The sequence below is a fragment of the Rossellomorea sp. QJM3NY_18 genome, assembly GCF_056173145.1.
In genome coordinates this window covers 3527501-3584785 of the sequence record NZ_CM149659.1, presented here as the reverse complement: position 1 = coordinate 3584785, position 57285 = coordinate 3527501, and the positions used below count along the sequence as shown (strand labels likewise).

At 44.8% G+C, this 57285-nt stretch carries 58 protein-coding genes and 1 tRNA gene (2 of these 59 only partly in view); 33 read left to right on the top strand and 26 right to left on the bottom strand.

The window, feature by feature from the left end:
- A protein-coding gene (locus AC0VXY_RS18585) for an IS1182 family transposase (RefSeq protein WP_475525486.1) crosses the window boundary here: on the top strand, positions 1-439 show its 3' end. The gene continues 1013 nt to the left of window position 1, outside the view; only the last 439 of its 1452 coding nucleotides appear in the window; its start codon lies beyond the left edge, outside the window; it ends in the stop codon at positions 437-439.
- Between the two features lie 174 nt (positions 440-613).
- Here AC0VXY_RS18585 and AC0VXY_RS18580 read toward each other — a convergent pair whose 3' ends face one another.
- Entirely contained in the window at positions 614-1000 is a 387-nt protein-coding gene (locus AC0VXY_RS18580) for a YuzC family spore coat inner layer protein (RefSeq protein WP_435989460.1), read from the bottom strand.
- A gap of 165 nt (positions 1001-1165) precedes the next feature.
- Here AC0VXY_RS18580 and AC0VXY_RS18575 point away from each other — a divergent pair, with 165 nt between their 5' ends.
- Positions 1166-1549, top strand: coding sequence for a PaaI family thioesterase (locus AC0VXY_RS18575; protein WP_435989461.1), 384 nt, complete (start codon positions 1166-1168; stop codon positions 1547-1549).
- Positions 1550-1625: 76 nt separating this feature from the next.
- A complete protein-coding gene (locus tag AC0VXY_RS18570) occupies positions 1626-1994 on the top strand; it encodes a DUF2188 domain-containing protein (RefSeq protein WP_435989462.1) in 369 nt (122 codons plus the stop codon).
- A 57-nt stretch (positions 1995-2051) separates the two neighbouring features.
- Here AC0VXY_RS18570 and mnhG read toward each other — a convergent pair whose 3' ends face one another.
- Genes mnhG through AC0VXY_RS18535 form a run of 7 tightly spaced genes read right to left on the bottom strand, consistent with a single transcriptional unit; the run spans position 2052 to position 7816 of the window.
- Positions 2052-2414 (bottom strand): monovalent cation/H(+) antiporter subunit G, encoded by a 363-nt coding sequence (mnhG, locus tag AC0VXY_RS18565; RefSeq protein ID WP_098439204.1) that lies wholly within the window; start codon positions 2412-2414, stop codon positions 2052-2054.
- The gene (locus AC0VXY_RS18560; protein ID WP_034763802.1) at positions 2398-2682 is read right to left on the bottom strand and encodes a Na(+)/H(+) antiporter subunit F1; all 285 of its coding nucleotides are present in this window, start codon (positions 2680-2682) and stop codon (positions 2398-2400) included. The genes mnhG and AC0VXY_RS18560 overlap by 17 nt, the downstream gene beginning before the upstream one ends.
- Positions 2682-3158 carry a Na+/H+ antiporter subunit E gene (locus tag AC0VXY_RS18555; protein WP_034763805.1) on the bottom strand — a complete coding sequence of 159 codons (477 nt, stop codon included), beginning with the start codon at positions 3156-3158 and terminating at the stop codon, positions 2682-2684. The genes AC0VXY_RS18560 and AC0VXY_RS18555 overlap by 1 nt, the downstream gene beginning before the upstream one ends.
- 6 nt (positions 3159-3164) lie before the next feature.
- Positions 3165-4646: a Na+/H+ antiporter subunit D gene (locus tag AC0VXY_RS18550; RefSeq protein WP_435989464.1), complete on the bottom strand. Its 1482-nt coding sequence runs from the start codon at positions 4644-4646 to the stop codon at positions 3165-3167.
- Complete coding sequence (locus AC0VXY_RS18545; RefSeq protein WP_034763810.1) at positions 4639-4980, bottom strand: Na(+)/H(+) antiporter subunit C; 342 nt, start codon at positions 4978-4980, stop codon at positions 4639-4641. Before AC0VXY_RS18545 ends, AC0VXY_RS18550 begins: the two co-directional genes overlap by 8 nt.
- The gene (locus tag AC0VXY_RS18540; RefSeq protein ID WP_435989466.1) at positions 4980-5414 is read right to left on the bottom strand and encodes a Na(+)/H(+) antiporter subunit B; all 435 of its coding nucleotides are present in this window, start codon (positions 5412-5414) and stop codon (positions 4980-4982) included. Before AC0VXY_RS18540 ends, AC0VXY_RS18545 begins: the two co-directional genes overlap by 1 nt.
- On the bottom strand, positions 5411-7816 hold the full coding sequence (locus AC0VXY_RS18535) for a Na+/H+ antiporter subunit A (RefSeq protein WP_435989467.1): 2406 nt from the start codon (positions 7814-7816) through the stop codon (positions 5411-5413). Before AC0VXY_RS18535 ends, AC0VXY_RS18540 begins: the two co-directional genes overlap by 4 nt.
- A 303-nt stretch (positions 7817-8119) precedes the next feature.
- On the opposite strand from AC0VXY_RS18535, the gene AC0VXY_RS18530 reads away from it, so the two are divergent.
- Both AC0VXY_RS18530 and AC0VXY_RS18525 read left to right on the top strand, forming a co-directional pair.
- Positions 8120-8377, top strand: a complete 258-nt coding sequence (locus tag AC0VXY_RS18530; protein WP_435989468.1) for a hypothetical protein — start codon at positions 8120-8122, stop codon at positions 8375-8377.
- A gap of 162 nt (positions 8378-8539) precedes the next feature.
- The gene (locus AC0VXY_RS18525; protein ID WP_435989469.1) at positions 8540-9115 is read left to right on the top strand and encodes a DUF5366 family protein; all 576 of its coding nucleotides are present in this window, start codon (positions 8540-8542) and stop codon (positions 9113-9115) included.
- Positions 9116-9164: 49 nt separating this feature from the next.
- Here the strand turns inward: AC0VXY_RS18525 and AC0VXY_RS18520 are convergent, their stop codons facing one another.
- Both AC0VXY_RS18520 and AC0VXY_RS18515 read right to left on the bottom strand, forming a co-directional pair.
- Complete coding sequence (locus tag AC0VXY_RS18520) at positions 9165-11012, bottom strand: transglycosylase domain-containing protein (RefSeq protein WP_475526136.1); 1848 nt, start codon at positions 11010-11012, stop codon at positions 9165-9167.
- A gap of 16 nt (positions 11013-11028) precedes the next feature.
- Positions 11029-12240, bottom strand: a complete 1212-nt coding sequence (locus AC0VXY_RS18515) for an MFS transporter (protein ID WP_475527900.1) — start codon at positions 12238-12240, stop codon at positions 11029-11031.
- Between the two features lie 281 nt (positions 12241-12521).
- Between AC0VXY_RS18515 and kapD the strand changes: the two genes are divergently transcribed.
- Positions 12522-13142 carry a 3'-5' exonuclease KapD gene (kapD, locus tag AC0VXY_RS18510; protein ID WP_435989471.1) on the top strand — a complete coding sequence of 207 codons (621 nt, stop codon included), beginning with the start codon at positions 12522-12524 and terminating at the stop codon, positions 13140-13142.
- A gap of 46 nt (positions 13143-13188) precedes the next feature.
- Here the strand turns inward: kapD and kapB are convergent, their stop codons facing one another.
- Positions 13189-13587: a kinase-associated lipoprotein KapB gene (kapB, locus tag AC0VXY_RS18505; protein WP_435989472.1), complete on the bottom strand. Its 399-nt coding sequence runs from the start codon at positions 13585-13587 to the stop codon at positions 13189-13191.
- A gap of 242 nt (positions 13588-13829) precedes the next feature.
- On the opposite strand from kapB, the gene AC0VXY_RS18500 reads away from it, so the two are divergent.
- The 3 genes from AC0VXY_RS18500 (at position 13830) to AC0VXY_RS18490 (ending at position 15482) form a co-directional block, all read left to right on the top strand.
- The gene (locus tag AC0VXY_RS18500) at positions 13830-14420 is read left to right on the top strand and encodes a peptidylprolyl isomerase (RefSeq protein WP_475527899.1); all 591 of its coding nucleotides are present in this window, start codon (positions 13830-13832) and stop codon (positions 14418-14420) included.
- A gap of 190 nt (positions 14421-14610) precedes the next feature.
- Positions 14611-14811 (top strand): hypothetical protein, encoded by a 201-nt coding sequence (locus AC0VXY_RS18495; RefSeq protein ID WP_475526134.1) that lies wholly within the window; start codon positions 14611-14613, stop codon positions 14809-14811.
- Positions 14812-14954: 143 nt separating this feature from the next.
- A complete protein-coding gene (locus AC0VXY_RS18490; protein WP_475526133.1) occupies positions 14955-15482 on the top strand; it encodes a superoxide dismutase family protein in 528 nt (175 codons plus the stop codon).
- 55 nt (positions 15483-15537) lie between these two features.
- Here AC0VXY_RS18490 and AC0VXY_RS18485 read toward each other — a convergent pair whose 3' ends face one another.
- Together AC0VXY_RS18485 and AC0VXY_RS18480 are read right to left on the bottom strand one after the other, a co-directional pair.
- Positions 15538-16701, bottom strand: a complete 1164-nt coding sequence (locus tag AC0VXY_RS18485; protein ID WP_435989476.1) for a MalY/PatB family protein — start codon at positions 16699-16701, stop codon at positions 15538-15540.
- Between the two features lie 129 nt (positions 16702-16830).
- On the bottom strand, positions 16831-17739 hold the full coding sequence (locus tag AC0VXY_RS18480) for an alpha/beta fold hydrolase (RefSeq protein ID WP_475526132.1): 909 nt from the start codon (positions 17737-17739) through the stop codon (positions 16831-16833).
- 179 nt (positions 17740-17918) lie between these two features.
- Between AC0VXY_RS18480 and AC0VXY_RS18475 the strand changes: the two genes are divergently transcribed.
- Entirely contained in the window at positions 17919-18419 is a 501-nt protein-coding gene (locus AC0VXY_RS18475; RefSeq protein WP_034763838.1) for an Lrp/AsnC family transcriptional regulator, read from the top strand.
- Entirely contained in the window at positions 18416-19585 is a 1170-nt protein-coding gene (locus AC0VXY_RS18470; RefSeq protein WP_475526131.1) for an aminotransferase, read from the top strand. The genes AC0VXY_RS18475 and AC0VXY_RS18470 overlap by 4 nt, the downstream gene beginning before the upstream one ends.
- Before the next feature lie 187 nt (positions 19586-19772).
- On the opposite strand, the gene AC0VXY_RS18465 is transcribed toward AC0VXY_RS18470, so the two are convergent.
- Both AC0VXY_RS18465 and AC0VXY_RS18460 read right to left on the bottom strand, forming a co-directional pair.
- A complete protein-coding gene (locus tag AC0VXY_RS18465; protein WP_435989479.1) occupies positions 19773-20144 on the bottom strand; it encodes a helix-turn-helix domain-containing protein in 372 nt (123 codons plus the stop codon).
- 804 nt (positions 20145-20948) lie between these two features.
- Positions 20949-22277, bottom strand: a complete 1329-nt coding sequence (locus tag AC0VXY_RS18460) for a sodium-dependent transporter (RefSeq protein ID WP_475526130.1) — start codon at positions 22275-22277, stop codon at positions 20949-20951.
- 342 nt (positions 22278-22619) lie between these two features.
- Here AC0VXY_RS18460 and AC0VXY_RS18455 point away from each other — a divergent pair, with 342 nt between their 5' ends.
- The 4 genes from AC0VXY_RS18455 (at position 22620) to AC0VXY_RS18440 (ending at position 25701) form a co-directional block, all read left to right on the top strand.
- Positions 22620-22907 (top strand): spore morphogenesis/germination protein YwcE, encoded by a 288-nt coding sequence (locus AC0VXY_RS18455; protein ID WP_435989481.1) that lies wholly within the window; start codon positions 22620-22622, stop codon positions 22905-22907.
- 327 nt (positions 22908-23234) lie between these two features.
- Positions 23235-23648, top strand: a complete 414-nt coding sequence (gene yugI, locus AC0VXY_RS18450; protein ID WP_034763847.1) for a S1 domain-containing post-transcriptional regulator GSP13 — start codon at positions 23235-23237, stop codon at positions 23646-23648.
- 198 nt (positions 23649-23846) lie between these two features.
- Positions 23847-25367 (top strand): aldehyde dehydrogenase, encoded by a 1521-nt coding sequence (adh, locus tag AC0VXY_RS18445; RefSeq protein WP_435989482.1) that lies wholly within the window; start codon positions 23847-23849, stop codon positions 25365-25367.
- 1 nt (position 25368) lies between these two features.
- Positions 25369-25701 carry a DUF779 domain-containing protein gene (locus tag AC0VXY_RS18440; RefSeq protein ID WP_098439222.1) on the top strand — a complete coding sequence of 111 codons (333 nt, stop codon included), beginning with the start codon at positions 25369-25371 and terminating at the stop codon, positions 25699-25701.
- 149 nt (positions 25702-25850) lie between these two features.
- On the opposite strand, the gene AC0VXY_RS18435 is transcribed toward AC0VXY_RS18440, so the two are convergent.
- The gene (locus AC0VXY_RS18435) at positions 25851-27233 is read right to left on the bottom strand and encodes a sigma-54 interaction domain-containing protein (protein ID WP_475526129.1); all 1383 of its coding nucleotides are present in this window, start codon (positions 27231-27233) and stop codon (positions 25851-25853) included.
- 419 nt (positions 27234-27652) lie between these two features.
- Between AC0VXY_RS18435 and AC0VXY_RS18430 the strand changes: the two genes are divergently transcribed.
- The 3 genes from AC0VXY_RS18430 to AC0VXY_RS18420 all read left to right on the top strand — a co-directional run bounded on the left by AC0VXY_RS18430 (position 27653) and on the right by AC0VXY_RS18420 (position 31861).
- A complete protein-coding gene (locus tag AC0VXY_RS18430) occupies positions 27653-28846 on the top strand; it encodes an ornithine--oxo-acid transaminase (protein WP_435989484.1) in 1194 nt (397 codons plus the stop codon).
- 153 nt (positions 28847-28999) lie between these two features.
- Positions 29000-30244, top strand: coding sequence for a Glu/Leu/Phe/Val family dehydrogenase (locus AC0VXY_RS18425; protein ID WP_258262477.1), 1245 nt, complete (start codon positions 29000-29002; stop codon positions 30242-30244).
- A gap of 213 nt (positions 30245-30457) precedes the next feature.
- Complete coding sequence (locus tag AC0VXY_RS18420; protein ID WP_475526127.1) at positions 30458-31861, top strand: aldehyde dehydrogenase; 1404 nt, start codon at positions 30458-30460, stop codon at positions 31859-31861.
- 42 nt (positions 31862-31903) lie between these two features.
- Here AC0VXY_RS18420 and AC0VXY_RS18415 read toward each other — a convergent pair whose 3' ends face one another.
- Complete coding sequence (locus AC0VXY_RS18415) at positions 31904-32140, bottom strand: DUF378 domain-containing protein (protein ID WP_435989486.1); 237 nt, start codon at positions 32138-32140, stop codon at positions 31904-31906.
- Positions 32141-32342: 202 nt separating this feature from the next.
- Here AC0VXY_RS18415 and AC0VXY_RS18410 point away from each other — a divergent pair, with 202 nt between their 5' ends.
- The 4 genes from AC0VXY_RS18410 (at position 32343) to AC0VXY_RS18395 (ending at position 35802) form a co-directional block, all read left to right on the top strand.
- The gene (locus AC0VXY_RS18410) at positions 32343-33506 is read left to right on the top strand and encodes an iron-containing alcohol dehydrogenase (RefSeq protein ID WP_475526126.1); all 1164 of its coding nucleotides are present in this window, start codon (positions 32343-32345) and stop codon (positions 33504-33506) included.
- Between the two features lie 70 nt (positions 33507-33576).
- Positions 33577-33714 (top strand): hypothetical protein, encoded by a 138-nt coding sequence (locus AC0VXY_RS18405; RefSeq protein WP_475526125.1) that lies wholly within the window; start codon positions 33577-33579, stop codon positions 33712-33714.
- 237 nt (positions 33715-33951) lie between these two features.
- Entirely contained in the window at positions 33952-35301 is a 1350-nt protein-coding gene (locus AC0VXY_RS18400; protein ID WP_475526124.1) for a glucose-6-phosphate isomerase, read from the top strand.
- Positions 35302-35394: 93 nt separating this feature from the next.
- Positions 35395-35802 carry a YugN-like family protein gene (locus AC0VXY_RS18395; protein WP_098439228.1) on the top strand — a complete coding sequence of 136 codons (408 nt, stop codon included), beginning with the start codon at positions 35395-35397 and terminating at the stop codon, positions 35800-35802.
- Here the strand turns inward: AC0VXY_RS18395 and AC0VXY_RS18390 are convergent.
- The 7 genes from AC0VXY_RS18390 to nagA form a co-directional block, all read right to left on the bottom strand.
- Positions 35795-36787, bottom strand: a complete 993-nt coding sequence (locus AC0VXY_RS18390) for a potassium channel family protein (protein ID WP_475526123.1) — start codon at positions 36785-36787, stop codon at positions 35795-35797. The two genes, AC0VXY_RS18395 and AC0VXY_RS18390, sit on opposite strands and share 8 nt — an antisense overlap.
- A gap of 59 nt (positions 36788-36846) precedes the next feature.
- Positions 36847-37392 (bottom strand): GNAT family N-acetyltransferase, encoded by a 546-nt coding sequence (locus AC0VXY_RS18385; RefSeq protein ID WP_475526122.1) that lies wholly within the window; start codon positions 37390-37392, stop codon positions 36847-36849.
- Positions 37393-37501: 109 nt separating this feature from the next.
- Positions 37502-38719: a lactate 2-monooxygenase gene (locus tag AC0VXY_RS18380; protein WP_475526121.1), complete on the bottom strand. Its 1218-nt coding sequence runs from the start codon at positions 38717-38719 to the stop codon at positions 37502-37504.
- Positions 38720-39195: 476 nt separating this feature from the next.
- A complete protein-coding gene (locus AC0VXY_RS18375; RefSeq protein ID WP_475526120.1) occupies positions 39196-40602 on the bottom strand; it encodes a vWA domain-containing protein in 1407 nt (468 codons plus the stop codon).
- A gap of 163 nt (positions 40603-40765) precedes the next feature.
- Positions 40766-40838: transfer RNA gene (locus tag AC0VXY_RS18370), tRNA-Ala, on the bottom strand.
- A gap of 128 nt (positions 40839-40966) precedes the next feature.
- A complete protein-coding gene (nagB, locus tag AC0VXY_RS18365) occupies positions 40967-41725 on the bottom strand; it encodes a glucosamine-6-phosphate deaminase (RefSeq protein ID WP_475526119.1) in 759 nt (252 codons plus the stop codon).
- A complete protein-coding gene (gene nagA / locus AC0VXY_RS18360; protein ID WP_475526118.1) occupies positions 41712-42920 on the bottom strand; it encodes an N-acetylglucosamine-6-phosphate deacetylase in 1209 nt (402 codons plus the stop codon). The genes nagB and nagA overlap by 14 nt, the downstream gene beginning before the upstream one ends.
- Positions 42921-43149: 229 nt before the next feature.
- Here nagA and nagE point away from each other — a divergent pair, with 229 nt between their 5' ends.
- The gene (gene nagE, locus AC0VXY_RS18355; protein ID WP_475526117.1) at positions 43150-44532 is read left to right on the top strand and encodes an N-acetylglucosamine-specific PTS transporter subunit IIBC; all 1383 of its coding nucleotides are present in this window, start codon (positions 43150-43152) and stop codon (positions 44530-44532) included.
- Positions 44533-44644: 112 nt separating this feature from the next.
- The gene (locus AC0VXY_RS18350) at positions 44645-45370 is read left to right on the top strand and encodes a GntR family transcriptional regulator (RefSeq protein ID WP_475526116.1); all 726 of its coding nucleotides are present in this window, start codon (positions 44645-44647) and stop codon (positions 45368-45370) included.
- A 48-nt stretch (positions 45371-45418) separates the two neighbouring features.
- Here the strand turns inward: AC0VXY_RS18350 and AC0VXY_RS18345 are convergent, their stop codons facing one another.
- Positions 45419-46162 carry an SIS domain-containing protein gene (locus tag AC0VXY_RS18345; RefSeq protein WP_435989504.1) on the bottom strand — a complete coding sequence of 248 codons (744 nt, stop codon included), beginning with the start codon at positions 46160-46162 and terminating at the stop codon, positions 45419-45421.
- Between the two features lie 208 nt (positions 46163-46370).
- Here AC0VXY_RS18345 and AC0VXY_RS18340 point away from each other — a divergent pair, with 208 nt between their 5' ends.
- The 7 genes from AC0VXY_RS18340 to AC0VXY_RS18310 all read left to right on the top strand — a co-directional run bounded on the left by AC0VXY_RS18340 (position 46371) and on the right by AC0VXY_RS18310 (position 55425).
- Positions 46371-47192, top strand: a complete 822-nt coding sequence (locus AC0VXY_RS18340) for a Cof-type HAD-IIB family hydrolase (RefSeq protein WP_435989505.1) — start codon at positions 46371-46373, stop codon at positions 47190-47192.
- A 134-nt stretch (positions 47193-47326) separates the two neighbouring features.
- Positions 47327-48202 carry an ABC transporter permease subunit gene (locus AC0VXY_RS18335; protein ID WP_435989506.1) on the top strand — a complete coding sequence of 292 codons (876 nt, stop codon included), beginning with the start codon at positions 47327-47329 and terminating at the stop codon, positions 48200-48202.
- A 1-nt stretch (position 48203) separates the two neighbouring features.
- A complete protein-coding gene (locus tag AC0VXY_RS18330) occupies positions 48204-49214 on the top strand; it encodes an ABC transporter permease subunit (RefSeq protein WP_475526115.1) in 1011 nt (336 codons plus the stop codon).
- A gap of 416 nt (positions 49215-49630) precedes the next feature.
- Complete coding sequence (gene ltaS, locus AC0VXY_RS18325) at positions 49631-51610, top strand: lipoteichoic acid synthase (protein WP_475526114.1); 1980 nt, start codon at positions 49631-49633, stop codon at positions 51608-51610.
- A gap of 268 nt (positions 51611-51878) precedes the next feature.
- Positions 51879-52631 carry a DeoR/GlpR family DNA-binding transcription regulator gene (locus tag AC0VXY_RS18320; RefSeq protein WP_435989509.1) on the top strand — a complete coding sequence of 251 codons (753 nt, stop codon included), beginning with the start codon at positions 51879-51881 and terminating at the stop codon, positions 52629-52631.
- A complete protein-coding gene (pfkB, locus tag AC0VXY_RS18315) occupies positions 52628-53539 on the top strand; it encodes a 1-phosphofructokinase (RefSeq protein WP_435989510.1) in 912 nt (303 codons plus the stop codon). The genes AC0VXY_RS18320 and pfkB overlap by 4 nt, the downstream gene beginning before the upstream one ends.
- A gap of 14 nt (positions 53540-53553) precedes the next feature.
- A complete protein-coding gene (locus AC0VXY_RS18310) occupies positions 53554-55425 on the top strand; it encodes a PTS fructose transporter subunit IIABC (protein WP_435989511.1) in 1872 nt (623 codons plus the stop codon).
- 52 nt (positions 55426-55477) lie between these two features.
- Here AC0VXY_RS18310 and AC0VXY_RS18305 read toward each other — a convergent pair whose 3' ends face one another.
- Complete coding sequence (locus AC0VXY_RS18305; RefSeq protein ID WP_435989512.1) at positions 55478-56170, bottom strand: MgtC/SapB family protein; 693 nt, start codon at positions 56168-56170, stop codon at positions 55478-55480.
- Positions 56171-56274: 104 nt separating this feature from the next.
- On the opposite strand from AC0VXY_RS18305, the gene AC0VXY_RS18300 reads away from it, so the two are divergent.
- Together AC0VXY_RS18300 and AC0VXY_RS18295 are read left to right on the top strand one after the other, a co-directional pair.
- Entirely contained in the window at positions 56275-57192 is a 918-nt protein-coding gene (locus tag AC0VXY_RS18300) for a DMT family transporter (protein WP_475526113.1), read from the top strand.
- Positions 57182-57285, top strand: the 5' end (the start) of a protein-coding gene (locus AC0VXY_RS18295; protein ID WP_475526112.1) for an N-acetyltransferase family protein. It continues 397 nt past the right edge of the window; 104 of the gene's 501 nt are visible here — the first part of the coding sequence; its start codon is at positions 57182-57184; the stop codon falls past the right edge of the window. The genes AC0VXY_RS18300 and AC0VXY_RS18295 overlap by 11 nt, the downstream gene beginning before the upstream one ends.

Here is a 57285-nt window from a genome sequence, read left to right as displayed (position 1 = left end):
TCGAAAAAAAGGAGAGGAGTTTGAATATAATAAAGATGCCGGCATGTACGTTTGTCCTGCGGGGCATATGGCGATAAGGAAAGCACGACAAGGGAAGAAAAACCAATCCACCAATCAAACGGATACATACTATTTTGATGTGGAAAAATGTAAAAGTTGTCCTTTTCAAGAAGGGTGTTATAAGCTCGGAGCAAAAACTAAATCCTATTCGGTTAGTATTAAATCAGAAGAACATACTAAACAAATCGAATTTCAAAATAGTGAACATTTTAAGGAGAGAGCAAAAGAACGATACAAAATCGAAGCAAAGAATAGTGAACTAAAACACAGACACGGTTATGAGATCGCCTCATCGTCGGGTCTAAAAGGCATGCGTATCCAAGGAGCCATGGCCATATTCACCGCCAATATAAAACGAATCATAAAATTAATGGACTAATAGAAGGGAGAAAGCTTCCTTTTTAGTCAAAAAAAACGGCCCGTTTGGAGAAATTCACTCCAAACGGCCCGTTTGGAGAAATTCACTCCAAACGGGCCGTTTTTTATTTTACTATCTCTGAGAGGCCATAGTTCTTCAGTGGCCTCGGGCTCCCTCGCTTCTTTTTTTGTGCCTTCACATCCAGCGAACAATCACGATTAAATGGCAGCAATCCACCTGCCCGAGCTTTTCGTCAAATACGAGGCGGACTCCATCCGGATTGAACGATACAATCGGCTGTACCCTTGTACCGATGGTTTGAAGTAGTTTATGTACTTCAGGTACGTTCGATTGCTGTGCGGCGTTCATGAATTTCGAGGAGAAGTCTTTGGATGTGTTGATTTTCTGAAGCACCTTTTGGGCATCTCCCAGTAAGCTCAACGTTTTACCTGCCGAAGACATGAATGTTTTGGTTTCAATAGCAGGGTAGTTCCGATGATAGGAGGGAATAGGCTGTGCCCTCGAATGAATCGGTGAGTAGGGGCGTTGAACAGGCGGATAAAAAGGGTGGTACCGATACATAACAGAAAAACCCCTTTCGATAAAAATGCTCTAAGGAAATGTATGAAACTGTTCAGCCGATTATTCATCAATCGAAGGCAGGACGGATAGGGCGGGAAAAATAGAGGATTTTCACACACTTTCTCGAAAAGGTAGTAGAGAAGACTATGATATGGGGGAATTCACGTGAACACGGAGAATACATTGATCAGTGCGTTAGGAATTGAATTTGTAGAACTGGGAAAGGGTAAGGTCATTGCGACGATGCCGGTGAATGAACAGACGAGACAGCCGTTCGGCTTCCTTCACGGCGGGGCTTCGGTGGCACTTGCAGAAACGGTTGCGAGTGTAGGGGCGGTACAGTTGATCGATTTGGATAAAGAAATATGCTTCGGCCTTGAAATCAATGCGAACCACATTAAAGCAAAGCGTGAAGGACTCGTCACTGCGACGGGAACGGTCATGCATCAGGGCAGGACCACCATGGTTTGGGACATTAAGCTTACGGATGAGGACGATCAATTGATCTGTGTATCACGCTGTACGATGGCAGTGGTACCGAAACGCTGACCATTCTCACCGAAATGTTTAATCAGTGAAAAAATGGGAAATCAACTACTAACCAATACATTAGGAGGCAATACAAATGAGTTGGACAAAAAATGATTACCCTGATTCACTGAAGAACCTGCCAGTGGACGTACGGAACAAAGCCATTGAGATTGCCAATGCCCTTTTGGATGAAGGATATGAAGAGGGAAGGGCGATTGCCATCGCCACTGACCGTGCCCATCAGTCTGAAGAAGGAGGCACATCGGAGAAGACCGAATATCACGTTACTCACCATGACGACGGCTGGCAGTTAAAGAAGGCCGATGGGAAGAGGGCCATCCTGGTTGAAAGTACAAAGGATAAACTCCTATCGAAAGCGAAAAACTATGTCACGGATCATTCCGGGACACTGGTTGTGCATAAAGAGGATGGAAGCGTTGAAGATCACTTGTATCAACGCTAGGGAATAGAAAAAGGCTTGCCCCTTTGAAAAAATGGGGGCAAGCCTTTTTTGTTCCTTTTATTGACTGTTCTGACGCTCATATTGTTCTTTATCCTTTAAGTCATCCCGTACACTTTTGTCCCAAAGTTTGACGCCGGTATTATAGGCGGCACGTGAGATAAGGTGGCCGGAAACCGGCGCTGTGACAAAGATGAAGACGATGGCCAGGATCAGTCTTGAATTGAAGTGACCATGCTCCAGATAAAAGTAAAGAAATGTGGCGAGCAGGATCGACATGACGCCGAGCGTCGCACTTTTAGAAGCAGCATGATTTCTCGTATATACATCAGGAAGTCTCAATACGCCGAAAGCCGTGACCAGGCTGAGAAATCCTCCAATGACTAAAAAGAATCCAATGAAAAATCTAATGATCTCGCTCACGTTCGATGATCTCCCCTTTCTCCAGGAACTTTGAAAAGGCGACGGTTCCGATGAAAGCCAGAATTCCGAGAAGCAGGATCACTTCTAGAAAAGCGTACGTATCGAGCATCATCGAAACGAGTGCAATGATGGCGATCAGGTTGATCCCGATCGCATCGAGAGCCACTACCCGGTCAGGGATCGTGGGACCTTTCACCACACGGTAAACGAGGCCGAGCATGGATATGGAGACGCATAATAACGTGATTTGAAAGATCAGATGTAACATTAGCGGCTCACCTCCATGATGGCTTTTTCAAAAGAATCCTTAATTTCATTGATGGCTTCATCGACATCCGGCATATCGATGGCATGAACATAAAGAATCTTCTTGTCGTACGACACGTCCATGACCAGCGTACCGGGTGTCAATGTAATCAGATTCGCCAAGAGTGTAATCTCCCAATCGGTCTTTAATTCTGTCGGTAAAGCGAAGATGCCCGGCTGGAAGTCCAACTTCGGTTTCAAGACCGTTTTTAAAACCGAGATGTTTGCCAGGATCAGTTCCTTCAAGAACAGGAAGAACAGACTGATCACGGCAGCCACCCGTAATAAATAAAACCGTGAGTTGAAAAATCTTCTGAATGCAAAGATAACAAGCAATCCTAGTAAAAAGCCAATAAAGAATGACTGAGAAGTAAAGGATACCGAAAGAAACATCCAGACAAAGGCCAGGAAAAAGTTTAATAATATTTGAAAAGCCATTCTACATTACTCCTTTAACACTGCGTCTATATAGAGATTCGGATTTACCAGTACTTCGGTTGCTTGTGAAAAGAGTGGACGCATCGCTTCTGCACCAAGGCCGTAACCTACAGCCAGCACGACGAGTACAGCAGACGTCATCCATAAGTAACGGGCGTCTCCCTTAGACACTCCGTTATATTCCTTCGGGGTTCCCCAAATCCCATTAACGAAAATCTTGATGACAGAGTAGAGCACCAACAGACTGGATGCGAGGACGACTCCTGCTCCTACGTAGGCCTCTGCCGCAAAGCTCCCCCGTACGATTAATAATTTCCCGATAAAACCGCTTAAAGGGGGGATACCGGCAAGTGAGAATGCGGCGACAAGGAATGTCCATCCAAGCCAAGGATAGTGCTTGATCAATCCGCCCATTTTCTTCAGGTTGGCCGTGCCTGTGATGGCAATCATGACACCGACCAGAAGGAATAAAGCGGCCTTGATGATCATGTCATGAACCAAATAATAAATCGCACCCTCCATTGCTTCAGGGTTCATTGTCGATACCCCGAACAAAATCACACCGACAGCAATGACAATGTTATAGATTATGATCTTTTTAACATCCCAATAGGCAATGGCGCCGATACAGCCAAGAACCATGGTAAGGATGGCCAGTATACCCAGGATTTCATGGGTGAATCCGGTATCGTGATAGAAAAATAACGTGTATGTCCGGATAATCGAATAAACTCCGACCTTCGTAAGCAGGGCTCCGAACAGAGCAAGCACCGGGGTCGGCGGCGCATAGTATGAGCCTGGCAGCCAAAAGTATAGCGGAAAGATCGCGCCTTTAAGGCCAAAGACCAATAGGAACAGGATGGCGATGGCTGTTAGAATTCCCGGCTGATCCACTACGGCTATTTTCCTCGAAATATCCGCCATATTCAGCGTTCCAACGACTGAATACAGGTATGCAACGGTGATGACGAATAGTGCGGAGGAGATCACATTCACGAGAATGTATTTGATTCCTTCACGCAGCTGTGCCTTCGTCCCGCCGAGGACCAACAGGACATAAGAACTCATCAGCATTACTTCGAAAAAGACGAAAAGGTTGAAGATATCACCTGTTGTGAAAGCCCCGTTCACTCCAACCAATAGAAATTGAACGACAGGATAATAGTAGAATCGCTCCCTGCCCACTCCTATCGACTTAAACGAGTAAAGAAGCACGACAAGGGCTATGATACTTGTCGTCGTCACAAGTAAGGCAGAGAGCATGTCGGAAACGAGGGTAATCCCAAAAGGAGCTTCCCAGCTTCCGAGGTTCACCGTCTGGATTCCGTCATGGTGAACCGTATTGATCAGTACAAGGGATGCTGCTACGGTAGCCAGAGTTGACAGAGCTGAGATCCCTCGCTGCAGTTTCACATATTTGCTGATAAACATTAAGATAATCGCCGTGAATAACGGGATTAGAATCGGTAGTATTAATAAGTTAGTCATTTCCTTCGTTACCTCTCATCTGATCCATATTATCCGTGCCAAGCTCCTGATATGCCCGATAAGCGAGAACGAGGAAGAAAGCTGTCACTCCAAAGCTGATAACGATTGCCGTCAGGATCAATGCCTGGGGCAGGGGATCGACATATGATTCAGCGTGTTCCCCGAGCAGAGGCGCAGCTCCCCCTTTAAGGCCACTCACGGAAAGGATCAATAAATGGGCACCGTGGCTTAACAGGGCTGTCCCGATGATGATCCGGAGCAAGCTCTTGGATAACATTAAGTAAACGGCGCTTGTAAATAGGATTCCGACGACGACGGCCATGATGATCTCCATTATTCGCTCACCCCAATCGTTTGAATGATGGTCATGGTGACCCCGATGACCACCAGATACACGCCTGTGTCAAAGAGGACGGCTGTGTGCAGCGATGTCTTCCCCAACAAGGGAAGGTGGAAATAATCGTACGCGTGGGTAAGGAAAGGAACATCGAACAATAAAGCCCCCGCACCCGTAGCCACTGAAAAGAACAGGCCGATCGCCGTGATGATCTTGTAATCCACCGGTAAAATGGTGGCGACGGTCTTGATGTCATAAGCGAGTAATAGTAACACAATGGCCCCCGACGTCATCAAGCCCCCGATGAATCCTCCCCCCGGAGTGTAGTGACCCGAGAAGAAGAGTCGCAGCGAGAACAGGATGATGATGAATGCGACCACATTGGTAACGGTCTGCAGGATGACATCATTCGTTTTTACTTTTGCTTTCATCCTTCATCCCTCCTTGTAAGGCGCAATTTGATCATGGAGTATATGCCGAGTGCCGCAATGGCCAAGACGCAAATTTCAAACATCGTATCAAACCCACGGAAGTCTACGAGGATGACGTTGACCATGTTTTCCCCGCCGGCTTTATCGTGGGTATTCTCAATATAATACTTCGAAATGGACTCAAACATCTTCGAGCTGTAGGAAGAGATGGCGAATAAAGCGACGACCACTCCGACCCCGATCGATATGAGTGCGTTCCCGAGTTTAAACCGCATGCGTTCTTCATGCCTGCTTAATTTAGGCAGGTGGTAGAAGCAAAGTAAGAACAGGGCCACCGACACGGTTTCAATGACAAGCTGTGTCAGGGCCAGGTCCGGGGCGCGGAATAACACAAAGAATAGTGAAACGGTATATCCTGCAGCACCAAGCGAAATGATGGACGTCAGTCGTGATTTCGCAAACAGGATAGTGACAGAACTGATGACAAGGAGAAGCGCGATGGCAATCTCATAAATCCCGACTGGAGCAACTTCTTCCATATTGATGGCGAATGCCCCTTTGAACCACATCGCAAACAATGAAATGGCAATCAAGAAGGAGAAGATGTACACCAGATACGTACGGATAAAGCCTGTCATATAACCACTTGTAAAGTTATGGGCGCCACGCTCACTCTTGATGAGACCTCCATCATAGAAAGAATTCAAAGTAAAGCGCTCAGGGATCCATGTGTACACCTTTTTCCATGAAGGAAAGAGGAGATACAACAGGATACCGAATAGAATGACCCCGAATGTCATGAATAGCTCAGGTGTAAATCCATGCCAGAATGAAATATGCGTTTCGACCTCATATCCCTCCTGGATCAGGCTTGGGGTAATGGCAGCCACTGCCGGCGCGATGATCCGCTCTGACAGGATGTTCGGGAAGAAACCGAAGATGACCACGAGCGAAGCCAGGATGATCGGTGAGATCAACATTCCAAGAGGGGCTTCATGCGGTTTCTTTTCGAGCTTCTCCGGCTGATGCTTCCCGGTAAAGGTTTTGAAGACCAGGATCATACTGTAAATAAACGTGAACACACTTCCTACCCACGCAAGGAGCGGAAAGATCATGCCGAATGTATCCAGGTTGAAAATATCCATTTCAAGGACCCTGACCATTCCTGTAAAGAACATCTCCTTGGAGAGGAATCCGTTGAAAGGAGGAAGCCCGGCCATGGAGAATGCTCCGATAATGGCGATGGTGAACGTGATGGGCATGAAATTCATCAGCCCGCCAAGCTTTCGGATATCCCGGGTACCCGTTTCATGATCAATGATCCCGACGACCATGAATAAACTTCCTTTGAAGGTCGCGTGGTTGATCAAATGGAATACGGCGGCGAGTGTTGCCACCATATAAATGTTATCATCAAGCTCTGTGTAATGAAGAGCTGCCGCTCCCACTCCCAACAGGGACATGATGAGGCCCAGTTGACTGACGGTGGAAAAGGCGAGGATCCCTTTTAGGTCCGTCTGCTTTACGGCGTTGAAAGAACCCCAGAATAAAGTGAAGATCCCCACGCCGCCGACGAGCCATAGCCAAACGCTTGATTCTGCGAATATCGGGCTTAAGCGGGCGACAAGATAGATACCTGCTTTAACCATCGTGGCGGAGTGCAGATATGCACTGACCGGTGTTGGTGCTTCCATGGCATCCGGCAGCCAGATGTGAAATGGGAACTGAGCGGATTTTGTGAATGCTCCCAACAGTACTAGAAGCAAGGCAGGAAGGAAAAGTGCCTGTGTCATAAGCTGATCAGCTTGTCCGACTAATTCCCTGATGCTGAAAGTTCCGCCCATTAGATAAAGGAGCAGGAATCCTCCAAGCATGCTGAGTCCCCCGAATACCGTGATGAGCATGGATTTCTGTGCTCCATATCTGGAACGCTCACGGTGATACCAGTAACCGATCAATAAGAATGATGAAATAGAAGTGAATTCCCAGAACATATAAAGAACGATCAGGTTGTCGGAAAGGACAACGCCCAACATCGCTCCCATGAACATCATTAAGTACACATAAAAATTATGTAATTGCTCCTTCTTCTTATCTAAGTAATAAATGGAGTAAAGGACAACCAGTGAACCGATTCCCGTGATGAGCATGGCAAATAGTAATCCAAGGCCATCTACGTAAGCGGTGAAGTTGATCCCGAAGGAAGGCATCCACTCCAAGGTTTCCTTGACGGTATCCCCATTTCTTGTAATGGAGATGAATTGAAAAAAGTACGTGAATAAAGCTGCCGGCAACAATAGTACGAACCAACCGGTATGTACATTCCGAAATGCTTTATATAGAAATGGAATAAGTATCGCAAATAAAAAGGGCGATACAATTGCCCAATGTAATAAAGTCATTTAAAACCCCCCTCTTTATCATAATCGTTTATTCTCAACATGGTCTCATGTCGACCTTATTCATTATTCGGCAACATTCTTCATTACTCGACCGAAGCTGAACCCTAAAAAGCATTATAACGTAAAAAATAAATGCTTGCATTACTCAGCATCCCATTCATATCACAACTTTCAAGAAGTATTAAATATGAAGATACGTGGAAATGCATGTAGAAAAATTTGTTGGATTTTCTCCTCGATTCTCGACACTTCCAGAATAGTTTCGGTCAAATTGGAGAATCCTATCCACAAAGGGGTGAAGTTATGAAAAAGAAAACAGTAGCGGTTACGACCATATTTTTTGCTTTTTTTGGCTTTGCGTGGATGGTGGAAACCGAAGATCGATTTAACCGGGAAATCATTGAGACCGAAGACCCGACGAGTATGAATATCAAACCGGTTCAATATGGTGAAACGGAAGAAGTGGAAGAGGAAATGACGAAAGAACCCGCACGCGGGAGACAACCATTTGAATCCAGGGAATATATCAGAGTGGTACCCCATTCTCATTCCCTTCAATGAAACGGCCCTTTCTTCCATAACAGAAGGGGTGTTTTTTTGTTTATAGATGATAAGGAGAGATAGGCATATTGTCATTGTTCCTTCTGTTTCTATACCCTTTTCAAGATCTCCATAAACGATTATGATGAGAGTGAATGAAGAATCGTTATGGGAGAGTTTTGAGTGAAAAATACATACTTAACAAGTTATTTACCCCTTTTTTCGATACTATTGTTTAGTCTGACGTTTTCCGTTTATGGAGTGGGAGTCTTCGTGGACGTATTTAAAAAAATCGGTGTCTACCCGGGCATGAGGGAGTTTTTATCCGATATACAGCTTAAGCTTGCCATTTTGATCCTGTTAATGGTCGCCTTCTTCATGGTGTTCGCGGCTTTAAAACTGATTGCTGAGACCATCAATGGGGTATCCATGCTGTTTTTTGCCACGGATTCGGATGGGCAGTTGTATAATCTTGTTCGTACAGGCTCGATGATTTACTTCATCGGGGGCTTGGTGTCTGTGGTGAGTCTAAAGTCTTTTTTAGGGCTTTTCATCATTTTTGCACTCAGTTCGATCGCTTATTTTATCTACTTTGTGTATAAAATAAGTCCGTCCCTCTCGAAATGGGGGATCTTCGGAGTGGTGAGTTTGCAAGTATTCTCATGGTCTTCGTTATTTTTGACGATCTTCTTTGTTTTTTTGAAGCTTTATAACGGAGTAATGGCAAGTCTCCCGATTATGTCGAAGGTAAAGTTATAATAGAAAAAGCGTCTGCAGCACATGCTGCAGACGCTTTTTTGATATAAGATCATTCCATGATTTCCTGCCAGACTTTATGACTTGGACGCTTTTGCTCGATCTCACTCATATCACGGGGAATATCATGGCCGACCCAAACGCCTGTCGTAAGGGTGTCGGTCAAACCCATCACCCAGTAATCATGATAGTTATTGGTCGTGCCGGTTTTGATTCCTACATACGGCTTGGATACATACGCGGCTCTTCCGGTTCCGGCTGTCGCCCCTTCATTGAGCATTTTTCTTATTTTAGCAGTGGTATCTGCTGACCAGACTTTCTTCGGGTCCTTTTTCCATTGATAAAGAATCTTTCCGTGACTGTCACTGACGGAAAGGATGGCATGACTCTCCTGATAACTGCCGTCAATAAAAGAGGTATAGGCATCCGTCAGTTCCAGGGGACTCATTCCATAAGTGAAGCCGCCAATGGAAGAAGCGAAGGTTTGATCTTCCTTTATCACCCTTTCAAAGGAAAAAGGGGAGATGGATTGGAAGGCTTTTTCAATGCCGACCTTTTCCATGAGACGAAGCGCCGAGCCGTTATAGGATTGTGCCAGGGATTGTTTCAATGTCACCGTACCCGGCTGGATCCCTCCATAGTTGACCGGACAATACTCACCGACACAGTATTGATTGGCATTGACTTTGTCATTGATCCCGGCCTTGAATTTCTCAATATAGGGACCATATACGAGCAGCGGTTTAATAACCGAACCAGGCTGCCTGAAGGCTTGGAACGCATGATTGAAATTATATTTCTGGTAATCCCTGCCACCGGATAAGGCAACAATCATTCTGGACTTATTGTCGATGGTGACAGTTGCTCCCTGTAATTCTGCATTTAGCTGTTCATTCAAAGCCCGGACACTTTTTTGTTGAAGAGCGGGCCGCAACGCCGTTTGAATCCTGACACCTGACGAAATCACGTCCTGAAATCGCTCCTCGAGCTTCCCGGCGATCCGCTTCTTTTCCTCTTCAGATGCGGCATTTTCCAGTTCCAGCTTATAGCCTTCGTTTAGAGCGATCAGTTCCTTCAGCTCGTTTTCTACATAAAAGGCATAGTCGGGATAGAGATCAGTCTTCTTGCGGACATTCAGGGTGATCGGTATTTTCTTTAATTTCTCCGCTTCATCCTTCGATAATTTTGATGTGCTCACAAGAATATCGAGCAGTCGCTCCTGACGAACCTTCGTTTGATCGAAATGGTCAACGGGATCATATTTACCCGGATTATTCGGGATTGAAGCGATGAACGCCATCTCCGCCTGGTTAAGATCGGAGACACTTTTTTGAAAATAGTATTGGGAGGCTGTTTCGATCCCGTATACTCCATTACTGAAGTAAATGACGTTCATATATAACTCCAGTATTTCATCCTTTGATAAGGATTTTTCAATTTCATGTGCATAAAACAACTCGGTCAGTTTACGATTATAGGTTTTTTCCTGTCCCAGATATAAGTTCCGGGCCAACTGCTGGGTAATGGTACTCCCTCCCTGCTGGATATGGGTGAACACCAGATTTTTCACGACAGCCCGGAGGATTGCGCCAGCATCGAAACCGACGTGTTCGTAAAAGTGCTGATCTTCAGATGCGACCAGTATATCCTTTAGGAACGAGGGGATCTTCTCGTCCGGCACATATAGACGGTAAGGCCGGTTCACCTCAGAAAAGACCTTACCGTCCTGATCAAGTAATAAGCTTGTACGATTCAGGTCGATGGACTCGGTACTCACTGCATGCTCCAACTCCTGTTGAAAGCTTTGTACCTTGTTCCATTCACCCGTCGCAAAAAATAACGTGGTGAAAAAGATGAGTATAAAACTAATCACCGTTACATAACCTGCAAAAACTCTCATATCTCACTCTACTTTTCTAGTATTCTTTCACATGGCTTTGAGATTCAGAATGATGTATACTCCACCATAATAATCCAAATGCTCCTAAGAATAAAGCACCTGTTACATAAAAAACGGAAGAAATGCCAATATATCCGGATACAATGCCTCCAAAGGCCGGTCCGATCACATTTCCAAGAAATCGGAAGCTCTGATTATATCCAAGGACTTCTCCCTGCATACTCAATGGTGCCTCCTGACGAATGTAGGCAGTGACGCAAGGAATCATACCTCCGATCGCAATTCCGAACAGGAACCGGAAAAGAACGAGCTGCCACAGCTCGACAGCCAGTGCCTGTGGAACGATGAAGATAGAGGCGAGAACGAGAAGGATGGATAAAACCTTTTCATACCCGATATCGTCACCGAGCTGTCCCCATCTTCTCGTCGCAATCAAGTTTCCGAATCCCGTCGCTGAAAAGGCGATTCCTGCTAAAAATGCCAGATTACTAGAAGAGGTGAGTTCATCTACATACAGGGCGAGAAGTGGCTGTATGCTGAAGTTCGCCACTTGAATCAGGCAGGAAAGGATAAGGACCGTCAAGAGTAATTTATGATCAAAGATATGCTGCAGGACTTCTTTACTCGAGTATTTGTTCCGTTGATCCCGTTGTTCCCTGCTTCTTTGTTCATCGATCCCGAGAAGTACGACGGTCGCAGCAGTGGCGATGGCGATGGAAGTGAAGATAAACGTGTAGGAAAATCCCACATTGTCTGCCAACAGTCCTCCAATCACCGGACCGAATAACCCGCCTGATACGGTTCCCATCTGAAGGGTGCCAAGTGTCCTTCCCGCTTCTTCCTTAGGGGTCTGGGAGGAGATGAGGGCCATCGATGTAGGGATGAACCCCGTCACCGCCCCCATGATCCCCCGCAGAATGAACAGTCCCCCAACGGAATGCATAAACCCCATTAAGAAGATGGAAGTTGCAATCCCGTATCCAGTGATGAGAAGGATCGGCTTATATCCAAAACGATCCCCGATCCGACCCCATAGGGGAGATATGAAGAACGCCGTTAAGAATGTAACTCCAAAGACAAAACCTGACCAGCGCTGGACATATTCGTGACTATAAGTGCCAAAGGTTTCAATGTAAAGAGATAAAAAGGGCAGCACCATTGTTGCGCTGGCCGCCACCAGAAAATTGGCCATGAGCATGATGGTTAGATTCTTTCTTTTTTGTGAAATAATTAACACCTTCTATATGTTTTTTTATTTCGTATACCTAAATATTCATTTTATTAAAGATTTGGTCCATAGTCCACTGAATAACATTTATTCGCATGTAAAACCGGGAATTAGTCATAATTTCCTGACTTAGCATGATATAATGTAAGAATAAGAAGTATGGAGAAATGCTGCGCATCGCACAGTTCTCCTTTCGGATGGAGTAAAGAAATACGATTATCCTGAATTTTTTTATTATAAATGAATTGGGGTCTTATCTACATTTTGAGGAGGGAGTATACGTGGCGAAAGCGGAACAGCTTGTGTTTATAGATTTTGAGTTTTCTATGCCGGAACGACATAGGGTCCCCAAAGGTTTCTTCCCTGAAATCATCGAAGCCGGGGTAGTGGTGGTAGAGTTCGGGAAAGTGTCAGATACGTTTTCCTCTTATGTGAAACCGACTGCATTCCCCAAACTGACCAACCGCTGCAAACGATTTTTATCCATCAGCCAGAATGAAGTGGATTCAGGGATATCGTTCCAATGTCTGATTGATTATTTTAAAGGGTTGAATGATTTGGGAGTCGCGAAGGTAGTGACGTGGGGAAACATGGATATGAAGGTACTTCGCGATAACTGCGCGCAGGCGGGCGTATCATTTCCTTTCCAAGCTCAATTCGTCGATTTATCCATGGAATATAAGCGCTTCTTCGGTGATCAGAACCAGACGGGACTATGGAAGGCCGTCCAGGAATATGGAAGGGAAGGTGTCGGAAAGCACCATAAAGCGTTGGATGACGCCCTTACCACCCAGCATATCTACAACCTGGTCGAAAAAGATAAAAAATACCTCGATAAAGCCGCACCCACCACCATCGGAGACAGAATCGACCTCTCGAAATTCTACAACCAGCTTGCATGAAAAGACGGGGACGGACCTTCATTTGAAGGTCCGTCCCCGTCTTTCATTAAAATGTGAGGTTATACATCAGTTCGTATTCCCTTTGAATGGATTGCAGTGTTTCAAGACTCTTTTGCGCGTGTGGGGAACCGTCTGCTTCAAGTTCTTCCTTCAACGTTAAGAATGAATGGATAAGTGTTTCATTGTAATCGGGGATGTCCCCGTCATATGGCTTGACCATTTTCTCCGGCATGTTGGCACGCTCACCGTGGGCAAGTGCTTTCCGTTCATGAAACAAAGGCACGTCCACAGCTTGAGGGTTGTGCAGGTCGCCTTGCCTCGGATGCTTTAAGACAGCCTGAATCTTCACGACAAAGGCACCGGGTCGTTCCCCTGTGACCTCGCCTACATATTTTCCCGTTTTATAAAAAGCTGTGACATAATCACCAATTTGAATGTTTTTCATAAAAAACCTCCTCTAATACATCAATCTCTATTATAATGTAAGCAGAATGAAACTGAGAAATAACTACTATAAAGGTAACATGTGGAGGTACATATATGAAGCGTTTAATGATCGTTACCCTCTGTTTACTAGGTTTAGTTCTTGCCTCATGTGGACAAACAGAAAAGGGAGATACCACTGAAGAAAAGCCAAAAGCATCCGAGAAGCAGAAAACAACAGAAGAATCCAAAGGAGATGAAGATATGACGTATCCTCAGCTGACAACAGAAGTTGCTGAAAACGAAAAATTAGTTGAAATGAAAACATCCATGGGAACCATCAAGATCAAATTATTCCCAGAGCAGGCTCCCAAAACCGTGGAGAACTTCATAAAACACAGTAAAGATGGGTATTACGATGGCTTGAAATTCCACCGGGTCATTAAAGACTTCATGATTCAGGGCGGAGACCCGAATGGAAACGGAACGGGTGGAGAAAGCATCTACGGAGAATCATTCGAAGATGAATTTTCACCGGAATTATTCAATCTTCGCGGTGCCCTTTCGATGGCGAATGCCGGTCCTGATACAAATGGCAGCCAATTCTTCATCGTACAAAAAAGTGACATCGATCCTCAGTTGGAAGACCAGATGAAATCTGCCGGATTCCCGGAACCGATCGTCGATGCCTACATGGAGAACGGTGGAACGCCATGGCTTGATCAAAAGCACACTGTGTTTGGACAAGTGGTTGACGGCATGGACATCGTGGATAAGATCGCCAACGTAGAAGTAGGGGCGAACGACCTTCCAAAAGAAGACGTCGTGATTGAAAACATCAAGGTTGTAAAATAAACCTGAAAGAGCCGTGAACACCATTTTTGTGGGTTTACGGCTTTTTTATATAGGGAAAAAAGAGGTATTTCCTCGGAAATTGTCGGGTGGACGTTCAATAAATCGTTAAAAAGGTGACGATTTGAAGTTGGTTTGTCCTTTAGAGAGTTGTTATAATAGACAAAGAGTTTGTTTTCGAAAGGAGCGTACCATGCTTTCTTCATTTATATTAAATTTATTTCTCTATTTTCCCGAAGATAAGACAGAATATATCCCAGCCGGCATTACGATGGCCATTTTTGTGATTGCTGCCCTCCTTACATTCCGGATCATCCAGAAAGCTTCAAAGCGCGAAGAATTGAAAACGAAGAAAATGGAAGAAGAAGCAAGGGTTCAGAGGAGAACAGAATAGAAAATCGAAACACGCCTCCTGAGCGTGTTTTTTTCGTCCTGATGGATATCCTTCATACGGCAACTCTTCATGGAAATAGGAATAATTTTCACCACAGGAGTCAACAATGGTGAAAGAGTATGCAGAGATGGAGGAAGAGCGATATGAAAAAATTATCCCTATTATATATGGTCATGATCACACTCCTTATAAGCGGATGTGCTATCGAAAATCCGAAAAAGCTAGAAGTGGAAATGAAAAATGAGAACGGTGATTCACTGGGGAATGCCACCCTACAGGAACAATCTGACGGAGTGGAGGTCGCATTGGATCTCGAAGGACTTCCTCCGGGGGAGCACGGAATCCATATACATGAAAAAGGAGTATGTAAGCGGCCGGATTTCGTATCGTCAGGTAATCACTTCAATCCTGACGACACGAAGCATGGACTGCTTCATCCTGAAGGGGCCCACGGCGGAGATCTGCCCAACCTCATCGTGGGGGATGACGGCACGGTGAAGGTGAAGCTCATGGCACCGATGGTTACCTTATCAAAGGGGAAGACATCCCTCTTCACGAAAGAAGGGACTTCACTCATCATTGATGAAAACAAAGATGACGGGATGACACAACCCTCGGGGGATTCCGGTAAACGCATTGCCTGTGGAGAGATCAAAAGCGATAAGAAGTAGCCGTTAAAAAATGTACCAGGTACGAATCGTCCCGATTCGTACCTGGTACATTTTTTTAATTCAATGCGGATCTTAATCTTGTCAGACCATCCATCAGCGTCTCCCGTGGACATGCAATGTTCATGCGGACAAATCCTTCCCCGCCAGGACCATATTTCGTCCCCGGTTCCAAAGCAAGTCTTCCTTTTTCTAATAGTCGATTTTTCAGTTCATCATCTGATAGATTCAACTTCGTGCAATCGATCCAGAGGAGATATGTCCCTTCTGCTTCCACGACTTGCAGTTCAGGCAGGTGTTCTTCAATGAATTCCTTCGTGACGGTTACATTTTCCTGCAGATAATCCAGGATTTCATCCAACCACTCTTCTCCGTGGCGATAAGCCGTTTCCATTCCAATGATGCCGAGTGTATTGAGAGTAAAGAAGCCTTGCTTTTTATGAACGCCTGCAATCTTTTCCCTGATTTCAGCATTTGGAGTGATCATGGCTGAAGCCTGTAAACCTGCAAGGTTAAAGGTTTTGCTCGGTGCAATGCAAGTAATCGTCATATCCCGGAATGTATCATCCAAAGAGGCGAGGGGAGTATGCGTATGATTTTTATAAACCAGATCTGAATGGATTTCATCCGAAACAATCAAGACGTTGTACTTGTGACATAATTCAGCCATTTTGATCAGTTCTTCTTTCTTCCACACCCGTCCGCTCGGATTATGAGGGTTGCACAGAAGGAATAGCTTCACACCTGTTTTAAGGGATTCTTCAAAGGCATGAAAGTCGATGGAATATCTCCCTTCACGATACTGCAGTCGGGCATTGACAATTTCCCTGTCATTATCCTCCACCAGGCTGAAAAATGGAGTATAGACGGGAGATTGGACTAGCACTTTGTCTCCGGGAACAGTGAGTGCCTGAATGATCGTTGATATAGCGGGAACGACTCCGGGACTGTATTGCAGCCAGGTTGTCTCGATTTCCCAGCCGTGGCGTTTTTGAACCCAATCTTTAATGCTTGCCGCTGTTTCATCCCCTACAAATGTGTAGCCAAAGATCCCGTGCTTCAGTCTGTTCCCGAGCGCTTCCAATACAGCCTCAGGCGGAAGGAAATCCATATCTGCCACCCACATAGGCAGGACATCGTCTCTCCCAAACACGGTTTTCGTGAGGTCCCACTTAACGGAGGAGGACCCTTTCCGGTCGATGATTTCTTCAAATCTACTCATTATTCTTTCCCCTTTCGTTTATGTATTTGTAAGTATAATCATATGATGGAAACGAAAAAGATGAAAATGATATGTCTTACCGTTAGTCATTTGATTTCTTTTCCAACACAAGAAAAAAGGGACTTCTCCCTACGTTTCAGTTAGAAGCGTTTGGGAAAGTCCTTTTTGAAATAGAGGCTCTGTCCTGGCCTCATCCGAAACTTCTTCTGGAGCAGCGGAAACAAATGCGTGAATATTTTCCAATACTTCCCTTGGCTTTTCTTCGGGTACAAGATGCCCCGTCTCTTTCAGTACCACGAGTTTCGAGTTCGGGATATCCTGGTTCAGCCTCTCTCCCGTTGATAAAGGTACCACCCTGTCATGCTCTCCCCAAACGAGGAGGCAGGGTGTTTGGATATTTCGCAGGTCATTCACCGAAAGATCTCCTTCGCGGTCCCGTATCATCCTTGTCAGCGCTTTGAAAATATCATCCTCCAGGAAAGGTTTCAAATATCCAAACATCATTTCATCGTCAATCATGGTAGAGTCATGCACGACGTTTTCAAGGTTATTGCGGACACCTGAGCGAGTAAGCCACAGTTTTACGTAAAGATGGAAAAAAGGGATGTGACTCAGCATCGTGACAGGCCAATTCATCCTCTTTAGATATCCTGAACTGCAGAGCAGGACGCCTTTTTCCACTAAGTCAGGGGCCTTTTTCATGACATTCAAGGCGATCTGCCCACCCATGGAATGCCCCGTCAAATGGATGTTGCTTACCTTCAGATGGTCCAGTAAGGCGATGACCGTATTGGCAAGGTTGTCGTAAGAATAAACGAAGTTGTTGTGTTTTCCGCTGTTTCCGAAAGGAGGAAGGTCGATGGAAACGACATTATAATGTTCTTTCAAAAGAGGTGTAAGCCGCCTGAAGCTGAAGATGGATGATAGGAATCCATGAAGAAGGACGAAGGTCTCAGAGGCAGTGGGATGTTCGTGATATTCAAAGTAAACATTGGTGCCGTTCACCTCCACCACTCTGGAGAAATCGTTTTCTTTCATTTTTCCTCACTCCTTTCTGTATTGATTATAGATATTTTACCCCCAATTCCTCATTTCACACCTTGAATTGAAGTTTCTGACATATCCATTCCCTTTAAAGGGGGGAATAGGTTGACTCTTTTCATATACGTGACTTCTGATATAATGAAACCATTTAGTGGGGATGAGGAGGAAGCAAAATGCAACTGAGAGAAATGGAGCTTGATTTAGTAAGGATATTACAGAAGGATGCAAGGATTTCGACAGAAGATTTAGGAAAAATGCTTCAAGTGCCGGCAAAGGAAATTGAGGAAGCGGTTGAGAAGCTTGAAAAAGCGAATATTCTTGTCAGATATAGCTCGATTGTGGACTGGTCGAAAGTGGAAGGCCATGAAGGTGTGACGGCCATGATTGATGTAAAAGTCGCTCCGAAAAGAGGGGTGGGCTTTGATGAAGTGGCTCACCGGATTTACCGGTATAAAGAAGTGAAAAGCGTCTACCTGATGTCTGGGGCGTACGACCTGTCCGTGACGGTTGAAGGGCGGTCCATGCATGAAGTGGCGACATTCGTGTCTGAAAAGCTCTCGACCCTGGATTCTGTCCTATCAACGACCACACATTTTCAATTGAAGAAATATAAGCATGATGGAACGATCTTCGGTGATCATGGAGAAGATAGAAGAATCGTGGTGTCCCCATGACAACCAAGACATCATACATAGCTCAATCAGTTAAGAATTTAAAGCCTTCAGGAATCAGGAAATTCTTCGATCTCGCTGCCAATATGGAAGGGGTCATTTCCTTAGGCGTAGGGGAGCCGGATTTCGTCACCTCCTGGACGGTGAGGGAAGCGGCGATTCTCTCCTTGGAACAGGGATATACCTCCTATACAGCAAATGCGGGACTTCTCGAGTTGAGGGAAAAGATTGCCCGGTATATGAAAGAGGGATACTCGGTTGACTATGATCCGAAAACGGAAATCATCGTGACGGTCGGGGCTTCACAGGCACTTGATATCAGTATGAGGGCCATCATCGATCAGGGTGATGAAGTGATCGTCGTCGAACCGGGCTTTGTTTCGTACGTTCCTCTTGTCCAATTGGCGGGGGGAGTGCCGGTAACGGTCGAAACCAAACCGGAAAATGGCTTCAAGGTCACAGCTGAAGAACTCGAAGCAGCCATCACGCCAAAAACAAAAGCTGTGTTACTTTGTTCTCCGAACAATCCGACAGGGACGGTCCTTGAAAGGGGAAATTTAGAGAGTCTGGCTGAAGTGATCCGGAAGCATGATCTCGTCGTCTTTTCAGATGAAATTTATGCGGAGCTTGCCTATGACCATCACCATGTATCAATCGCTTCGTTAGAAGACATGAGAAAAAGGACCATCGTCATCAACGGCTTCTCCAAAGGGTTCGCCATGACGGGCTGGAGGCTCGGCTATATATGCGCCCCTGAAGAGATTGCTTCATCCTTATTGAAAATCCATCAGTATGCCATGATGTGCGCGTCGACACCTGCACAATATGCAGCAGTCGAGGCACTGGATAAAGGGATGGACGATGTGATGGAAATGAAGAGAAGCTACCGTCACCGCCGTCACTATTTCGTCGACTCCCTGAACGAATGTGGATTAACATGCCACACCCCGGGAGGAGCGTTCTATGCCTTTCCTTCCATTCAAAAGACGGGAATGTCTTCAGAGGAATTTGCAGAAAAACTCCTGATGGAAGAGAAGGTGGCGGTTGTGCCCGGGAATGTATTCGGGAAAGGTGGAGAAGGGTTTATCCGCTGTTCGTATGCATCAAGCATGGAGCAGCTGCAGGAAGCGGTGAAACGGATGAAGCGATTTGTGGAGAATCACGGTTAGGTGGTGAATGAGGGGTGACTGGCACCAGATTCCCGATAGATGCCAGGCACCCTTATAAATGCGCAAAAAAAATAGGACGATACCATGATCGTCCAACAAATGAAAACAAAAGGGGGAATACTTAGAAAGCTTATTTTCAGTTTGACCCCTTTTGTGTTTCTCTATACATCATTTTCAAAAAAAGTTTTTAAGATTCATTTGTTTCATATTTTAATTCATATAGCATTTGCATCACCCTAAGAAAATCCTCTTCTGAGAATTCCTTGGCCTTGCGAAGGATGAGCTTTGTACGCTTGGGACCCAGTTCTTTAATCAGCTGCTCCATTTCTGCATCTATTCCTGCAGGGGGATGGTCTTTCACTTCCCGTTCCATGAGTTCGGAAGCAGGAATATCGAGAACAGTGGAAAGTTTAAGGATCGTCTGGGTATCAGGTATCTGCAGATCAGATTCATATTTCTCAATTGTTTTCGTTCCCAACCTGGCCCGTAAAGCAAGCTCCTGTTGAGACAATCTACGCTCTTCCCTTACTCGTTTCAGATTCTCGCCAAAATGAGACATAACAAAATCCCTCCTCATAAAATGCCTTCTGTATAACTTTAGTTTATCACCAATTGGAAAAAATCAGCTCGATAACCCGTGAACAAAATGTTACATAAATATAGAAGGAGGCTGGGACATAACTAAATCCATTTCTTCTAAAGGCGAACAATCATAAATTCAGTTAGGATTGCTTGCTACACCGCTTTTGATTTCCGTGCAAGACTTCGCTTTCCTCGGGCGGAAGGCGAGCCTCCTCGTCGCTTTTCGCTCCTGTGGGGTCTCACCTATTCCGCTTTTCCCGTAGGAGTCTTCGTCTTGCACTCCAATCAAAAGCTAGATCCTGCTATATATACTGAATGTGCTTTAGCAATGATAATAAAAGGGTCATTCACCAAGTTAGGTGTTATTCGTATACAGACTGTAGTTTTAGAAAGAGTATTTGTATAAGTAACGGTTAAGGTCACTGCCACTAATAGAATAACAGTTGATGTATGCAATGGGTGAAGCGATCTCGACATTACAAAGTGATAGTGAAACACTTACGCTTGGAAGTTGATTGGAGCGGAAGGTGCTCGACTCCTGCGGGAAACGCGGGAAAGTTGAGACCCCGCAGGGCAAAGCCCGAGGAGGCTCAACTCACGCCCCGCGGAAAGCGAGCACCTGGAGCGGAAATCAACCACTACTTACTACATCTTAAAGCAACGACGTTTACGTAAACACCCAATGAAAAATCCGAACGATTTCGATTTTCAAAAAAGAATTTCGAATAATCGTTCGGATTTTCTTTCAACTAAATACTTTTGTCCCAGCCTCCTCCATTCATTACGATATGAAAACGAGTATGATCGCTACTGGTACGATGTAGCGCAGGAGGAAGATCCAGCTGTTGAATAAGCTCCCGGAGATGGATGAACCGGATTGAAGTTCATTCCAGACGTCCTCACGTTTCAATCGATAGGATACGAAGATGGAAATGAGTAAAGCACCTACAGGCAATCCGAAGTTACTCGTAATATAATCAGCGAAGTCAAAGAAGTTCTTTCCTCCGATAAGAAACTCATCGAATACACCAAATGATAGAGCGCTCGGGATTCCGGCAATGAAAACAAGGATCCCGATCAGCCAAGTAAACGGCACTCGTTTGTTCTGATTCCCCTTGGACAATGCAGCGACCCCGATCTCTAGGATGGAGAAAGCGGATGTCAAGGTGGCAAACAGTAACAGGATAAGGAACACCGTTAAGAATATCCCACCGAATGTAATCTCATTGAACACGGCAGGAAGGACCACAAAGGCAATCCCCGGCCCTTCATCCGGCTTGAAGCCGAGTGCATATACGGCCGGGAAAATCACCAATCCTGCGAGTAGGGAAATAAAGATATTCAGACTTGAAACACTGATGGCGGACCTGGGCATGCTGTCCTCTTTAGATAGATACGATGCATACGTCACCATGACGGATAGACCCACCGTTAAAGCAAAGAATGCTTGTCCCAGTGCGAGAAGGACCGTCTCTCCATTCAAATAACTCCAATCCGGGAGTAACAGGAAGCGGACACCTTCCATCGCACCATCCAATGTCAGGGATCTGATCACCAGAATAATAAATAAAATGAATAGTGCAGGCATCATATAACGACTGGCACGTTCAATCCCTTTTTGTATTCCGCCCTGTACGACAAGAATGGTGATGACGATGAAGGCGAACTGAGCGATCAGCACTTCTTTTGGATTCGCTATGATGCTTTCAAACAGAGCACCATACTGTTCTTGCGATTTTCCAATCAGAGAGCCCGTCACACTTCTTGCCAGATAGGAAAGAATCCATCCTCCCACCACACTGTAAAAGGATAAGATGATGAACGACACCACCGTCCCCAAATAACCGATCCAGTGCCACCGGGAATGAGGGGCCAATATTTTATAAGAAGTAACAGCATCAGCCCCGGCACGCCTGCCAATGACAAATTCAGCGAGAAGAATGGGGGTCCCAATTAAAACAGTAAAAAGTATAAAGAGCAAGAAGAATACACCCCCGCCATTCGCACCGGCCATATAAGGGAATTTCCAAATCGCGCCCAGGCCGATGGCAGACCCTGCCGCAGCCAGAATAAAGCCTATCTTAGAAGTCCATTGATCTTTCTTGGCCATACCTAAGATCCTCCTTTCAAAAAATAAGATTTTTCAATCGTACTATGTTTTAGTACCTCTGTACACCGGATTTTTTAATTTTCAATAAATGGGGTAAAGGACAGGAAACGCTATTCAATGAAGAAAGTAAACTGAATGACCGCGTTTCATTTCCATTTATTATGGATGAAAACGCTTAAAAACATTACTTTTCAACTAATTTTTAGAAAAGAAGCCAAAAACAAGGCAAATAGACTGGAAATTTTCTGAATATGTAGTATACTAATTGTAACAAAACGTTCACAAATTATTCTTTTTTTCGCCATAATTGAAAGCGTTTACTACAGAAATGGAGGGATTGAAATGGATGTCTTTCTAGTATACCTATTCGTCGCAACGGCAACTCCACTTTTTCTTTGGGTCGAACATCGTAAATGGGCGGTTCTTCACATCCCATTCGTTATAGCCTTATGGTCAGTGTTTATCTATTATGTAGCCGTACCTGAATTCGGAGGCTGGGGACATGTAACCTTATGGAGTCTGTTCGTGGCAAATCTTGCATTCGCACATATCGCAGCTTTCATGTTATATGCTGTTCCATTTATCCAAAAGCAAAGAAAGAAAAAATCAACGACTGTCAAGAACTTTTAGTCTGACCCATTTTTAATTGGGTTGGGCTTTTTTTTGCACTGCGGATGATTTCATATAATCGAAAGACTGACAATATATAGTAGAAGGAGAGCGGTATTGGAACATCCCGCATCTTTCAAAACAAAAGGTACCGTAAAGCACCGGATTCACTCTGTTTTAATAAAATGAATAATTGGGAAGCATAACTAGTGAGAATGCAATTATAGACGGATGATAGGATGTAAATGAAGGAGCAAATAAAATCTCTTTGCCGTATTCCCGATTCTATGATATAATCTACAATTGCGTGTAAAGACGAAAAATAATATATATACTAGGAGTGTTACCATGACTACAAAATTCGAAACAGGAACTGTTGTAACAGGTAAAGTTACAGGCATTCAACCATACGGTGCGTTCGTTGCACTTGACGAAGAAACTCAAGGATTAGTTCATATTTCTGAAATCACTCACGGATTTGTTAAAGACGTTAGTGAGCACCTTTCAGTAGGCGACGAAGTAAAGGTTAAAGTATTATCAGTGGACGAAGCTGCTGGTAAAATCAGCCTTTCTATCCGTGCTACAGAAGAAGCTCCTGCTCAACAAGCAAAGCCTGCAGCAGCGAAAAAACCTCGCCGTCAAGGTCAAGGAAGTGTGAAGCAAGCTAACGAAGAAACAACACCAGCTGGCTTTAACACTCTTAAAGACAAGCTTGAAGAGTGGATCGAGCAATCAGAACGTGAAGATCTAATCAAGAAATAATTGATTATAAATAAAGACCAGCCTTTTTACAGGGCTGGTCTTTTCTTTGTTTACCGAAGTATTGAAAATATGATCGTAAATTAACGAAAAATAAAGAATTTTTTAACAATATACTTGTCCGTACCTCCCGGATGGCATATAATGAAAAATGAAAGCGCTTAACATGGTAAAAAATACATAAATACAGGAGGATCTTAGATGCTTTATAATAATCCGAATACGGAAGGGTCATTGGTACAATTTAAAGACAAATATGAGAACTTTATCGGTGGGGAATATGTACCGCCTGCAAGCGGGGAGTATTTTGAAAATGTATCACCGGTAACGGGGAAGGTCTTCACAAAAATCGCCCGTTCAAACAAAGAAGATGTTGAAAAAGCATTGGATGCTGCCCATGCAGCAAAAGACGCATGGGGCAAAACCTCTGTCGCAGAAAGATCGAATATCTTAAATAAAATTGCAGATCGTATAGAAGAAAATCTGGAAATGCTGGCTGTAGCTGAAACGTGGGATAATGGAAAGCCTGTCCGTGAAACAATGGCGGCAGACTTACCATTAGCGGTTGACCATTTCCGTTACTTCGCAGGGTGCATCAGAGGCCAGGAAGGATCCTTAGGAGAAATTGATAATGATACGGTTTCCTATCACTTCCATGAACCGATAGGGGTTGTTGCGCAGATCATCCCTTGGAACTTCCCGATTCTGATGGGGGTATGGAAGATTGCTCCTGCCCTTGCTGCAGGAAACTGTGTCGTATTGAAGCCGGCAGAACAGACGCCAGCTTCCATCATGGTTCTCGTTGAACTGATAGAAGACCTTCTGCCTAAAGGTGTATTGAACGTGGTTCAAGGGTTTGGTGTGGAAGCTGGGAAACCTCTGGCTCAAAGTAAGCGTGTTGGCAAAGTAGCCTTCACGGGTGAAACGACAACAGGCCGCCTGATCATGCAATATGCTTCACAAAACATCATTCCTGTTACATTGGAGCTTGGTGGGAAATCACCTAATATCTTCTTTGAAGATGTCATGGATCAGGATGATGACTTCCTGGATAAAGCAGTTGAAGGTTTTGTCATGTTTGCACTGAATCAGGGAGAAGTGTGTACCTGTCCTTCAAGAGCACTGATTCAGGAATCGATTTACGATAAGTTCATGGAGCGCGCAATCGAACGCGTAAAACAAATCAAGCAGGGGAACCCATTAGATACAGATACTATGCTTGGTGCTCAAGCTTCCCAAGAACAATTGGATAAGATTCTTTCATATATCGAAATTGGGAAAGAAGAAGGGGCAGAATTACTCATCGGTGGGGAACAAAATACACTGACTGGGGATCAGGAAACAGGTTTCTATGTGAAGCCGACCGTATTTAAAGGAAACAACAAAATGCGTATTTTCCAGGAAGAAATCTTTGGACCCGTTGTTTCCGTTACAACGTTCAAAACGAAAGAAGAAGCCCTTGAAATCGCCAATGATACTCTTTATGGACTAGGAGCAGGGGTATGGACGCGTGACATGAACACGGCTTACCGTTTCGGTAGAGAGGTTCAGGCAGGACGCGTATGGACCAACTGCTACCATCAATATCCGGCACATGCGGCATTCGGAGGCTACAAAATGTCCGGTATCGGTCGTGAAAATCATAAAATGATGCTGTCACACTATCAACAAACGAAGAATTTACTAGTCAGCTATAGCCCTAAAGCGTTAGGATTCTTCTAAAATGGAACAGCGACTAGAGGCGACAGAACAAGCTCTCCAGCTGATTGAAACGTTAAAGGGCAAGCACGGCGCCCTTTTGTTCCATCAATCCGGTGGATGCTGTGATGGCAGTTCCCCTATGTGTTTGAGTCAAGATGATCTGATCATCGGTGACAGTGATGTATTGGTAGGTACTGTAGCCGACTGTCCTTTTTATATGAACGAACAACAATATGAATATTGGAAGCATTTCCGGATCATATTGGATGTAAGAGAAGGCAGAGGGGGAGTATTCTCCCTCGAATCCACGGAAGGTGTACGCTTCATTACGGATTCTAAATTGATGAAAGTGTGAGATTTACACTTTTAGAGACAGTCTGTTTTACAGGTTGTCTCTTTTTTTTGGGATAAATATCAACCGTTCTACATAAAATGACAAGTTTCGCCCACCCCCGCCCCACAAAAAAACCACTCCCCCTATAAGAGAAAGTGGCCTCTAACCAATCAAAACGAATTCCGCTCGATCCCGTACTTCCGTATCCGGTACTGCAGGTTCTGTCTGCTCATCCCCAGGGCTTTCGCGGTCTTGGTGATATTAAAGTCGTGGTATTTCAATGCCTTCTGAATATAATAGGTTTCGGCTTCCTCCATGAAAAGCTCCAAAGGCTTGATTTCCGTGCCTGATTGATAGAGGAATTCCGATTCATCCTGGCTTTCGTCACCTGTTGCCGTATGATGGATCCTCTGCCTGAATCCGAATGGAAGATGCTTGTATCCGATTTCCTCCTCAAACCCTACGAGGTTGAAGGCACCTTCCATGACATGCTCGAGCTCCCTTACGTTCCCCGGCCAGTCATACTGCTGGAAAATCTCCCTCACTTCGTCGGATATCCCCTTGATATTCATGGCGAAATGATGGTTGAACTGGTTGATGAAATAATCCACAAGCTCAGGAAGATCTTCTTTTCTCGAACGGAGAGAAGGGATGAAGACGGACACGATGCTCAGACGATAATAAAGATCCTTCAATAACCGCCCTTCTCCAATGGCGTCGATCGGATCCTCGTTCACCGTTGCCATCACCCTGACGTCAAATGGGAGGTCCGTCCCTCTGGATAGGAAGTTTAACAGTTTCTCCTGAAGGGAAGGGGTTAGTGAGTTGATTTCGTCGAGGAGGAGTGTTCCTCCCTGTGCCTGTCGGAAGAGAGAGGGACGGTGATGTTCAGGGTCTTTCCCCTCTCTCTTGTCATGAAAGAGAATTTCTTCAAGCATGGCATCACGTAAAGAAGAGCAATTCTGGGTGATGAAAGGACGATTGGCACGGGCGCTGTCGTTGTGAATGCTTTGGGCGAACAGTTCCTTTCCGGTCCCTATTTCGCCGCAGATCAGGACTGGGGAGGAGGTCCGCGTCGCCTGCTTTCCTGTTTCCACAGCGTCAGTGAGACGAGGATGATGCCCTATGATGCTGTCAAACGTGAAGAAACTGCTGGGCTTTTTATGTATGTGATCCCTCATCACCTTCTCGAGTTTAGTGATGTCCCTGGCAATTTCGATGGCTCCGATCAGCACCTCATCGTGAAAAATCGGGAAGGTGTCATTCATCGTCGTGATTTCGATTCCGTTCATATTAAAGTAGGTCTGCTTGACATTAAGGGTAGGTTTATTTGTTTTCAGTACCTTTAAAAGGGTGCTTTCTTCCTCGGAGTGAAATTGAAAAACATCCAGCAGATTTTTATCGAGGACGTCTTCAATTTCCATTCCTTCGATCTCGCGCATCTTGCGATTGTATATGATGGTCCTTCCGGTAGAATCGATGACATGGACGCCTGATTCGAGATGTTCAGCGACTTTCTCGTACATATGCAATCGTTTTTCAAATTCCAGCATGCTGTCTCTCTCCTCTTTTTAATCGTAGGTTCCTACTGCAAAACGTATCGTCTATTGAACATTTTTTGTGAGAATTTCCCATGCTGACGTGGATGGGTGCGAGCCCCCAGCTCTGTGGGATTCGCAAAAAGAGTGGAATTATAAAAAATTTTTAAAAAACTCTTGAAAAACGCAACCATCTTTTGCATTATTATAAGTGTAAGGGTTTTCTAAATGCAAATTTTTTTTGCGTGCTTGTGGAGTAGGATGAATAAAATCTTTCTTTAAGGGAGCAGACCGGGATGATTCTCTGCTTCACCTTCAAGTAAAAACAACATCAGTAACACGTTAAGAGTGAAAACGGGAGTGGCCTTTGAATACAAGGGCTCCATCCTTTTATAAAAAAGATAAAGTTTTAGAATATGTAAGGAGGAATCAGTATGACAGTAAGTACGCATTCGATTATTGAACAAACAGAAAAGTATGGTGCCAAGAATTATCTTCCACTACCAATCGTTATTTCAGAAGCGGAAGGTGTCTGGGTAAAGGATCCTGAAGGCAATAAGTATATGGATATGCTCAGCGCCTATTCAGCGGTCAATCAGGGACATCGTCATCCAAAGATCATCCAGGCGCTGAAAGATCAGGCAGACCGGGTGACACTGACGTCACGCGCGTTCCATAATGATCAATTAGCACCTTGGTATGAGAAGATCTGTCAGCTGACAGGTAAAGACATGGCTCTTCCGATGAATACAGGTGCCGAGGCTGTGGAAACGGCGATCAAGACGGCTCGCCGCTGGGCATACGATGTAAAAGGGGTTGCCGAAAACAGTGCAGAAATCATCGCCTGTAACGGAAACTTCCACGGCAGGACGATGACAGCTGTATCCCTTTCTTCAGAAGAGGAATACAAGCGCGGCTTCGGTCCGATGCTTCCGGGTATCAACCTGATTCCTTACGGGGACCTAGATGCGTTGAAGGAAGCGATCACACCAAACACAGCGGCGTTCCTCATCGAACCGATCCAAGGGGAAGCAGGGATCGTATTCCCTCCAAAAGGATTCCTGAAAGCGGCTTATGAACTATGTAAGGAAAATAATGTCCTTTTCATTGCTGATGAAATCCAGGCAGGCCTGGCCCGTTCCGGAAAAATGTTTGCATGTGAGTGGGAAGATGTCAATCCTGATATGTACATCCTCGGAAAAGCACTGGGAGGGGGAGTCTTCCCGATTTCGTGTGTGGTTGCAGATGAAGATGTGCTGGGCGTATTCAATCCAGGTTCCCATGGCTCGACTTTCGGAGGGAATCCGATGGCATGTGCGGTGTCCGTTGCCTCCCTTGATGTATTGATCGATGAAGATCTTGCAGGCCGTTCCCTTCAAATGGGAGAATACTTTATGAGTAAACTTCGTGAGATAGATAATCCTATGATTAAGGAAGTTCGTGGCAGCGGATTATTTATCGGGGTGGAACTGACAGAACCTGCCCGCAAATACTGTGAACAACTGAAAGAAGAAGGACTGCTATGTAAAGAAACTCATGATACAGTCATCCGTTTCGCCCCGCCGCTGGTCATCTCACAAGAAGACCTCGATTGGGCCATCGAAAGAATCAAAAAAGTACTGTCTTGATAACACCGGCAGGCTGAAAAGTTTTTTTCTTGAATAGCCTTGAAAACGCTTGAAAATAAAAATTATTTCTTTCCCAAGTCAATGGTTTAAGATACGGTAATATGTTACAATAACAACGTTTCAGATCACATAATAAAGAGGCGAATGTTTACAATGGGAGAAAACCTTAATCTGTTTACTTCTACACAGCATGTCATCAATGATGCTTTATCAAAGCTTGGATATACGGAAGAAATGTATGAACTTCTGAAAGAGCCGATCCGTATGTTGACCGTCCGGATCCCTGTCCGAATGGACGATGGCAGTATCAAAGTTTTTACAGGCTATCGTGCACAACATAACGATGCAGTAGGTCCAACTAAGGGTGGCGTACGATTTCATCCTGAAGTGGATGAAGAGGAAGTTAAGGCTTTGTCCATGTGGATGAGCTTGAAATGCGGCATTGTGGATCTGCCATATGGTGGAGGGAAAGGCGGGATCATCTGTGATCCTCGAACGATGTCCTTCACAGAGCTTGAGAAGCTTAGCCGCGGCTACGTACGTGCCATCAGTCAGATTGTCGGGCCGACAAAGGATATCCCGGCACCTGATGTGTACACAAACTCTCAGATCATGGCTTGGATGATGGATGAATACAGCCGTCTTCGTGAAAATGACTCACCAGGATTCATTACGGGAAAACCGATCGTACTTGGTGGTTCCCAAGGTCGTGAAAAAGCAACAGCTCAAGGTGTGACCATCTGTATCGAACAAGCAGCAAAGAAACGCGGCATCGATATTAAAGGTGCACGCGTCGTCATCCAGGGATTTGGTAATGCCGGAAGTTTCCTTGCAAAATTCATGAATGATGCCGGTGCGAAGGTCATCGCGATTTCCGATGCCCATGGAGCGCTCCATGATCCTGCCGGTTTGGATATCGATTATCTGTTGGATCGCAGGGACAGCTTCGGGACCGTAACGACCTTATTTGAAAACACGATTTCAAATAAGGAATTACTGGAACTCGAGTGTGATATCCTTGTACCTGCAGCGATTTCAAATCAGATCACGGAAGAGAATGTCTATGATATTAAAGCATCCATTGTGGTAGAAGCTGCAAACGGACCAACTACCTTTGAAGCAACACGAATCCTGTCAGAAAGAGGGATCCTCCTGGTGCCGGACGTACTTGCAAGTGCCGGGGGAGTAACGGTTTCTTATTTCGAATGGGTTCAGAACAATCAAGGGTACTACTGGACAGAAGAAGAAGTAAACGAGAAGCTTTATGCTAAACTTGTGGAAGCTTTCAACAATGTATACGAAACATCTCAGAACCGTCGAGTGAATATGCGACTAGCCGCATACATGGTCGGCGCACGCAAAATGGCTGAAGCCTCAAGATTTAGAGGTTGGGTGTAACGATCGCATGAATAAGAAGAACGTATTCTCATTTTATATGAGGTACGTTCTTTTTTTATTTAGAGGAGTTCCCGAAATGAATGTAGAAATGATTAGAAAGCGGCGGTATAGGGTAAAATCACTGAAAATGGGCTTAGGTATATGTACATTGTTGCACGGAATTTTTGTTCTTATGTTTAAACTTATAAACATTAAAGATTCGGAGGGAAACAAATGTCGACTGAATTCTTCATAGAGGAAGCTTCTCTCGAGGCGATAGAAGCAAGTCTTCAACAGCACAAGCAATTTTTCAAGTCCGGGGTGACCCGTCCCCTTCAATACAGGAAAGATTTATTAGAAAAATTCTCGACTGTCATAAAAAATCATGAAACAGAAATCATCAGTGCCTTAAAAAAAGATTTGAATAAATCCGAGATGGAAACGTATGCGACGGAAATCGGCATCCTTCTGGAGGAGATTCGATTCGTCCTTAAGAATATCGATGAGTGGGCAGAACCGAAAAAAATGAAAACGGCTAAAACCCATATTGGATCAAAGGCCTATACTGTACCGGAGCCATACGGAGTCACCTTGATCATCGCCCCGTGGAATTATCCGATCCAGCTCGCACTGGCACCCGTTATCGGAGCGATTGCAGCTGGGAATACGGCGATCATAAAACCGTCGGAGCTCACCCCGACGACTTCTGCATTACTCGCTCAAATGATCAACACACATTTTGATCCAAGGCAGATGTTCGTCATAGAGGGCGGAGTGGAGACGACCCAGAATCTTCTCAAGCAGCCTTTTGATTATATTTTTTTCACCGGGAGTGTGCCTGTTGGGAAAGTGGTGATGGAAGCCGCCGCCAAGCAGTTGATCCCGGTCACCCTTGAACTGGGCGGGAAAAGCCCGTGTATTGTCGATGAAACGGCAGATATACCTCTTGCCGCCAAGCGTATCGCTTTCGGGAAAGTGACAAATGCAGGACAGACTTGCATCGCACCGGATTATTTATTTATTCATAAAAGCAAGAAAGATGAATTTATCACTGAATTCAAGAAAACCGTGATTGACTTTTATGGAACAGAACCGCTGCTCAGCGATAAATTCGGAAGGATTGTCAACGAGAGGCATTTCAATCGTTTGACGGGCTATTTAGAAGACGGGGAAATCCTTTTGGGAGGCAATGTGGATCCCGGCACCCTGAAAATCGAACCGACGTTAATGGAGCCGAGGGATTTTTCGGTGCCTGTGATGCAGGATGAAATATTCGGACCGATTTTTCCTGTCATAGAGTATGAAGATCTCGATGAGGTCATCGATTTTGTAACCGAGCGGCCGAAACCTTTGGCACTATACCTGTTCACGGAAAACCCCATCACGGAAGAGAAAATCAATGGATCGATTTCCTATGGGGGCGGTTGTGTAAATGATACCCTCATGCACATTGTAACGCCTTATCTTCCTTTCGGCGGGGTAGGGGAGAGTGGAATAGGAAATTATCACGGGGAATCCAGCTTTTCGACCTTTTCCCATTATAAGAGTATCTTGAAGCAGACGACGAAGTTCGATATGAGCTTCCGTTATCCAAGCGGACGATTCGGGATGCAGATCATCAAGAAGTTGTTGAAATGATAAAAGGTGACCCGGGGTGGGTCACCTTTTATATTGGGGTCCTTAATATCTGGTTGGTTCTGTACGAGGTTCTCTTTCAAGCTCTTCCGTCGGTTTGAATAACAGACCAAGATTGATGAGGCCTGCAATCCCAACTAAACCGTATACGATCCTGGATAGAGCTGCATCCTGTCCGCCGAAGATCGCTGCAACAAGATCGAATTGAAAGAAACCGATAAGTCCCCAGTTGATAGCACCAATGATCGTAAGAACCAAGGCAATGCGTTGAATACCACTCATGTTGTTTTCCTCCTTTTAGTTCAATGGCTCATTCATAAGTTTCCCCGTAAGCTCATTCCTATTCAAATTGCCCATAGTAAAATTTCCTTGTGCAAGTTCTTTGCAATTTGGGGATGATATATTCGATAATAGAAAATGTGCTAGGAACATTTTGGGTAACGAAATAAATCGGCCCTTACAGAATACAAGGAGGTAACAAATAATGAATGACTTTACATTTTACAATCCGACTAAATTAATCTTTGGTAAAGGACAAGTAGAACAATTGAAAGAATTGGTGCCTCAATATGGTAAAAAGGTGCTTGTCGTTTACGGCGGGGGAAGCATCAAGCGTAACGGACTATACGATCAAGTGATGTCAGTGCTTAAAGAGATTGACAGTGAAGTATTTGAATTATCCGGAGTCGAGCCGAATCCACGCCTTTCTACGGTTAGACGAGGAGTGGAAATCGCTAAGGAGAAGAACATCGACTTTATCCTGGCCGTCGGCGGCGGAAGCGTCATCGATTGTACGAAAGCCATCGCTGCAGGCGCAAAATACGATGGAGACGCATGGGATCTTGTAACGAAGAAGACGTTTGCGAAAGAAGCTCTTCCATTCGGAACGGTTCTTACTTTGGCTGCGACGGGTTCTGAAATGAATGCCGGATCGGTTATCACCAACTGGGAAACAAATGAAAAATATGGTTGGGGAAGCCCGGTGACATTCCCTCAATTCTCCATCCTGGATCCGGAAAATACGTTTACCGTACCAAAGGATCACACCATCTATGGCATGGTGGACATGATGAGTCACGTGTTTGAACAGTATTTCAATAATGCTACAAACACACCGCTTCAAGACCGCATGTGTGAATCTGTTCTGAAAACAGTGATCGAAACAGCTCCGAAGCTGATCAATGATCTTGAAAACTATGAGCTTCGTGAGACGATACTGTACTCAGGTACAATTGCACTTAACGGAATGCTGCAAATGGGTTATAACGGTGACTGGGCAAGCCATAACATCGAGCATGCCGTGTCAGCTATATATGACATTCCACACGCAGGTGGACTGGCGATCCTGTTCCCGAACTGGATGAAGCATAACCTGAAAGTGAACCCATCACGATTTGCCCAAATGGCTGAACGCGTATTCAACGTCGACCCAGCCGGTAAATCGGAAGAAGAAGTGGCCCTTGAAGGTATCGAAAAGCTTCGTGGATTCTGGTCAAGCCTGGGTGCACCATCCCGCTTGGCGGATTATGATATCGATGACAGCAAGCTTGACCTGATGGCAGATAAAGCCATGGTCAACGGCGAATTCGGTAACTTCAACAAACTGAACAAAGAAGACGTGCTTGCGATTTTAAGAGCATCTTTATAAGTTAATGGGGAGGGACGGACCTTGTGAGGTCCGTCCCTCTTTTTGTAGTGGTTTGGGAGTAGGTGTTGGGATGAGATTTGGTGAAAAAAGTAAAACGGCTGGTTTCTGTTCAGTTTTGGCTGGATTATGGGGTGAATCGGCTAGATTCGGTGGCGTTTTGGCTGGATTAAGGCATGAATCGGCTGGATTCCTGACCATTTCGGCTTGATTTTCCCCGAAGACAATCCAAGCCACTTCCCATTTCGTCCTATCTACCCTTTTTTCCTCTGCAGATTCCAAAAATATTGTGTTTTCTTCCCAGTAATTAGGGGAACATAAACAGGTGAGGGTGGGCATAAATAAAAAGTTTATCATGCACGCGCTTACATAAAGGGAGCGTTCTTGATTCTCGGGTCAGCTTTCGATAAAGTGAGATAGAAGAAAATATTTTAATCGGAGGATGGTTATGACACACATTCGTTTTGATTATTCAAAGGCGTTATCGTTTTTTGGAGAACACGAACTTACATACTTAAGTGATGCGGTTAAGGTTGCCCATCATTCACTTCATGAACAAACAGGTGCCGGGAGTGACTTCCTTGGTTGGATCGACCTTCCTGTGGATTATGACAAAGAAGAATTTTCACGCATCCAGAAATCAGCGGAGAAAATCAAAAATGATTCCGATATCCTTCTTGTGATCGGTATCGGTGGATCTTACCTCGGGGCGCGGGCAGCGATTGAGATGTTGAATCACAGTTTCTACAATGCCCTTCCGAAAGAAAAGCGTTCGACTCCCCAAGTCTTATTTGTGGGGCAAAACATCAGCTCCACTTACATGAAGGACTTAATGGACCTTCTGGATGGAAAAGACTTCTCCATCAATGTGATCTCAAAGTCGGGTACGACGACTGAACCTGCGCTTGCTTTCCGTATCTTCCGCAATATGTTGGAAGATAAGTACGGGGTGGAAGAAGCCCGCACACGTATTTATGCGACAACGGATAAATCGAAGGGTGCACTGAAGACGCTTGCGACAGACGAAGGCTATGAAACATTCGTCGTTCCTGATGATATCGGAGGACGCTATTCTGTCCTGACAGCAGTAGGCTTGCTGCCGATTGCCGTCAGCGGAGTAGAGATCGAATCGATGATGAACGGTGCGGCACAAGCCCGTGAAAATTTCAGTAAATCAGAACTGACTGAGAATGCTGCCTATCAATATGCCGCGGTTCGAAATGCTCTTTACAACAAAGGAAAAACAATCGAAATGCTCATTAACTATGAGCCGGGATTGCAGTACTTTGCTGAATGGTGGAAGCAGCTGTTCGGGGAAAGTGAAGGAAAAGACCAAAAAGGCATTTATCCTTCTTCTGCGAACTTCTCGACGGATCTTCATTCTCTTGGACAATACGTTCAGGAAGGACGCCGTGACATTTTCGAAACCGTCATCAAGGTTTCAGAGCCCCGTCATGAGCTAAAAATCGAGAAAGCGGACAGCGACCTGGATGGATTAAACTACCTTGCTGGTGAAACAGTGGACTTCGTGAACAATAAAGCATTTGAAGGTACGCTGCTTGCCCATACAGATGGAGGAGTACCGAACCTGATCGTGGAAATTCCTGCGATGGATGCCTACACATTCGGCTACCTTGTTTACTTCTTCGAGAAAGCATGTGCCATGAGTGGATACCTTCTTGGTGTGAATCCATTCGATCAGCCGGGAGTGGAAGCATATAAAGTGAATATGTTTGCCCTTCTTGGTAAACCAGGCTTTGAAGAGAAGAAAGCCGAGCTTGAAAAACGTCTGAAATAATGCACAAGAGCACTGAGTAAATCTCAGTGCTCTTTTTACATTTTTCTTTACTTTTAGGAGAAACTATCCCTAAAAGAAAGGGGATGCATCCACGTGATTGAGCTTTCATCGAGCATTGAAGGACAGCATTATCAACTGTATAAACTGGAACAGCTTTTAAAGCCGCTTGGATATTCGATCGGCGGTAACTGGGATTACGATCACGGCTACTTCGATTATAAAATTGATGACGAGGTCGGGTATCAATTTTTAAGAGTACCGTTTACCTCGGTGGACGGTCAACTGGACTCAAGGGGGGCTACCGTTGAATTCGGTAAACCGTTCCTTCTCTCTCATAAGTATCAGATCGGCCTGGACGATTTTGCATCGACAGGGAACTTTTCAGGTTCTGTCAATCAATTTTCAGAGCCCCAGGATCCCGATGCAAGTTTTCCTGAAAAGTACATCGCCGTTGGTAAGGAACTAGTGAAAGAACTCGAGAGCACCCTGTTTTCTAGTTAGAAATCACAAGGAGTTCGTCTGATTCTTCAACAATCGTCGTTAAAGGAGGATTCACTGTTGTGTGTTCTCCTTTTTTTATGCCTAAAAGGATGACGTTGTTCGTTAAGAGATGGGTGCTTAAAGAGTGGAAATTTTCATTGATGAACTCCTCTGAGACAGGAATGAGCTTCAGATTATTCCCTTTTAGATGATTCAACAACTTTAATATGGTTTTAGACATTCCTTGAGAAATGATGCTATTCATCATTACGTAACTGGTCTGCATATTCGTTTGAATAACCTCATTGGCTCCTGCCCGATTGGCATTTGCGACTTGGTCCTTCTGAAGAATTTCTACCACGGTATATAATTCCGGATAGTTCCCTTTAATGGCGAGAAGGGTCAGAACGGAATTCATATCAGAGGTCATCTCATCTTTATTTTGGTCTGCCGTGATGATGGCGATGGCTGCTTCCTGAAGATTGACTTTCTTCAGGGTGGCGTCCTTAAACGGTGTTCCCCGGACGAAATGAATATGATTATTGGTGTAGGGATTCTTGTGAAGGGTTTCATCGACCAGGATGATATCACATTTGGACTGAAGGGAGGTGAGCTGATTGATGATTTCCCTTGTCCGTTCGTTCCAGCCCACGATGATGACATGCTCCCTTCCTTTAAACGTCGCCTTTCCTTCCAGGTAGGCATTTTGTGTCATGACGGTTTCGGCGGCCAGTGTGATAAAATAGGTGGAAAGAAAGCCGGCACCAACCAGGATCAGGACAATCCCGAGAAATCTCCCTTCGAATGTTATTGGAACAAAGTCTCCATATCCTACAGTGGACGTCGTGATGATGGCCCACCAAATCCCATCAAATAAAGAGGGGAAGGTATCCGGCTCTATAAAATGAATGATCGTGCCAAACGAAATCATCAGCGTTATGGCGATCGTAAATATTCGAATAACTAGAGGCCAGCGCAAGAAACCATGAAACATTTGCTGTACCATTCTACCAGCTCCTTTTTCATCTGCACTGACCATTATTTCCTTTTCAGGTACGTCTAAAACTATGAAAGCCATTCTTTCTTTAACAAACTGTACATATATGCGTCAAATGAATGGTCATCCTGAAGGATATATTCCCTCAGCAAACCTTCCTGCTTGAATCCAAGCTTCTCAACCACCCGTGATGACGCCTTATTATAAGGAACGATCACTGCTCCAATACGATTCATTCCTTTTTCTGAAAACAGGTAACGAAATAAAGGGGAGAGCGCTTCACCCATGATTCCCTTACCCCAATGCCCGGGATGCAGGTCATATCCGATTTCACAGCGTTTATACGCCTTCGAGATGCCATGGAACCCGCATGTCCCGATCATCTTATGGGAATCTTTCTCCACGATGGCCCAGCGCATGGGACCTCCTGATTCCAGGTGCTTTTCGTAGTTTTCAACCATACTGACCGCCACGTCTTTCGATTCAATCGGACTCATGCCGAAATAACGGAGAACGTCCCCGGACGTATAGAGTTCATAAAGAAAATTGACATCTTCCAATGTAATCTGTCTTAAAACCAATCTATCTGTTTCAAATACTGGATATATTTCCATATTTATCAACCCCTTTGTAGAAGAAAGTATACCATGGAAAAGCCCTTGGCGGGGGGGCAAAATCTCTTACACAAAAAAGCCTCTGTCGAATGAGACAGAGGCTCCATCATTATGACTTGAATCCTGCAGCTTGTTGCACGTTCCATCCTTTCTTTGAATGAAATGAACCGTCCTTCACGTTTGTCAGAAGCGAGCGGTCACAATCGGAAATGGATGATTGACCTGAAAGGGCAAGCGTCAAGTCGAGATCGGCCAGTATATTCCGGATCACGTCTTTCACCCCTTGTTCACCGGCCAAAGTCAATCCGTACATATAGGGTCTTCCTATGAGAACGGAACTTGCCCCGAGGGACAATGCTTTCACCACATCGGCTCCACGCCTGATGCCACTGTCAAAGAGAACAGGGATGCGGCCGTCCACAACGTCGCATATTACCGGCAGGGAGTCTAAAGCTCCGATGGCCCCGTCAACCTGTCTTCCACCATGATTGGATACGATGATTCCATCCATTCCCCGATCGACGGCAAGCTTGGCGTCGTCGGGATGGAGAATGCCTTTCAGCAGGATCGGCAGCCGTGTATGTTCACGCAGAAAGTCCAAGTCATCCCATGTAAGTCTTGCGTTGCCAAACACTTGGGACCAGAGGATGGCAGCTGCATTCCGGTCCACTTCAGGGGGTTCACTCAATCTTGAACGAAAGACAGGATCGCTCACGTAATTACCGACTCCTTCTCCTGACAGAAAGGGAAGGTAGGCGTTTTCAAGATCGTATTCACGCCACGCCATCATCGGGGCATCAAGGGTCACGACGATAGCGGAATATCCAGACGCTTCAGCCCTCTTAAGCATACTGGCTGCAATCTCAAGGTCATTACTCCAATACAGCTGGAACCATCTTGGGGAGTCCCCCATGACGGAAGCGATTTCTTCCATGGAGTAAGTGGACGCTGAACTTGCAATGAACGGGACATTCATGGATGCCGCCGCGCGTGCAGACGCCAGCTCCCCATCAGGGTGAACGATGGATTGCACTCCGATCGGTGCAAGGAGGAGGGGGGAGGAGTAGGTTTCGCCAAATAAGGTCACTTTCAGGTCGCGATTCTCGACATTATTCAGCATACGGGGGACGATCTGCCAGCTTTCGAGGGCACTTCTGTTGGCGCGCATAGTCTCCTCGCCGCCGGCACCTCCCGCCACATAATAATAAGGACCGTCCTCAAGCTTTTCCCGTGCTCGTTGCTCAAGCTCTTCAAACCGGAAAGGGATGGAGGGACGGACCTTTCTCTGATAAATTTCATTTTGGACGTGGTTTCCATACTGATTCATGATTTTCTTCTCCTTTCATCGTTGCCGGGAAAAAATGCAAATCGTAAAAAGGAAGCGTATGTAATCGGCGTGCTTTTCCTTATAAGGAAAATGGTACTTACAGAATTCAGAAAAGTCAATTAAATCATTTTTTAAAAAGAGTCTGGGACAAAAGTGTCTAGTTAAAAGAATATCCGAACGATCATTCGAAATTCTTTTTTGAAAATCGAAATCGTTCGGATTGATCAATTTGATGTAGTGAGGAGTGGTTGATTTCCGCTCCAGGTGCTCGCTTTCCGCGGGGCGTGAGTTGAGCCTCCTCGGGCTTTTGCCCTGCGGGGTCTCAACTTTCCCGCGTTTCCCGCAGGAGGCTCGCCTTCCGCCCGAGGAAAGCGAAATCTTGCACGGAAATCAAAGCGGTAGCAAGCAACCCAAACTAATTTTTTGATTGTTCGTCTTGGAGGAAATGGATTTAGTTATGTCCCAGCCTATCCAATTTATATCCCAACCTGCTTTTTAATCGCATCCAATCGTTTATCAAGCTCGTCGGATACGGTTTTCACTTCTTCGTGTTTCGCTGATCCCAGATCGTTCAGGTAGTTTCTGATTTTATCCTGACGGTCATCGAGGAGAGTAGAGATGGCAGAGCGTTTCTCTGAATCAATGAGTTTTTCTTTTTCCAGGCGGTTGAGGGTTTGTGTCAATCTATTTTGTTCATTTTGAAGCATGGACTGATAAGTGGAGGATATATCTCTCAATGCATTATAGTGATCGACCGTTGTCCATACATTGTCACTGAACCTGTGAACCGCCCACCATCTCCACGTATTCTTATTGATGGCTTCTTCCCACACATTTTTGATTTCAGATAATTGCTGTTTCGTTTTCACAGAGGAGTACTCTCCGCCACCGGCCTCTGCCACCTTCTTCAATTGTCCGTCGGCTTCTGAATCCACATCGAATCCGATGATATTGATTTTGACATCGGTATTGTCCGCCTTCACCTTTTTGGCAGCGGCCACCGGATCCCCATCGCAGGTTTCGATTCCATCGCTCACGACATATATGAAGTTCTCCGTCTTTCCGTCACTTTGGGAAGTAAGTTGTTCGTTGGCTAATTCGATACTTGATGCCAACGGGGTCCAGCCCTTGGGATCGAATTTTGTTAGCGATTCCGAGAAAGCAGCCCCATCATATGGTTGAAGGGGATAGAGAGACTCGACTGCCTTACACGACATCTCTTTATCGGCATCACTTCCAGTTCCCTTATGTCCGAATGCGATCAGGGAGACATTCACGGATTCGGGCAGCTCCTTTGCAAGACTTTCCAGGCTATCCTTGGCAAGGGACATCTTGCTTTCCCCATCCACGTCGGCTTTCATACTCCCGCTCGAATCGATCAACAAGGCGACATTCACCCTTTTGTCTTCTTTCTGGGTAATTTCATTCATCGGGACATCCTGCAGAAGTCTACCGTCGGGAAGCTCCATTTCTTCATATACAACCTCATAGTTTTCAAGCTCAGAGGCAATGTCACCGTATCCCGTTTGGAGACTTGATAGAATGGACTGTGCCCACTTATGTTCGTCCCATTTTTTCGTTTCTTTTTTACCGATATCCTCGACATATTCATCGGTTGCGTTACCTGTAGCCTCTTTATACGCTTTAGGATCTTTGGACCAGCTTTTATTTTCTATGTATTGATGATAGAGGTCGCCTGATTTCTCCTTGATCAACTCTTCGGGGGTGGCACTTGATAAATCCACTTCTTTAGAGGCTGAAATGGTCTTGCCAGGCTCCAGCCCGCCTTTTTTCTTTGTAGCGGCATTTTCTGCGTCTTCCTGACATCCGGTTAAAAGGATGAACAGCATAGGCAATATAAAAAGTGGCTTTAATCGATTCATATCATTCTCCTCTTTCGAACAAAATTATACAACTACTCATTTTATCCATAAATTTACTTTTAATCTACTACCCTTTGAACTAGTACGATAAACCCATTGATCACACAATAAAAAAAAGCGCCCTTATTGTATAAATAAGGACGCCTTTTATCTCATTTCGGTATGGAGCATAGCGGGATCGAACCGCTGACCTTTTGGCTGCCAGCCAAACGCTCTCCCAGCTGAGCTAATGCCCCGTGAATCGGTCAAGATTTATTATAAGAAAGTTCAGAGTGTTCGTCAATGCTTTTTAAAAATTATTTTTTAGCAATGGAAAAGCGGCGAGCCACTCACCGCTTTCCAGATATGGATCAGCCTTCATTCGTTACTTCACATCTTTATTGGCTAATTCGAACCCTTTTACGAGTGCCGAAGCTTTTTCATCAGCGATCATCGTTACATGGTCATGGTTATTCAGAATAGAAGCAGGGAAGCTTTCAGAAATAGTGCCTTCTACTAATTTTCTTAGTGCTTCCTGTTTCGCTTCGCCTGATACAAGGAGGAGAATTTCCCTGCTTTTCATGATCGATGAGATTCCCATCGTAATCGCATGTGTCGGTACTTCATCGATTGAATCAAAATAACGGGCATTTGCCTCGCGGGTTGATTGGGCAAGTTCCACAACATGAGTGCTGGAGTCAAAAGAAGTCCCGGGTTCATTAAATCCGATATGACCGTTGCTGCCGATCCCCAGTACTTGAATGTCGATACCGCCGAGGGAACGGATTTTTCCATCATACGCATTGGATTCTTTTTCTGGGTCCGCTGCATCTCCTGAAGGGATATGGGTGTTTTCAGAGTCGATATCAATGTGTCTGAATAGGTTCTCATTCATGTACTGATAGTAGCTGTTCGGGTGTTGACGGGATAGTCCGATGTATTCGTCCAGATTGAAGGAAGATACATGTCGGTAAGACGTTCCGTTTTGTTCATGGTCATCAATCAGTGCCTCGTAAAGCCCTTTTGGGGTGCCTCCTGTGGCCAGTCCCAGGGTCAGGTTTTCAGATGTTTTCACTTTGGATAATAGATAGTCTGCAGCGACTTGACTCATTTCCTGGTAGTCTTTTACTTCAATTAGTTTCATGAGTGTCATCCTCTCGAATATAGGCTATTTTCCCTTTGCATATCGTGGTGTATACGTCTTTGTTTTCATCTAATAGGACGATATCTGCATCTTTCAGGGGTGCGAGGCTTCCTTTCCGGCCAAAAATATTTAATTGTTTGGCGGGGTTCTCGGCAGTCATTTTAATCGCACTTCTCATATCGCTTGTTGTGAATGATTGAATGTTTAAAAAGGCATCCTTCATTTTCAGGACGCTTCCTGCCAATGTGTCTTCATCTAATAGGGCCTTGCCGTCCCTGACCGTCACCATCTGACCGCCAAGATCATACTGACCATTCTTCAGACATTTCGCCCTCATGGAATCGGTGATAAGGATTAAGCGTTCATCTGTGATCTGATTGAAAGCCAGTTGAATCACTTCAGGCCGGACGTGGATGCCATCTGAAATCAATTCCACCATCAGTTCCTGTCGTAGGAAGGAAGCTCCGACAATCCCCGGCTCACGATGATGGAGTCCTGACATTTGATTAAACAAATGGGTCACATGGGACAAGCCGGCATCGATTGCTTCCCCGACTTCATCGAAGGTTGCACTGGAGTGGCCCACTGAAGAGATGATCCCGTTTTCTTTTAAGTAACGGATCAATTCATAATCGTCATCAAGCTCGGGAGCGAGGGTGACTAATTTTATGTGGTTTTGAGAGAGTGCCTGCCAGCGTTTAAATGTGTCGACGCTCGGCTTTTGAATTCGATTGAGAGGTTGTGCACCTGCCCGGTCAGGATTGATGAACGGTCCTTCTAGGTGAAGCCCGAGAATTTCTGCCTGACCATCTTTTTGATGATTGGACATATAATCGGCGGTATTCTTCAATGCTTTTTCGATTAGCTCGGATCCTTCTGTCATGGTTGTGGCAAGGAAGCTCGTGGTTCCTTCTTTCGGAAGGGTCCCGGTCATCGTATCAAGGGCTTCCCGGGTCGCATCCATGGTATCGGCTCCATTTACGCCATGAATATGAATATCTATCATTCCCGGGACCACACTATACCCATGGGGAAGAGAAATTACTTTGTACCCTTCTGTATCTGTTAAAGGAGAACGTTCACCCATTTCGGTGATCATTCCGTTTTCAATTTTGATATACCCTTTTTCATACACTGTATCTTCTGCATAGATTGTTCCATTCAGTATCAGCAGTTTTTCTATATTTGAGGTCATTGAAATCACTCCTTGAGTACTTTACCATTCTACAATACCACCAGTAAGTATAGATGTCTATACCAGTTAGAAAGTGGAAAAAATATTTCAAATATGAAATGCGACGGGTAACCTATCCGAATCAATAAAGCAATAAGTCCCAATAGATGAATTGGTATAGACTTCTATTCCTTTTTAATGATATGATTTTTCCTAAGCGCTTTCAAATGAAATAAAAGGAGAGAATAGTATGTTAGGTTTCTTACAACGAATCGGTAAATCGCTCATGCTTCCCATCGCGGTTCTGCCTGCAGCTGCATTACTGCTGAGATTGGGTCAGGATGATCTGCTGGGTATCGCGTTCATGTCTGAAGCAGGCGATGCTATATTTAAAAATTTAGCACTAATCTTTGCCATCGGGGTGGCCATCGGGTTTTCGAAAGATGGAAATGGTACAGCCGGATTGGCAGGTGCCATTGGTTATCTGGTATTAACTGGCGGGTTAAAAGCACTTGACCCGGACTCAGATATGGCGATTTTCGGCGGAATCATATCCGGTGTCGTGGCAGGTTTATTATATAACCGTTTCAATGATATTAAACTTCCGGCATGGCTCGGATTTTTTGGAGGCAGACGTTTCGTTCCCATTGTGACAGCTGCATCCATGGTTGTACTCGCAGGGATCTTCGGCATCATCTGGCCGCCGATCCAGAGCGGGATCAATTCCATCGGTGAATGGATCATCGGGGCAGGTGCGACGGGAGTGGGTGTGTTCGGCCTGCTAAACCGTCTCCTGATTCCGGTTGGACTGCATCATGTGTTGAATACCCTCGTCTGGTTTGAATTCGGCACATTTAAAGATGCAGCGGGTGAAGTCGTGAAAGGGGATATTCCCCGATTTTTCGCAGGGGATCCTACAGCCGGGACCTTCCAGACCGGATTCTTCCCGATTATGATGTTCGGTCTTCCGGCAGCGTGTCTCGCCATGATCGTGACGGCAAAAAAACACATGCGTGCCAACGTAGCGGGGATGTTGATCGGACTCGCCGTCACTTCCTTCTTAACAGGGATCACGGAGCCGATAGAATTCAGCTTCATGTTCTTATCTCCTGTCCTTTACGGGATTCACGCTGTGCTGACGGCGAGTTCTATGGTCGTTACCTATGTACTTGGCATTCATCATGGATTCGGTTTCTCGGCGGGTGCCTTTGACTACATCCTTAATTTCAGCATCGGTCAAAAGCCTTGGCTATTACTCGGAGTGGGGATTCTCTACGGGATCATCTACTTCCTCCTATTCACATTCTTGATCAAGAAGTTCAATTTGAAAACTCCTGGTCGTGAAGATGATGAAGATGTGGTGGCACCAGTTAAGAACTCAGGCGGGAATGGTAAGTACGAGATCATGGCTTCGCATTTCCTTCAAGATCTCGGTGGAAAAGAAAACCTGGCCGTCATCGATAACTGTGCCACTCGGTTACGTCTCGAAATCAATGATGTCACACTGGTAGACGAAAAAGCGTTAAAAGCTCACGGTGCGAAAGGTGTGATGAAGGTGAATAATCGGAACCTTCAAGTCATTGTAGGAACAGATGTGGAATTTGTCGCAGACGAGCTGAGAAAGCTGAAATAAATGGAGACTGCTGACCGTACCGGGCTAGCCCTCATCGGAACGTTGTCTGCTTTTACATGATAGATATAATAAAATAGAGCTTAAATCCGTTATATCGAAAGGAGAACCGTTCGTGGTTAATAAAAATTCTCCTCTTCCTTTGTATTATCAGTTAGAAGAACACTTTAACCACTTAATACAGTCTGAAGAGCTCAAACCGGGGGACGCCCTTCCATCCGAACGGGAACTTGCTGAGTCATTTAAAATCAGCAGGATGACCGTGAGACAGGCGATTACCAATCTGGTGAATAAGAATGTCTTATATAGAGAGAAAGGGCGGGGCACCTTCGTCTCCCATCGGAAAATCGAACAAAGCCTCCAAGGACTGACAAGCTTTAGCGAAGATATGAAAAGCAGGGGACTCGAGCCTGGGAATAAATTATTGCATTTCGAAATTTCTCAGGCATCAGAGGATATCCGGGAGCTCCTTTCACTGGAGGAAGAAGAACTTGTGTATACGATGAAGCGGATCCGCCTTGCAAACGGCGAACCGATGGCATTGGAGACGAGTTATATACCCGTCAAGCTGCTTCCTGGATTGAATCAGGAAACATTGGAGAAATCCCTGTATCACTATATCGAAAGAGAGCTGAACCTTCGCATCAGTCATGCCACCCAATCAGTGGAAGCGGCACTTGTGACAGAAGCGGATACGAAGCCTCTGAAGGTGAAAAGCGGGGAGCCGGTGCTCTTCATCCAACGGGATTCATTCCTGGAAGACGGGACCCCTTTTGAATTGGTACGATCCGTATATCGAGCCGATAAGTATAAGTTTAAAATCAACCTCGACAGAATGTGAAAAAAGGAGCAGAGGCCCCGTTTAAATAGGGATCCTGCTCCTTTTTGATTACAGTCCTTTTGTTAACAGGGGAATCCGTCTGCGGTACTTCTCGATCAACCTTTCATTATGATCCCCTGCACCATCCACGTTTCCGCTGATGAAGATAGGCGGCTCAAACCCTCTTTCCGCCATGTGTCCGATGGCACCGGCCATGATACTATTCAAAATCGCAGCTCCGACGACGGTTGAGGAAGGTGAAAATGGAACAGCCACCCGTTCATCGGTCATGACAGCATCACCAACGACGGAGTGATTGTTCATGGCAAGATCCACTACTTCACTAAGAAATTTCCCGCTTGGATGCCTTGATGTTTCTTTTTCTACGTAGTCAAAGGAGCTGATGGAAGCAACATAAGCGCCCTTTTCCTTCGCATGAAGAGCAACGTCGATAGGAACAGGGTTCTTTCCAGAGGTGGAGAGGACGATCACCACGTCTTGAGGCTGAATATCCTCTCCACTCATGAACTCTGACGCAAATCCTTCTGCTCTTTCTAATTGAGAAGACCGTACGGCTCCTTCGTGGAGCATGAGGGGCTCAATCAAAATCGGGTTGATGGGAACCAGTCCACCTGCTCTGTAGAAGACCTCTTCAGAGAGGATGTGAGAGTGGCCGCACCCGAAAAGGTGGATGATGCCGTCTTGTTGGATGCAGGAAGAAATGCGTTGGGCAAGACTGGCCATTTTGTCTGCTTCTTTCGTTTGAACCACGTGAAGTTTTTCCTGGATTTTTTCAAAATATGTCGTAATCATTCTGTTCCCGCTTTCAGTTTTTCTTTCAGCATACCATAATGCTAATGAATCTATTCAATCCTCACGCCCCGCAGAAGCGAGCACCTGCAGCGGAAATCAACCTGCACTCGCTCTTTCCAATCGCATAAAGGTAAACCCTTTTTCAAAATCACCAATAGATGTTATAGTAAGATAATATAAAATTGAATTTCCTGAAAGGATGTTCTTAATGAGCTATAAAATGATCGTACTTGATTTAGATGATACATTACTACGGGATGACCAAACGATTTCAAACCGCACAAAAGATGCCCTCATACAGGCGCAGGAAGCCGGAGTGAAAGTCGTCCTTGCATCCGGACGTCCTACCCAGGGAATGCGTTGGGTAGCGGAAGAATTGAAACTCGATCATTACGGAAGCTACATTCTCCCTTTCAACGGATCGAAAATCATAGATTGCAAGACAAAGGAAGAGAAATACAGCCGAACCCTTTCAGCTGAAACGGCACATTCCTTATATGACATAAGTAAGCGAGAAGATGTAGGTATTCTGACTTATGCAGAAGACGCCATTATAGTAGAAGAAAAAAATCAATTTGCTTCTATAGAAAGTGACCTGACGGGCCTACCGGTGAAAGTCGTTCCGGATTTTAAGGAAGCGATCACGGGACCGGTCGTGAAAGCTCTTATGCTGAAAGAAGCCGATTATCTGGCAGAAGTGGAGAAAAAGCTACAAGCCGAGCTTGACGGTGAACTCAGCGTGATGCGATCAAAGCCCTTCTTCCTTGAATTCACCCAGCTTGGTGTCACAAAAGGAGCAAGCCTTGACTATCTGATCAAACCTATGGGAATCAAGCCCGAGGAAGTCATTGCCATCGGGGACAGCTACAATGATCTGACCATGATTGAATTTGCCGGCCTCGGAGTCGCCATGGGTAACGCCCCGGATGACATGAAGGAAAAGGCGGATTACGTTACATCTTCCAATATGGAAGACGGAGTAGCAGAAGTGGTCGAAACATTTGTGTTGAATAAATTGTCCAAAATCTGATTGCAAAAGGACCGGAGTCCATATAGGGGACTCCGGTCTTTTTCCCCTTTTTTTAAATAAAAGGGAAAAAATGTATAAAATCTTCCGTTCTATGATACTATTAAAAGTAACATTGTAAACCGGAGGACAGAGTATTGAAAGTTATAGGTGGTGTAGTAGTTAAATTCCTATTATCGATCATAGGGATCATTTTTATAGGCGGCCTGCCCGTCCTGCTTTCGGGTATTGGCGAGCGGGAATTGAACTTGCAGGCGTACTGGCAATCCGTAAAAGAAATTGTATATGCCCTGTTTCACGCCGGGGATTTAACATACGTGGTAATCGGTGGAGAGAAGGAACGTGACCTGTTCCCTTATTTATGGGAACCGATCTTCTATTCACTAATCATTTTATTTTCCGCTTTTCTTCTCGCAAGTTTCTTAAGTATCCTCCTCACGATTTTCACCATGCTGTTTTCACAGAAAAAACGAAATCGAATCAAATTCTTCTTATATTTATTCGAATCAATGCCCGATGTTCTGGTCATCCTGCTATCACAGCTGATTGTCCTCTATCTGTACAAGCAGACAGGCATCCTGTTTTTTGAGATTGCTTCCGTAGCAACGGAAAAAGCGTATTTTCTTCCCATCCTTGTGTTGGCAGTATTGCCTACGGTACAGCTGTTCAGAATTTCAATCCTTTCTTTTGAAAGGGAAGAAGGAAAAGACTATGTGACACTTGCTCAATCAATCGGATTGGGGAAACTGGTGATCTTAACATTCCATATATTAAGGAATGCCATTATCTCCGTCTTTTTTCAATCGAAGAAAACAGTATGGTTCATGCTGTCCAATTTATTCGTTCTGGAGCTTTTATTCAATATCGCCGGGATCACCCGTTTCCTGAAGTCGACGCTACAGCCGAAAATGTTTACAATCGCGATTCTTTCGATTTTCATTCCTCTGTTTGTCTTCTATACGGTTGGAGAGATCGTGCTCTCTAAAAAGGCCAACAAAGGGGAGGAAATTTAATATGAAGAAAAGCGTATGGAAAAACCCATTCTTTCTAATTGGATTCACTTTCATTTCTGTGATGATTGTGTCAAGCTTCTTCTATTCGTTTGTGTGGGGGAACGAGATCAGAAGATTGTATTTTATCTCTGAAGAAGGCGTTGTCGTGGAATCTTCCCCGATTTCACCGAAGTGGTTATTTCCATTCGGGACGGATGCCCAAGGGCTTGATTTGCTCGGTAAAATCATCATCGGGGCAAAATATACAATCTTAACGGCCTTTGTGATTGCCTTCTTAAGGGTATTTTTATCGATTCCCCTCGGTTTGATACTGGGAACCTTTCTGATGAAGTATAAAAAATACATCAATGGATGGATCGATTCCTTCCATTACATCCCTTTGACGATTCTTGCTTATTTTTTGCTGCAGCCGGTCCTTTGGGAACCGTTCGAAGGATTTTCCACTTCCCTCGTCGAGCGGTTCGTCATCGAGATTCTCATATTAACGCTGCTTATCGTTCCGATCTTATCTGCGCTCCTGGGAAATGAAGTGTCACTAGTGTACAAGCAGGAATTCGTTTTCAGTGCGAAAACATTGGGGGCAGGGAAGTGGAGAATCATCTTTAAGCATATCTTACCTTCCATGAAAGAAAAGCTCGTCATTTTATTGGGACAGCAATTCATGCAAACACTCGTCATTTTCATACATCTGGGGTTACTCACCTTATTCTTGGGTGGTACGGACGTGGACTATCAGATGGTACATGACCCGCCAAGATCGATTACGTATGAATGGTCCGGCCTGATAGGCGATTCCTTTCGCTATCTTCAAGGGGCACCATGGATACCGTTGACGCCGATCCTGTTTTTTTCTGCGACGATGCTATCGGTTTCGTTCATGATCGAAGGATATGTACAGGCAACGAGCGGACAGTCCTATTATAAAAAGAAATTTAAGGCAGCCTACCGCCCATTGAAGGAAAACAAAGTAAAAGAGCTCGATAAGTCCGATTTTCAAAAGGTAAATATGTAAGGATGGAGCATAATAAAGGGGAAGGTCTATGCTTACTGGTAATAATTTCATTAGACGTTTATGTTTTACGTAAAGATATATAGGGAATTAGTTTACACTGAGCAAACAAAACAAGGATATTTTTAACAATGGAAGTATATTCAACCACCATAGTGGGAATATATGGGGCGTTCACTTCTTGTTCAAAATTCCTTAACCCTTGTCAGAAAAGGATTCCGCACCGTAATTAGCAGCGTTTGTCGAATTCCCATGAAATATTTATGATACATTTACCGCAAATTGTTATACACATGAAATCAATTTTTGTTATAATACTCGTTGTTGATTCGATTGGATTTACATTCGCTTAACATTTCCTTACTCAAATGATGCTAATAAGTGCTACAAATTAAATACAATAAAAAAGGTGATGAAGTATGAACTTCTTTAAAAGACAGGTTGAAGATATGCGCAGTGGGAAGTTATCGTTCTTCTTTACAGTCGTCGTATTGTTTTGGATCAAGACCTACGCGGTATATTTAGCCGAATTTAATCTAGGAATACAAAATGCGCTTCAGCATTTTCTTTTATTTCTTAACCCATTAAGCTCAGCTCTCTTATTCTTTGCTCTCGCATTATTCTGGAAAGGCAAGGGGCGGTATATCGCATTCATCGTCATTAACTTCCTGATGTCCTTTGTCCTCTATGCGAACGTCGTATACTATCGTTTCTTTAATGACTTCATTACAGTTCCGGTATTACTTCAGGCGAAGACAAATAACGGACTTGGAGGAAGTGCACTGGAATTATTGAGTCCTATCGACATCCTGTACTTCTCTGACCTGTTCATAATCATCGGACTGATGATTATGAAGAAAGTGAAACCACAGGAAAAATTACGTTTCCGTTCAGTATTCGCGGTCATGACATCAGCAGTCCTTGTGTTCTTACTGAACCTTGGCCTTGCAGAAATCGACCGTCCAGAACTATTGACACGAAGCTTTGACCGTAACTATCTTGTGAAGTATCTTGGTACACACAACTTTACGATTTATGATGTGATCCAGAATTCCAAGACATCTGCCAAGCGTGCCCTGGCAGACAGTAATGAAGTATCAGAAGTAGAGAACTTTGTGAAAGCAAACAAAGTGGACCCTAACCCTGAATACTTCGGTAAAGCAAAAGGGAAAAACGTCATTTATGTATCGATGGAATCCCTGCAAAACTTTGTGATCGGGAAAGAAATCGATGGGCAAGAGGTAACGCCATTCCTTAACTCATTAGTGGAAAAAGAAGATGCGATCTATTTCGATAATTTCTTCCACCAGACTGGTCAAGGGAAGACATCCGATGCCGAATTCATCATGGAGAATGGATTATACGGATTACCTCAGGGTGCCGTCTACATGACGAACGCCAACAACACGTTGCAATCAGCACCTGGAATCTTAAAAGGTGAAGGATATACTTCAGCAGCGTTCCACGGAAACTATAAAACGTTCTGGAACCGTTCTGAAATGTATCGAACGATGGGATATGATGAGTTCTACGATGCAACGTATTATGATATGAGTAATCCGGAAGAGCAGCTTCCGTATGGATTGAAGGATAAGCCGTTCTTTGAAGAATCCATGCCGATGCTTGAAAAATTACCACAGCCGTTCTATACGAAATTCATTTCCCTATCGAACCACTTCCCGTTCGATCGTCATGAGAATGATACAGACTTCGAACCGGGTCAATTTGGCGATGGTGTAGTGAACCGTTATTTCCAAACGGCCCACTATATGGATTCAGCGTTGGAACAATTCTTTAATGACCTGAAAGAAAGTGGACTATATGATGATACCGTCATCGTCCTTTACGGTGATCACTATGGTATTTCTGAAAACCATAATAAAGCAATGGAACAAGTCACAGGCGAAGAAATCACAGATTTCAAAAATGCACAGCTTCAACGCGTTCCTTTATTCATCATTGCTCCAGGGGTCGAGGGTGAAGTCAACCACACATACGGTGGTCAAATAGACGTCCGTGAAACACTATTCAACCTTCTTGGGGTGGATAACAGGGACTTTATCAGTTTTGGTCAGGACTTACTGTCCAAAGATCGTAAACAAATCGTACCTTTCCGAAATGGAGACGTCATTACACCTGAATACTCTGATATCAAAGGAGTATGTTACGATAACGAAACGGGTCAACCTGTAGAAGAAGGAAGCAACGCATGTGAAGATGCGTCTAAAGAAGCTACGAAACGTCTCGAACTTTCAGATAAAGTAGTATATGAAGACTTACTTCGTTTCTACAAACCAGAAGGCTATAAACAAATCGATCGTTCAGATTATCAATATATAAACCCGAATCCGAAAAGCGCAGAAAATCCTGAAGCTTCTCAGGAAGAGTCTCACGAGTAATTCGGGTATAGTAAGCCAGTCCTTTCACCATGATGGTGGGGGGCTGGCTTTTTTTTGTTGTGGGTAGGAGTGGTTCGTTCAGCTGCTGATTATGTGTGAAAAATCAGCAGCTGAAAAATAGAAAGGTTTCAACAGGAAAAAACATCGACTGCTCACTTTTGATTGTAATATGATTGATTATGATAGTTTTTGATTAAAAATGATTGATATTTGTAACCGTTCTCATTATAATGAAGGTAACAAACGATCGGAGAAAGTAGGAGAGGCCATGTTAACCGAGGAACGTCATCGAGTCATTTTAGACTTATTGAAGGAGAAGGATGCGATCAAGATCCAGGATATCGTAGATGCAACGAATGCCTCAGAGTCAACGATTCGCAGGGACTTAACGCAGCTGGAGCAGGAAAAATACCTGAAAAGGATTCATGGCGGGGCGTCAAAGCTGCAAGGGAAATTGAAGGAATTGAGCGTTTCTGAAAAATCATCCAAAAGCCTTCATGAAAAACAGGTAATCGGCCAATACGCAGCCTCTCTGGTGGAAGAAGGGGATTGCATCTATCTGGATGCCGGTACGACTACCTTGAGTCTGATCGATCATCTTCCTGAAAAAGACATTGTCGTCGTCACGAATGGATTGACCCATGTGGAAGCCCTGCTTCAAAAAGGATTTAAAACCTATATGATCGGTGGGTACGTCAAGCCCGTAACGAGAGCGATGGTCGGTAGTGGGGCACTGGATTCCCTCCGACAATACCGATTTGATAAAGCATTTATGGGGGCAAACGGGGTGCATGCACAATATGGATTCACCACGCCAGATCCTGAAGAGGCCCTGGTGAAGCGGATGGCCATTGAGTTATCAAGAGAAGCTATGTTCCTTGCCGACGATTCTAAATTCGGTGAAATTGCTTTCAGTAAAATAGTGGATCTCGATAAAGCGATGATCATTACAAACACTTTGGATGAAGAGCATGATCAGGCAATGAGGAATCAAACTACAATAAAGGTTGTGACAACATGATATATACATTAACACTGAACCCTTCTGTGGATTACATTATGGAACTGGACTCCTTTCAAAAAGGCGGTCTTAACCGGAGCAGTGCAGAAAGTGCCTTTCCAGGGGGGAAGGGGATCAATGTTTCCCGCGTTTTACACATATTGAACGTGGATAGTGTGGCACTTGGATTTGCAGGGGGATACACGGGGGAGTACATCAAACAATTTTTGAACCAAGAGGATATCAGGACAGAGTTTGTCGAGGTAAAGGAAGCCTCTCGCATAAACGTCAAGGTGAAGGCGGATGATGAAACGGAAATAAACGGAAGCGGGCCTTCCATCAGCGAAGAGAACATCCGGGAGCTGCTCGATCAAATATCTTCCTTGACGGCAGATGACATGATTGTGCTTGCCGGAAGCATACCTGCTTCGGTTCCAAAGACATTTTATCAGGAGATTGCCGCTCAATGTCAAAAACAAGGGACGAAAGTGATCATCGATGCTGAGAAAAAATTGATTGAACCGGTCCTGCCTTTAAAGCCATTCCTCATCAAGCCGAATCATCATGAGCTCGGGGAAATGTTTGATGTAAAGATCGACTCTATTGAAAAAGCGGTACATTACGGAAAGAAACTCAAAGATACCGGTGTTGAAAACGTCATGGTATCAATGGCTGAAAAAGGTGCACTCCTGCTGACTGATAATGGGATGTTTTATTCTTCTGTACCTAAGGGGGAATTGAAAAGCTCGGTCGGTGCAGGGGATTCAACGGTCGCCGGATTCCTTGCCGGCCTTTCGAGGGGATGGAGCGTGAAGGATTCTTTCCGCTTGGGTACCTCAGCCGGGTCGGCGACTGCCTATTCCATTGGTCTCTGTTCATCTGAACACGTGGAAAGATTATTCGAAGACATTCAGATTACAAACATATAGAGGGGGAATTCAAAATGAGAATAACGGAATTACTGACAAAAGATACGATTCAGCTTCATGTATCTTCTCATTCGAAAAACGGAGTCATTGACGAGCTGGTATCCGTTTTGGATCAAAGTGGTAAATTGCAGGACCGTGATGAATTCAAGAAAGCGATCCTTAATCGGGAAGCACAGAGTACGACGGGGATCGGGGAAGGAATTGCGATTCCCCATGCGAAAACATCCGCTGTTAAAGCACCTGCGATTGCATTCGGAAAATCAGAAGAGGGTGTTGATTATGAATCTCTTGATGGCGCACCAGCTCATTTGTTTTTCATGATTGCAGCGACTGAAGGGGCGAATCAAACCCATTTAGAGGCACTCAGTCGCCTTTCGTCCATGCTGATGGATATGGATGTACGGAAAGCACTGTTGAACGCTGGTACAAAAGAAGAGGTATTGGAAATCATTAATACTCATGATGGTGAGGACGAAGAAGAAACGACCGCTGAAACGTCCGCTCCGGGGGGGAAGATCCTTGCTGTCACGGCTTGTCCCACAGGGATCGCTCATACGTATATGGCAGCTGATGCACTAAAGGCGAAAGCGAAAACGATGGATGTGAATCTGAAAGTAGAGACAAATGGTTCAGGAGGGGCAAAGAACATCCTGACACAAGAAGAAATTGAAAGTGCCATAGCCATCATTGTCGCAGCGGACACGAAAGTGGAAATGAATCGGTTCAAAGGAAAACACGTCATCGAAGTTCCTGTGGCGGAAGCGATCAGACGTCCTGAAGAACTATTGAATCAAGCCATGAAAAAAGACGCCCCGATATATAAAGGGGGAGAGCAGGAGAAAGATTCCGATAAGGGCTCTGAGAAAAAGCAAAAATCGGGGTTCTATAAGCACCTTATGAATGGTGTATCCAACATGCTTCCGTTCGTGGTAGGGGGAGGGATCCTGATTGCCATCTCCTTCTTATTCGGCATTCAGTCAGCAAACCCTGATTCTCCGGAGTACAATGAGTTTGCGGCGATCTTGAATACGATCGGTGGAGGGAATGCCTTTTACCTGATGGTTCCTGTCCTTGCAGGGTTCATTGCCATGAGTATAGCCGACAGACCGGGGTTTGCCCCTGGTATGGTAGGCGGATTAATTGCAGCAACGGGTCAAAGTGGATTTTTAGGCGGAATCATTGCCGGTTTCTTAGCCGGTTATGTCGTACTTGGAATTAAACGATTAACTAAGAATTTCCCTTCCGCTTTGGAAGGAATCAAACCGGTACTCATTTATCCGTTACTTGGTATTTTCATTACAGGGGTGATCATGCTTCAATTCCTGGTTGAACCTCTAAGTGCACTCAATACAGGCATACAGAACTGGCTTGATGGTCTCGGAACAGGAAACTTGATATTACTTGGGTTGATCCTGGGGGGAATGATGGCTGTCGACATGGGAGGTCCCATCAACAAAGCGGCCTTCACGTTCGGGATCGCCATGATAGAAGGCGGGAACCTGGCACCCCATGCGGCCATCATGGCAGGAGGGATGGTACCTCCATTGGGACTCGCCATGGCCACGACATTATTTAAGAAGAAGTTCAATGATAATGAGCGGAAAGCGGGTATCGCAGCTTACTTTATGGGCGCTTCCTTTATTACCGAAGGAGCGATTCCTTTTGCAGCAGCGGATCCATTCCGTGTGATTCCTTCGATTGTGACGGGATCTGCGATTGCAGGGGCATTGACCATGTTCTTTGGGATTGGTTTACCTGCACCGCATGGGGGATTATTCGTCTTCCCTGTAGTGGAAGGAAATCCATTCCTATATCTACTGGCGGTTCTGATCGGGTCCGTCATTACAGCGCTAATGGTAGGCTTCTTGAAGAAACCTGTAAAATAGCCGGGAGAAGAACAAAAAAGAACGAGGGAAATTCCCTCGTTCTTTGTTACGTTTATAAGCTCTCGATCTCTACATCCTTGATTCCTTCTATTTCTGAAATGGTGTAGTAAATGTCTACCGTCTTTTTCCTGAAGTCAACAATGATCTTTAACTCTAATAGATGGTGTTGATTCTTCAAGTCTTTGATCCGGATATTTTCAATGGTGATCTCTTCGGCTTTGATTTTTTCAATGATCGACTTGATCTCCTTCTTTTCGGATATCGTGGCGCGAAGGGACAATTCTTTTTCCCTCAGGCGTTTTGGACCTAAGTAAGTGATGATGATAGGGACCACTTCTACAGATACGATCAAAAGGAGGACCCCCGCAGTTGCTTCGAAATAAAAGCCTGCACCGACGGCTATCCCTATTCCTGCTGCCCCCCAAATCATCGCGGCAGTGGTCAAACCTGAAATACTATCGTTTCCTTTGCGCAGGATGACACCTGCTCCCAGGAAGCCGATACCCGAAACAATCTGAGCGGCTAATCGAAGCGGGTCCATGGTGATATTCACTTTGTCCGAACCCTCAGAAAGATAGGCGGATTCCATGGACACAATCGTTAATAAACAACTCACAATGCAGATGACAAGAGACGTCTTCAGTCCTACAGGCTTTCTCTTCAATTCCCTCTCTAGACCTATAATCAATCCCAATACGGCTGAAACACCGAGTTTTATCAAGAATGTCGTATCTAATAGCTCCATCCATCCCCCTCCAATCCTTCCAGACTACAAAAAAATTCATGTAGTAATTCGATTCGTCTGATTATAAAATAGAGCAATGAACAACATATATCAGGAGGTCTGTCATGTCGGATGCGAAAGTAAATCCATACCTTATACTTGCTATCGGAGTCATCTCCGTTTCCACCTCTGCCATCTTAGTGAAGGTATCGAGTGCGCCATCAGGCATTTTGGCATTTTATCGGTTGTTTTTCACCGTTCTTATAATGTCCCCGGTATTTTTCTTAAAGTATGTGAAGGAATTGAAACTTATTACTCTGAGAGACTGGATGTTTTCGATTTTAGCCGGTGTATTCCTGGCGTTTCATTTCATCCTTTGGTTTGAATCCTTACACTACACTTCCGTTGCAAGTTCCACGGTGCTTGTCACGCTGCAACCGTTATTCGCTTTTATCGGTGCGTACCTATTCTTTCAGGAGAAGTTAACGGCAAAGGCTTTATTATCCGCTGTCTTAGCCGTTGTAGGGAGTTTCATCATCAGCTGGGGGGACTTCCGGATAAGCGGCAGCGCTTTATGGGGAGATATTTTGGCTTTGATTGCATGCGCCCTTATAACGGGATACCTCTTATTCGGGCAGACAATCAGAAAACGGCTATCTCTTATGACATATACATACCTCGTTTATGTCTTAAGCTCTATCGTCTTATTACTCTATGTCCTTTTTCGATCTGAAAGTCTGGGACCTTACCCGAAAGAAGATTGGATCTATTTCCTTCTTCTTGCCATCATCCCGACGCTACTTGGGCATACATTGTTTAATTGGTCGTTAAAATGGTTAAGTACCTCGACGATCTCCATGGCCATCCTCTTTGAACCAATCGGCGCATCTCTCCTCGCCTATTGGCTATTAGGGGAAAAAGTACTGATGACTCAGGTGATGGGCGGCATGGTCATCATGACCGGTGTCACGCTTTTCCTAATAGAAGAAAGGAAACTGAAAAAACTTACCCAAGCGAGTGAGGTGAAAACGGATGCACTATAGAAAGGCAGAACTGCAAGACGCAGGGAGCCTCGCTTACATCCATGTGCATAGCTGGAGGACCACCTACCGGGGGATCGTTTCAGAAGATTACCT

Coding starts and splice junctions, on each gene's coding strand:
- AC0VXY_RS18580 (WP_435989460.1), bottom strand. CDS start 1,000: ATGTATCGGTACCACCCTTTTTATCCGCCTGTTCAACGCCCCTACTCA.
- AC0VXY_RS18570 (WP_435989462.1), top strand. CDS start 1,626: ATGAGTTGGACAAAAAATGATTACCCTGATTCACTGAAGAACCTGCCA.
- AC0VXY_RS18560 (WP_034763802.1), bottom strand. CDS start 2,682: ATGTTACATCTGATCTTTCAAATCACGTTATTATGCGTCTCCATATCC.
- AC0VXY_RS18555 (WP_034763805.1), bottom strand. CDS start 3,158: ATGGCTTTTCAAATATTATTAAACTTTTTCCTGGCCTTTGTCTGGATG.
- AC0VXY_RS18550 (WP_435989464.1), bottom strand. CDS start 4,646: ATGACTAACTTATTAATACTACCGATTCTAATCCCGTTATTCACGGCG.
- AC0VXY_RS18545 (WP_034763810.1), bottom strand. CDS start 4,980: ATGGAGATCATCATGGCCGTCGTCGTCGGAATCCTATTTACAAGCGCC.
- AC0VXY_RS18540 (WP_435989466.1), bottom strand. CDS start 5,414: ATGAAAGCAAAAGTAAAAACGAATGATGTCATCCTGCAGACCGTTACC.
- AC0VXY_RS18535 (WP_435989467.1), bottom strand. CDS start 7,816: ATGACTTTATTACATTGGGCAATTGTATCGCCCTTTTTATTTGCGATA.
- AC0VXY_RS18530 (WP_435989468.1), top strand. CDS start 8,120: ATGAAAAAGAAAACAGTAGCGGTTACGACCATATTTTTTGCTTTTTTT.
- AC0VXY_RS18520 (WP_475526136.1), bottom strand. CDS start 11,012: ATGAGAGTTTTTGCAGGTTATGTAACGGTGATTAGTTTTATACTCATC.
- kapB (WP_435989472.1), bottom strand. CDS start 13,587: ATGAAAAACATTCAAATTGGTGATTATGTCACAGCTTTTTATAAAACG.
- AC0VXY_RS18500 (WP_475527899.1), top strand. CDS start 13,830: ATGACGTATCCTCAGCTGACAACAGAAGTTGCTGAAAACGAAAAATTA.
- AC0VXY_RS18495 (WP_475526134.1), top strand. CDS start 14,611: ATGCTTTCTTCATTTATATTAAATTTATTTCTCTATTTTCCCGAAGAT.
- AC0VXY_RS18490 (WP_475526133.1), top strand. CDS start 14,955: ATGAAAAAATTATCCCTATTATATATGGTCATGATCACACTCCTTATA.
- AC0VXY_RS18485 (WP_435989476.1), bottom strand. CDS start 16,701: ATGAGTAGATTTGAAGAAATCATCGACCGGAAAGGGTCCTCCTCCGTT.
- AC0VXY_RS18480 (WP_475526132.1), bottom strand. CDS start 17,739: ATGAAAGAAAACGATTTCTCCAGAGTGGTGGAGGTGAACGGCACCAAT.
- AC0VXY_RS18475 (WP_034763838.1), top strand. CDS start 17,919: ATGCAACTGAGAGAAATGGAGCTTGATTTAGTAAGGATATTACAGAAG.
- AC0VXY_RS18470 (WP_475526131.1), top strand. CDS start 18,416: ATGACAACCAAGACATCATACATAGCTCAATCAGTTAAGAATTTAAAG.
- AC0VXY_RS18465 (WP_435989479.1), bottom strand. CDS start 20,144: ATGTCTCATTTTGGCGAGAATCTGAAACGAGTAAGGGAAGAGCGTAGA.
- AC0VXY_RS18460 (WP_475526130.1), bottom strand. CDS start 22,277: ATGGCCAAGAAAGATCAATGGACTTCTAAGATAGGCTTTATTCTGGCT.
- AC0VXY_RS18455 (WP_435989481.1), top strand. CDS start 22,620: ATGGATGTCTTTCTAGTATACCTATTCGTCGCAACGGCAACTCCACTT.
- yugI (WP_034763847.1), top strand. CDS start 23,235: ATGACTACAAAATTCGAAACAGGAACTGTTGTAACAGGTAAAGTTACA.
- adh (WP_435989482.1), top strand. CDS start 23,847: ATGCTTTATAATAATCCGAATACGGAAGGGTCATTGGTACAATTTAAA.
- AC0VXY_RS18440 (WP_098439222.1), top strand. CDS start 25,369: ATGGAACAGCGACTAGAGGCGACAGAACAAGCTCTCCAGCTGATTGAA.
- AC0VXY_RS18435 (WP_475526129.1), bottom strand. CDS start 27,233: ATGCTGGAATTTGAAAAACGATTGCATATGTACGAGAAAGTCGCTGAA.
- AC0VXY_RS18430 (WP_435989484.1), top strand. CDS start 27,653: ATGACAGTAAGTACGCATTCGATTATTGAACAAACAGAAAAGTATGGT.
- AC0VXY_RS18425 (WP_258262477.1), top strand. CDS start 29,000: ATGGGAGAAAACCTTAATCTGTTTACTTCTACACAGCATGTCATCAAT.
- AC0VXY_RS18420 (WP_475526127.1), top strand. CDS start 30,458: ATGTCGACTGAATTCTTCATAGAGGAAGCTTCTCTCGAGGCGATAGAA.
- AC0VXY_RS18415 (WP_435989486.1), bottom strand. CDS start 32,140: ATGAGTGGTATTCAACGCATTGCCTTGGTTCTTACGATCATTGGTGCT.
- AC0VXY_RS18410 (WP_475526126.1), top strand. CDS start 32,343: ATGAATGACTTTACATTTTACAATCCGACTAAATTAATCTTTGGTAAA.
- AC0VXY_RS18405 (WP_475526125.1), top strand. CDS start 33,577: ATGAGATTTGGTGAAAAAAGTAAAACGGCTGGTTTCTGTTCAGTTTTG.
- AC0VXY_RS18400 (WP_475526124.1), top strand. CDS start 33,952: ATGACACACATTCGTTTTGATTATTCAAAGGCGTTATCGTTTTTTGGA.
- AC0VXY_RS18390 (WP_475526123.1), bottom strand. CDS start 36,787: ATGGTACAGCAAATGTTTCATGGTTTCTTGCGCTGGCCTCTAGTTATT.
- AC0VXY_RS18385 (WP_475526122.1), bottom strand. CDS start 37,392: ATGGAAATATATCCAGTATTTGAAACAGATAGATTGGTTTTAAGACAG.
- AC0VXY_RS18380 (WP_475526121.1), bottom strand. CDS start 38,719: ATGAATCAGTATGGAAACCACGTCCAAAATGAAATTTATCAGAGAAAG.
- AC0VXY_RS18375 (WP_475526120.1), bottom strand. CDS start 40,602: ATGAATCGATTAAAGCCACTTTTTATATTGCCTATGCTGTTCATCCTT.
- nagB (WP_475526119.1), bottom strand. CDS start 41,725: ATGAAACTAATTGAAGTAAAAGACTACCAGGAAATGAGTCAAGTCGCT.
- nagA (WP_475526118.1), bottom strand. CDS start 42,920: ATGACCTCAAATATAGAAAAACTGCTGATACTGAATGGAACAATCTAT.
- nagE (WP_475526117.1), top strand. CDS start 43,150: ATGTTAGGTTTCTTACAACGAATCGGTAAATCGCTCATGCTTCCCATC.
- AC0VXY_RS18345 (WP_435989504.1), bottom strand. CDS start 46,162: ATGATTACGACATATTTTGAAAAAATCCAGGAAAAACTTCACGTGGTT.
- AC0VXY_RS18340 (WP_435989505.1), top strand. CDS start 46,371: ATGAGCTATAAAATGATCGTACTTGATTTAGATGATACATTACTACGG.
- AC0VXY_RS18330 (WP_475526115.1), top strand. CDS start 48,204: ATGAAGAAAAGCGTATGGAAAAACCCATTCTTTCTAATTGGATTCACT.
- ltaS (WP_475526114.1), top strand. CDS start 49,631: ATGAACTTCTTTAAAAGACAGGTTGAAGATATGCGCAGTGGGAAGTTA.
- AC0VXY_RS18320 (WP_435989509.1), top strand. CDS start 51,879: ATGTTAACCGAGGAACGTCATCGAGTCATTTTAGACTTATTGAAGGAG.
- pfkB (WP_435989510.1), top strand. CDS start 52,628: ATGATATATACATTAACACTGAACCCTTCTGTGGATTACATTATGGAA.
- AC0VXY_RS18310 (WP_435989511.1), top strand. CDS start 53,554: ATGAGAATAACGGAATTACTGACAAAAGATACGATTCAGCTTCATGTA.
- AC0VXY_RS18305 (WP_435989512.1), bottom strand. CDS start 56,170: ATGGAGCTATTAGATACGACATTCTTGATAAAACTCGGTGTTTCAGCC.
- AC0VXY_RS18300 (WP_475526113.1), top strand. CDS start 56,275: ATGTCGGATGCGAAAGTAAATCCATACCTTATACTTGCTATCGGAGTC.